This is a genomic window from Citrobacter sp. Res13-Sevr-PEB04-36, from assembly GCF_015672735.1.
Lineage (GTDB): Bacteria > Pseudomonadota > Gammaproteobacteria > Enterobacterales > Enterobacteriaceae > Citrobacter.
Genome location: NZ_JADABY010000045.1, coordinates 57,672 through 114,559, shown reverse-complemented (window position 1 = coordinate 114,559; position 56,888 = coordinate 57,672). Strand labels below are relative to the sequence as shown.

Sequence of the window (56,888 nt, the reverse complement as noted above, 5' to 3'; positions counted from 1 at the left end):
CCTTGCCAGTCGATATCTAAAAAGACATCTACGCCCGATGCCAGTACTTGCTCAATTGCCTCACGCGAGGTGCCGTAGTAATTGCCGAATACCTCTGCGTGTTCCAGAAACGCATCTCTGCCAATCATGGTTCTGAATTCATCATGGTTCACAAAGAAATAGTGTTCACCATGCACTTCCCCTGGACGCGGCGCGCGCGTGGTGTGCGAAACAGAAACCTGGGTGTCATACAACGGTTGGGTCTTTAATAAAGCCTGAATCAGGCTGGATTTACCCGCGCCACTGGGGGCTGAAACAATATAAAGCGTGCCTTGAGCCATGAGTATCTTATGTATGTGATTGTCGAAAGAGAGCCTACATACGGGCTTATTATACACGTAGCCGCTATACGACGTAGCCCTTGTCACACTTTTTGCGCAGGATTATTGCGTTTTGCGTATCTTTTTCCCGTTTTTTCGGCGAGTTGCTGCAACAAGTAAAAATGTCCGGAAAGCATCACGCACGATGGTTTTTTACCACTCTGATTCTTTGCCGCTTCACGCTATACCTGCCACGTAATGCAACGTACGGCGGAGGTAGTGATGGCAATAGGGAAATACATGGTGCTGGTTTTGCTGGTATGGCATTTACCCGTATGGGCGGTGTGCCCAGTCTGGTCGCCGGCCAGGGCACACGAGGAAATTTCACGACTACGACAGCAGATATCGCAGTGGGATGTCAGTTATTGGCAACAAGGCGTCAGTGCCGTAGATGACGGTGTTTATGACCAGCTCAATGCGCAATTAAGGCAATGGCAGCACTGTTTTGGTGAGGATGCTCAAGTAGAACTGTCTGCTCCACCGATTAATGGGACGATATCGCATCCTGTTCCCCACACCGGTGTCCGTAAACTTGCAGATAAGCCAGCTGTGCAGCAATGGTTACGTAACCGCAGTGATGTATGGGTACAACCGAAGGTTGACGGGGTTGCGGTGACGCTAATTTATCGGGATGGTAATCTTGTCAGGGCAATTAGTCGCGGAAATGGACTTAAAGGAGAAGACTGGACCCAGAAGGTTCGCCGGATCCCTTCCATACCGCAAACCACCAAAGGTCTGCTGGCGAACAGTACTTTGCAGGGCGAGATATTTTTACAGCAAGAGGGCCATATCCAGCAAAAGAATGGCGGAATGAATGCCCGCTCGAAGGTGGCAGGAATGCTGATGCGTCAGGATAATCCAGAGTCATTACACTCCCTGGCCGTTTTCATCTGGGCCTGGCCTGATGGCCCGGAGGCGATGCCGGAAAGACTCAGGCTGCTCGCTGATGCGGGGTTCGGTTTTACGCAACACTATACTCAGCCTGTGAATAATGCAGATGAGGTCGAACGAGCCCGTACACATTGGTGGACTTCCGAATTGCCTTTCGTGACAGATGGCGTGGTGGTACGCGTGGGAAAAGAGCCGCCAGCGCGAAACTGGTTACCCGGACAGGGGGATTGGTTGGTGGCCTGGAAATATCTTCCTGTCGCTCGTGTGTCACAGGTCACGGGTATTCAGTTTTCTGTTGGTAAAAGTGGGAAAATTGCCGTGGTCGCTTTACTGGCTCCCGTCATGCTGGATGATAAACGGGTGCAGCGCGTTAATGTCGGTTCTGTACGGCGCTGGAACGAATGGGACATCGCCCCAGGTGATCATCTCCTGATAAGCCTGGCCGGACAGGGCATTCCCCGCATCGATGAGGTTGTCTGGCGCGGCACTCAACGTACTAAACCTACGCCCCCAGAGGGGCACTTCAATTCATTGACCTGTTTTTATGCCACGCCTGAGTGCCAGCAACAGTTTGTTGCCCGACTGGTCTGGCTGAGCGCAAAAGAGGTGCTGGATCTTGAGGGCATCGGCGAGGCGGGATGGCGGGAACTCCATCAGGTGTATCGCTTTGAACATATCTTTTCCTGGCTGGCATTAACCCCGGAACAGTTACAGTCCGTGCTTGGCATAAGCAAGGGAGAAAAGCTGTGGCATCAGTTCAATCTGTCACGCCAGCGTCCTTTTACTCGCTGGTTAAGCGCCATGGGCATACCGTTAACACAGGTAACGCTAAACGCCAGTCGCGAGAGTTCCTGGCGGCAATTACAGGCGTGTGATGAGAGCCATTGGCGCCAACTTCCCTCCACGGGGGAGCGTCGTGCCAGACTGGTGATTCAATGGCGGGATAATCAGCAAGTCAACGCGCTGAGCAACTGGTTAGCCGCTCAGCGCGTTACCGGATTTATGCCTTAATGGCCTTCATGGTGATAATAAAACACCGGCAGCCCTAGCTTCAGGCGCAGCGCCAATAATCGCGCGGTAAAACCGAATAGCAGGGTGGAGATAACGACCACATCGTGGTTGGAAACATAATGTTGAAGCACGATGTACAGCACGGCAGCGGCAAATGACACCCCGGCATACAGTTCTTTCTGGAACACCAGCGGAATACGTTTGCAGAACATGTCGCGCAATACGCCACCAAAGACACCGGTGGTGACTGCTGCTACAACGGCAATGATTGGTCCATGTCCCATATCAAGTGCCACCTGTGCGCCGATAATTGAGAACACCACCAGGCCTAGTGCATCCAGTACGAGGAAAATCTTGCGCAGGTAGGGCATGACGGGAGCAATAATCGTGGTCAGCACCGCCGCAGTCGCCACGATAATGACGTACTCGGGGTGTTTCACCCAGCCGAGAGGGTAATGGCCGAGAAGAATGTCACGGACGGACCCGCCGCCAATGGCTGTCGCGGTGGCAATAATAATAACGCCAAATGTATCCATGCGACGACGGCCAGCCGCCAGTGCACCCGTCATGGCTTCAGCAGTGATGCCAATTAAGTATAAAACGTGTAACAGCATGTATTCCCCCTGATTTCTGGGGGCTAAGGTTAGCGATTTGTGCGCGTTGTCACGATTGAGATTTTCTAAGGTGAAACGATTTTAATAAATTTGGCTTATGCAAATTAGGTAAAAATACCAGATGATATGCACTTTCTATGACCATCGCTGATCATAAATGATGAGAAAATATAATCCGAAATTGCGGTAAAAGAGGCAGGCGGCTGAAAAATACACGTAGCACCGTCGATTATCGACGCGCTACGTGAGGGGGATGACTTATTCGATGTTCTGAATCTGCTCGCGCATTTGCTCGATCAATACCTTCAGCTCAATGGCTGAGTTAGTCACTTCGGCATTGATGGATTTAGAGGCGAGGGTGTTCGACTCACGGTTGAATTCCTGCATCATAAAGTCCAGACGACGGCCGACCGCCTCTTTTTTCTTCAGGATGTTGTAGGTTTCTTTAACGTGGGCTTCCAGACGATCTAATTCTTCTGCGACATCGATGCGCTGTGCCATCAGCACCAGCTCTTGTTCAAGACGGTTATTTTCCAGCTGAACCTGTGCATCTTCCAGTTTGGCAACCAGACGTTCACGCTGCCACTGCAGGATTTCCGGCATATGCGCGCGGACTTTCGCCACTTCGGTGCTGACACCTTCCAGACGTTGTTCGATCAACGCTTTTAGCGCCTGGCCTTCGGTTTCACGTGCGACAATAAAGTCATCCAGCGTGCCATCGAGTGCGGCAAGGATCTCTGCGGCAATAGCGTCCAGGTCTTGCTCCTGGGCGGCCATGACACCCGGCCAGCGCAGGATATCAACCGGATTAATTTCGCCTTCGTCGCTCTGCATCTTGACCCAGTTTGCAGCGGTGACAAGCTGTTTAGCGAGCTTTTCATTCAGAAGCAGTTCACCTTGCGCGCTGGCATCAGGTTCAAAACGCAGCGTACATTCGATTTTACCGCGAGTCAGACGCGTGCGGATGCGTTCGCGTACAACAGGCTCAAGACTACGGAACTGTTCCGGCAGACGAAAATAGGTTTCCAGATAACGCTGGTTTACCGAGCGCATTTCCCAGGTAGCGCTACCCCATTCACCCTTGATTTCACGCCGGGCGTAGGCGGTCATGCTGCGGATCATAGACGTTCCTGTTTTTAAAGATGAGATGGGAGGATTATAGCCATCCATGTCTTGTCAGGATAGGAATAACCGTCGGAACTCCGTATAATGCGCAGCCACATTCGTTTCAAGCCGGAGATTTTATCATGCGTCCAGCAGGTCGTAGTGCCAACCAGGTGCGTCCCGTCACCCTGACCCGTAATTATACAAAACACGCTGAAGGCTCCGTGCTGGTCGAATTTGGTGATACCAAAGTGCTGTGTACCGCCTCTATTGATGAAGGTGTACCTCGCTTTCTGAAAGGCCAGGGCCAGGGCTGGATCACCGCAGAATATGGCATGCTGCCGCGCGCCACCCATACCCGTAACGCTCGCGAAGCGGCGAAAGGTAAGCAGGGTGGCCGTACCATGGAAATTCAACGTCTGATCGCGCGCGCGCTGCGTGCCGCCGTTGATCTGAAGACGCTCGGCGAATTCACCATCACCCTAGACTGTGATGTGATTCAGGCGGACGGCGGTACCCGTACTGCATCAATTACCGGCGCTTGTGTTGCGCTGGCTGATGCGCTGAACAAACTGGTCGCCAGCGGTAAGCTGAAAACCAACCCAATGAAAGGGATGGTTGCTGCGGTGTCCGTGGGTATTGTAAATGGCGAAGCGCTTTGCGATCTGGAGTATGTTGAAGACTCTGCGGCAGAAACTGACATGAACGTGGTGATGACCGAAGACGGTCGCATGATTGAAGTTCAGGGCACCGCGGAAGGCGAGCCGTTCAGCCATGAAGAACTTCTCACCCTACTGGCGCTGGCCCGAGGGGGCATTGAATCCATCATAACGACGCAGAAGGCGGCGTTAGAAAATTGATTTTAAAGGCGACTGATGAGTCGCCTTTTTTTTGTCTGTTATAAAGTGAGATGAGGAGCGAATCCATGAAACCGTATCAGCGCCAGTTTATTGAGTTTGCGCTTAGCAAGCAGGTACTAAAGTTCGGCGAGTTTACGCTGAAATCCGGGCGTAAGAGCCCCTATTTCTTCAACGCTGGACTGTTTAATACCGGGCGTGACCTGGCACTGTTAGGCCGTTTTTATGCCGAAGCGCTGGTGGATTCCGGTATTGAATTCGATTTACTGTTTGGCCCGGCGTACAAAGGTATTCCTATTGCCACGACGACCGCCGTTGCGCTGGCAGAACACCACGATAAGGACTTGCCGTACTGCTTTAACCGTAAAGAGGCGAAGACCCACGGCGAAGGCGGTAACCTGGTTGGTAGCGCATTGCAGGGCCGTGTGATGCTGGTTGATGATGTGATCACCGCCGGTACGGCGATTCGTGAGTCGATGGAGATAATCCAGGCGAATGGCGCGACGCTAGCTGGGGTACTGATTTCTCTCGATCGTCAGGAACGGGGTCGTGGTGAGATTTCCGCTATCCAGGAAGTGGAGCGTGATTATGGTTGCAAGGTCATTTCAATCATTACCCTGAAAGACCTGATTGCGTATCTGGAAGAGAAGCCGGAGATGGCGGTGTATCTGGCCGCTGTGCGGGCGTATCGCGAAGCGTACGGCGTATAATAAGAGCTGTCGGATGGTGCTGCACTTATCCGGCCTACGCACTTTCTGTAGACCCGGTGAGCGTAGCAGCGCCACCGGGTAATCAGCGATTACTGCAATTGTGCGACTATCAGCGGCCAGCGAACGTCAAAATCATCCGTTGGGCGGTATTTAAATTCACTACGGACAAAACGAGACAGCATACCTTCGCAGAAAGCCAGTAACTGGCTGGCCAGCAGCGTTTCATCCATGGCGTAACCTTCGCCTTCACGCATTCTTTTTTCTCGCAGAACCTGGCGCAATTGAGCCTCGATGCGCTCAAATAGCTGGTTAATGCGGCCCTGCAGACGGTCTTGCTCAAACATCAGTGCGTGACCAGTAAGAATGCGTGTCAGGCCGGGGTTACGTTCACCGAACCCTAAAATCAGCAACACGATCAGACGCAGGCGTGCGCCGGTGTCTTTTTCATCTTTCAAAATCAGATTGATACGGGTAATCAGACTATCTTCGATAAACTCAATCAGGCTATCGAACATGCGGGTCTTGCTGGGAAAATGGCGATACAATGCCGCTTCGGAAACGCCAACAGAGGCTGCCAGTTTTGCTGTCGTAATGCGTTGGCTTCCATCGCTGGATTCCAGCATCAGCGCCAGAGACTGAAGTATTTCTTCGCGACGATTCCTTTTCGCAGTTTGCTTTTCTACCATGTTACAAAATACCCCTGAAAATAAGCACTTGCCAGGCAGGCATCCACACAGCGACCGCAAACAACTGTTTGCGGTATGTTATTGCGTTATTACGCTGTGGGATACTTCTCTACGGGTTACTTGCGCCCGGAATGGCCGAAGCCGCCTTCGCCACGATCGGTGGCTTCAAATTCTTCCACCAGATTAAATTCAGCCTGCACAACCGGTACAAAGACCATCTGTGCAATACGCTCACCCGGTTCGATAGTGAAGCTGTCCTGGCCACGGTTCCAGACAGATACCATCAGTTGGCCTTGATAGTCGGAGTCAATTAAACCGACCAGGTTACCGAGTACGATACCGTGCTTATGGCCCAACCCGGAGCGTGGAAGCATCACTGCCGCCAATGACGGATCGGCAATATGAATGGCTAACCCGGTTGGCACCAGCGTCGTCGCGCCCGGAGCCAGTTCTACGGCGTCATCAAGGCAGGCGCGCAGGTCAAGTCCGGCAGAGCCAGAAGTGGCGTACGTCGGAAGCGGAAATTGTTGCCCTACGCGTGGGTCCAGAATCTTAACGTCGATTTTTTTCATCATAACGGGTCACGATCTCGTCGAGTAATAATTGGCCCAGGAGTTCTTTACGCTCAAGCGGTAAGACTTTATCTCCATCCTGCCAGAAAAGGTGTAATGCGTTGCTGTCGCTGTTAAATCCCTGAGTAGACAGCGAAACATCGTTTGCACAAATTACATCAAGGTTTTTGCGGATACGTTTTTGCCGGGCGTATTCTTCCACATTATTTGTTTCGGCGGCAAATCCAACGACAAAGGGACGATTAGCATTCAGTGCGGCAACACCAGCAATAATATCCGGGTTTTTGACCATTTTTACTGTTAATTCATCACCCTGCGTTGCCTGTTTTTTGATTTTTTCATGGGCTACGGTTTCAGCGCGATAATCAGCGACGGCGGCACAGCCGATAAAAATATGCTGCTTCTGCACTGCTGATTGCACGGCGGCTTCCATTTCCAACGCTGTCATCACATCAACACGCTGTACAAAAGGCGGCGTGGATAATGACACGGGACCTGACACCAGCGTGACGTTAGCGCCGCGTTTTGCGGCGGCAGCGGCGATGGCGAAGCCCATCTTCCCGGAACTGTGGTTAGAAATGTAGCGCACCGGATCAAGCGGCTCGCGAGTTGGGCCAGCCGTAATCATGATGTTGAGATGTTGCAGGGAGTTGACAGGCGAAAAATGCTCCGCCGCCATATCCACAATGGTTAACGGATCCAGCATCCGGCCAGGGCCAACATCGCCACAGGCCTGGCTGCCGCTGTCGGGGCCCCAGATGAGCAAGCCACGTGATGCGAGAACGCCAATATTGTGCTGTGTTGCGGCGGCGCGGTACATCTGCTGGTTCATGGCCGGTAAGACGGCAACAGGCGCAGGCGTTGCCAGGCAGATCGTGGATACCAGATCGTTGGCCATGCCTGCGGCAATGCGTGCAATCAGATCTGCCGTGGCAGGTGCCAGGATAACCAAATCGGCCCATTTCCCCAGTTCAATATGGCCCATCGCGGCTTCTGCTGCGGGGTCAAGCAGGCTGTCGGAAACGGGATAGCCCGAAACCGCCTGTAGGCTCAGGGGCGTAATAAACGCTTTTGCCGCCTCGGTCATTGCCACGCGGACATCTGCGCCACGCTCCCGTAAACGGCGTACCAGCTCGGGCGTTTTGTATGCAGCAATGCCGCCACTGACGCCAAGTACGATTTTTTTACCGGCCAGGCTCATCATGATCTTTCCTGTTGGGTTTCACCAGAAGTCGGACATTTTATCACAATCCGCAATGAGACGTGCTTTTGCCGGGAATCACTTTGCGAGGCGTCACGAAGAAGTGAAAACAGTACGTCGCTTCGCTGCTGGCGTTATGCAACCATCTGGAATTAAAGGAGGGGAAACATGGAAGATACAGAATATTCAATGCCCCGGGAAAAAATGATGGCGTTAGGGGTTGAATCGCTTACAGATGTTGAGCTACTGGCACTTTTTTTACGTACCGGATCGCGGGGAATGGGTGTTCTGACGCTGGCGAAAGAGATACTGCAACATTTTGGTTCTCTTTATGGCCTGTTATCGGCTGATTACATGGATTTTAGCCAGGTTCAAGGCATTGGTGTAGCGAAGTATACCCAGCTAAAAGGCATTGCCGAACTGGCAAAACGTTACTACAACGTACGAGTGATGGAAGAACGTTCGCTACTGAGTCCGGAAATGACGCGTGAGTTTCTGCAAAGCCAACTCTCGCAAGAGGAAAGGGAGATCTTTTTGGTGATCTTTCTTGATGCTCAGCACCGAGTGATTAAACACAGTACTCTTTTTTCCGGCACGCTCAGTCATGTAGAGGTGCACCCGCGAGAAATTGTCCGTGAGGCGATAAAAATGAATGCGTCGGCGGTGATCCTTGCGCATAATCACCCTTCGGGGTGTGCAGAGCCGAGCAAAGCAGATAAACTTATCACCGAGCGTGTTGTGAAATGCTGTCAGTTCATGGATGTCCGGGTGCTTGATCATCTAGTAATTGGGCGCGGAGAGTACGTTTCTTTTGCGGAACGTGGTTGGATTTAACGCACTTTACGCGATCCATCGGGATCTTTGTCTGTTCGGGACTTGAGCACATCGCTGACTCAGCGTATACTACGCCACCTTTGAGAATCTCGGGTTTGGCATTTGGGCCTGGCAATCGAGAGTTCGCAAATATACGAAATCATTCATTCGGTATCCAACGTTGATGCAGTATGAAAGATTGAGTGTATTGAACTGCGATAACCGGGCTGAGAAGCCTGACGAGGCGCCAATACCCCATACGAAGCTCGAGCTAATTTGATTTTTGGAGAATAGACATGTCCCGAGTCTGCCAAGTTACTGGCAAGCGTCCGGTGACCGGTAACAACCGTTCCCACGCACTGAACGCGACTAAACGCCGTTTCCTGCCTAACCTGCACTCTCACCGTTTTTGGGTTGAGAGCGAGAAGCGTTTTGTCACCCTGCGTGTATCTGCTAAAGGTATGCGTGTTATTGATAAGAAAGGCATCGAAACAGTTCTGTCTGAACTGCGTGCCCGTGGCGAAAAGTACTAAGTACTAAGAGGAAATAAATCATGGCTAAAGGTATTCGTGAGAAAATCAAGCTGGTTTCTTCTGCTGGTACTGGTCACTTCTACACCACCACGAAGAACAAGCGTACTAAGCCGGAAAAACTGGAACTGAAAAAATTCGATCCAGTTGTCCGTCAGCACGTTTTATACAAAGAAGCGAAAATCAAATAATTTTCGCTTTGATGTAAAGAAAAACCCTGCCTCGGCGGGGTTTTTTGTTTTCTGGCCGTCCCCATATTAATGAGACCTGATACACCGCCGGAGATGCTATGCCTGAATTACCTGAAGTCGAAACCAGTCGCCGTGGTATTGAGCCGCATCTGGTAGGGGCAACGATTCTGCACGCCATAGTGCGTAATGGCCGTCTGCGCTGGCCGGTATCAGAAGAAATCTATCGTCTTAGTGATAAGCCTGTGCTTAGCGTACAGCGTCGCGCGAAATATCTACTGTTAGAGCTAACGGATGGCTGGATTATCATTCATCTGGGCATGTCTGGCAGTTTACGTATCCTTCCTGAAGAGCGCCCGGCAGAAAAGCATGATCATGTGGATTTGGTGATGAGCAATGGCAAAGTCTTGCGCTATACCGATCCCCGGCGGTTTGGGGCCTGGCTATGGACCAAAGAACTGGCGGGACACAATGTTCTCGCGCATCTTGGCCCGGAGCCGCTGAGTGACGATTTTAATGCCAGCTATCTCCAGCAGAAATGCGCGAAGAAGAAAACAGCGATTAAACCCTGGCTGATGGACAACAAGCTGGTGGTGGGCGTGGGCAACATCTATGCCAGCGAGTCGCTGTTCGCGGCTGGTATCCATCCTGACCGTCTGGCATCGTCGCTGTCGGCATCTGAGTGTGAACTGTTGGTGCGCGTCATCAAGGCTGTTTTACTGCGTTCTATCGAGCAGGGTGGGACGACGCTGAAGGATTTTCTGCAAAGTGACGGCAAGCCGGGCTATTTTGCCCAAGAGTTGCAAGTCTATGGGCGAGAAGGCGAACCTTGCCGTGCATGCGGTGCGCCAATCGTTGCGACTAAGCACGCCCAGCGCACGACGTTCTACTGCCGTCGCTGTCAGAAGTAGGGTAGATAACGCGTTTACTTCAGTTTGGCCATTAACGCCAGGTGAACGTTCACCGGTAAAAAGTGGGTCACGTCTCCCTGATGACGGGCGACTTCTTTAACCAGCGATGATGAGATAAATGACCACTCTTTGGAAGGCATCAAAAAGACGCTTTCCAGCTGCGGCATCAGGTGGCGATTCATGTGTGCCAGCTGCATTTCATACTCGAAATCTGCCACCGCACGCAGGCCTCGAATGAGAATGTTCGCCTGCTTATCGCGGGCAAAGTTTGCCATCAAATCGCTAAATCCCAGCACTTCGACATTGCCGAGATGCGCTGTTGCCTGTTGTGCGAGCTCAACGCGCTCTTCAAGCGTAAACATCGGTTTTTTGCTGGGGCTTGCGGCAATCGCCAGGATAACGTGATCAAACATTTGCGTAGCGCGTGTCACGATATCAAGATGGCCGTTAGTAATGGGATCGAAGGTTCCTGGATAAATCGCCCGTTTTTGCATGACAACCCTCAATGCGTTTTGTGTGGCAGGTAAGGTTCCAGCAGCTGCAGCAGACGCTGGAGCGCGCCCTGGTTTTGATACAGGACTTCAACCGCATGACGACCATAGAAATTACGATAATCTGCATCGGTCAGCAACGACGAGATCTCTTTCACTAACGTGGTGGCGTCGGTGACGGTGATCAATCCACTTGCCTGCTCAAGACGGGCACAAATATCTTTAAAATTAAAGGTATGTGGCCCCATCAGCACCGGAATAGCGTGCGCTGCAGCTTCTAATGGGTTATGACCCCCACGTTCAACCAGAGAACCGCCGACGAAAGCCAGGTCAGCAATGCCGTACAGCAGCATTAACTCACCCATCGTATCACCGATAACCACCTGAGTACCTGATGACGGGACTTCTCCCGAGGACCGAGTGGTATAGCTTAGCCCAGCCTGGCGTACGAGATTAATGGCATCCGGAAAACGTTCCGGATGTCTGGGGACCAGAATCAGTAACAGATTCGGGAACTGATTTAATAATGCCTGGTGTGCGGCGATGATAATGCTTTCTTCACCGTCGTGCGTGCTGGTTGCAATCCATACCGGGCGATGTGGCGCCCACTGGCGACGTAGCGTGATCGCTTTCGCGGCCAGTTGAGGGGTAACGGAAATATCAAATTTTAGACTGCCGGTGACGGTTACTTGATTACTCTTTGCTCCAAGCGTAATAAAGCGTGCGCCATCTTCTTCGTTTTGTGCAGCAATCAGTGTAATGCGACGTAGCAATCTGCCAACAAATTTACCCAGTTTCGCGTAGCCTGCGGCCGAGCGGGCCGAAAGACGGGCGTTGGCAATAACCAGAGGAATATGACGTTTGTGAAGTGCTGCAATCAGATTCGGCCACAGCTCAGTTTCCATGATTAACACCAGTTTGGGGTCAATTTTATTCAGGAAACGGTTGAGAGCATCTGGTAAATCGTAAGGTAAATAGACATGCTGAACGTCAGCGCCAAACGCAGACTGGACGCGTTCTGAGCCAGTTGGCGTCATGGTCGTAACGGTGATTGGCAAGTCAGGGTAACGGTGTCGTAGGGCGCGCACTAATGGGATTGCCGCCAGCGTTTCGCCCACGGAAACAGAGTGAAGCATGATGCCGCCTGGTTTCAGCGGACGACGGTAAAAACCGTAGCGTTCACCCCAGCGTTTACGGTAGGCCGGAGCCTTACGCCCGCGCACCCAAAGCCGTATCCAGATCAAGGGCTGAATAAGGTAGAAAAGGGCGGTGTAAAGCAATTCGAGCATAATAGTGGCTAACCTAGGGATGTGCTGGGGATTCTATGTATTTAGCTGTGGCTTTACCATCATTTTTATCCAGGTTGTGCCAAAACGCGTGTGTTGGCAAGGCACTGTTTTCGCAAGTGGCCTTTTCAAAAAAACACTTATTTCCAATTTTATGGCTTAACTTCTCGTGCGATATGACTATTTCGTTGACGTTGGGTTGATTTTATATATTTGTTTTTTATATATAATTTAATTTTTCTGTTCAAAAAACATTCGGTTCGGATTGAGTGATAATCAATGATATACTACTGCGCAATTTCTGGTAGTTGGCAGCCATCAACGCTTTGAAGCATGTGGAGTAATCTTTGGGTCGTGCAATCAAAGATTACAGCCTTCTTGTGTATAGGGCTTGGTATGCCTGGCGACGCGATGCGGATATTAATGCATGATCATTGCTTTTTGTTTGTATAAGTATTTTCCTTATGGTGGATTACAGCGTGATTTTCTGCGGATTGCGCAGACGGTCGCTGCACGTGGGCATCATGTTCAGGTTTTTACCCAGCAATGGCAGGGGGAGCGTCCTGAAGACCTGGAAATTATACTCGTTCCAGTCACATCCAGAACCAACCATGGGAAAAATGAGCAATACCATCAATGGGTGCAACAGTATTTGAGCCAGCACCCTGTTGATCGTGTTGTTGGTTTCAATAAAATGCCCGGGCTGGATGTGTATTATGCAGCCGATGTCTGCTATGCCGAAAAAGTTGCCCGTGAAAAAGGTTTTTTTTACAAGCTGATGCGCCGGTATCGGCATTATGCCTCGTATGAAAAGGCTGTATTTCAGCAAGGTTCTCACACCACGCTACTGATGTTGACCAACAAACAAATTGGCGATTTTAAACGTCATTATCATACCGAGAATCCACGTTTTCGCATTTTACCACCGGGTATTTACCCTGACCGAAAGTATAGCCAGCAGCCTGAAAACAGTAGACAGATTGTCAGGGAAAAAAATGATATTGGTCTCGAGCAGTTCTTCCTTCTGCAGGTAGGTTCAGATTTCAAACGTAAGGGAGTGCCGAGAACGTTGCAGGCACTGGCGTCATTACCTGAACCCCTACGCCAACGTACGCGGCTGATGGTGGTTGGTCAGGATAAAGCCGATCGTTACCGTGCTCAGGCTCGCCAACTTGGTATTGAGAAACAAGTACAGTTTTTCTCCGGTCGAGATGACATTGCTGAATTGATGTCCGCAGCGGACTTATTGCTACACCCTGCCGTTCAGGAAGCTGCTGGTATTGTATTGCTAGAGGCCGTGGTTGCAGGATTGCCGGTGTTAACCACAGAGGTATGCGGATATGCTGACTATATCAATGCTGCCCAATGTGGTGTAGTTATTCCAGAACCGTTTGTGCAGAACCATTTGAATACAGCGCTTTTCGATGCGTTGCAAAACAATGAACAACGAAGTTGCTGGGCCTGCAATGCTCGGCATTTTGCTGATACAGAAGATCTCTACAGCCTGGCTGACAGGGCTGCAGATATCATTTTAGGTTTTAAGAATGATTGAATTAAAAGAACCCTTTGCCACGCAGTGGCAGGGAAAAGACCCGTTCACAGAAGTCACTAAATTGGATGGTGAGGTCTTTCGTGCGTTAGAAACGCGGCGTACCCTGCGTTTTGAGATGATGGGTAAAGGGTATTTTCTTAAATATCATCATGGAACCACGCTCAAAGAAGTGGTGAAAAACCTGATTTCGTTACGTATACCTGTGCTGGGCGCCGATCGAGAGTGGTTTGCTATTCACCGTTTAAAAGAGCTGAATGTGGATACCATGACCGGTGTGGCATTTGGACAGAAAGGGCTTAATCCATTAGAGCGCACATCATTTATTATCACTGAAGATCTTTCTCCTGCTATTAGCCTTGAAGATTATTGTGCCAATTGGGCTATGGAATGTCCTGATTTTGTATTAAAACGGACCATTATCAACCGCGTGGCAGAAATGGTGGGTAAAATGCATCGTGGTGGAGTGAACCATCGAGATTGCTATATCTGTCATTTCCTGCTCCAACAACCGATGCCTGCAAATATTGCAGATATCAAACTCTCGGTGATTGATCTGCATCGTGCGCAAATTCGTCAGCAGGTACCACGCCGTTGGCGGGATAAGGATTTGATTGGACTCTATTTCTCATCACTTGAGATCGGGCTGACATCGAGAGATATCTACCGTTTTTTACGTGTCTATTTCGCCATGCCATTACGCGAAATCTTCCGTCAGGAAGTTAAGTTGTTTGAGCAAGCGGTTACGAAAGCGCAAAAAATAAAGCAAAGAACAATAAGAAAAGCGCTGTAGGATACATATGAATTTTGAGGCTATTTTATTATGAATATTGATTTCCAGAAAGTGATCATTCAAAAACATGTGATTGACAGTTCTACGCACGAGAAAAGTAAACAATTAAATATTGCGTACGGTGTTGATCGTAACTTTTTATTCGGTTCTGGTATATCAATGACTTCAGTGTTAGTGAATAATCCTGATATTGATATCCACTTCTATATAGCAACGGACTATGTAGATGATGACTATCTGGAAAGTGTACAACGGCTGACGCAAATGTACAGTACGACGGTGACGGTTCTGGTTTTCGATAATACCGCATTTCGCAAACTACCGAGCACCAAAGCCTGGACTTATGCAATGTACTACCGTTATTTTGCATTTGAGTATTTAAGCAGTGAACTCAGTTCAGTATTGTACCTTGATGCCGATGTGGTTTGCAAAGGTTCTTTGCGAGAACTTACGGATGTTAATTTCTGTGGAGAATATGCCGCTGTCATTAATGATATTGATGAAGTGCGTATTAAATCCGGAGAGAGACTCGGTATACCAGAACTGAGTAATGGATATTTCAATTCAGGTGTGGTGTTTGCAAATCTGGATGTCTGGCGAGAGAAGCAACTTCTGTTGACGGCATTCTCTATTCTGAGGGAACGCCAGAAGGATCTGCTTTATTTTGATCAAGATGTATTAAATATACTATTTGTCGGAAATGTAATATTCCTAAGACGTGATTTTAACTGTATTTACGGTGTAGATCAGGAATTAAAAAATAAGAATGATAAGATTTACCAGAATTACATTAATGATAGTACGGTATTAATTCATTATGTCGGTGTAACAAAACCATGGCATACATGGGCTAAATATCCGGTTTCTAAATTTTTTATTGATGCTTATGAGAAGTCGCCATGGGCAGAAAAATCTCTACTGAATGCAAATACAGCAAAACTATATAAGCGTAAATCTCGACATGAAAAAATACAACGAAAATATATTCGTTCAATTCTTAGTCATGTTATGTACATCAAAAGTAAATTACATAATGCACGGTCACACTAGTTAGTTGTGCAAATAATCATCGGAAAGCATATTAAAAAGGTGTAGTACATGAATTTTGATTGTCATCAGTCTATCAAAGATACTATTGAGATCTTTGGTGCTCCAGCAAATCAAAACCTACAGCTCAATATCGCATGGGGGGTTGATAAGAACTTTATGTTTGGGGCTGCGGTCTCTATGTCGTCCGTTTTACTGCATAATCAAGATATCAATATTCATTTTCATCTTTTTACTGACTATATTGATTCGGATTATCAGCAAAGGCTAGAACAACTGGCAAAGCAGTTTTCAACGAATATAACTGTTTATGTTATGAATGCTGAAGGATTAAAGGTCCTACCATGCGGAAATGCCTGGTCTTATGCGACCTACTTTAGATTTATTGCATTTGAATATCTTAGTGAAAAGATTAACAGTCTTCTTTATATTGATGCCGATGTGGTATGTAAAGGTTCGCTGGTTGAGTTAACAAAGATTCAGTTTGATCATTATGTTGCTGCGGTTATCCAGGATGTCGATGATAGTCGTTCATATGCAGCGAGTCGACTTAACATTCCTGAATTTAATGGTCAATACTTTAATGCCGGTGTTATTTTTGCTAATTTAATAGAGTGGAAAGAACAACAATTTTTTGCTAAGGCATTTTCTATTTTGCTAGATAAAACAAAGAAATTTTCATTTCTTGACCAAGATGTTTTGAATATTATGTTTTTAGGAAAAACAATTTTTCTATCTAGAATCTACGATGCAATATATGGTATTAAACAAGAATTAAAGAGTAAGGATATCTCTAGATATAAAGAATATATTATGGATGATACTATTCTTATTCATTATGTTGGCGTAACAAAACCATGGAACTCTTGGGCAAACTATCCTTCGGCACAGTACTTTGTTGAAGCGTGGAAGGCTTCACCATGGGCGGATGTTCCGTTGTTGCCAGCCAGAACGCCAAAGCAATATAAAAAGAAATCACGGCATGAACGGCTGCAAGGAAAATATTGTGCTTCAGTAATTAGCTATATCGGCTATTTACGTGAAAAGTTAAAAACTAAGTAAAAAAAACTCCCGAAAGGGAGTCTTTTTTAGTGAAATTTCGCTTGAAGATATTTCAGATACCATTTTATTGAAGCGCAGTAATTTCCTTTTTTGGCTTCCTGGCGCGCGTAAACACGATAATCGGTAGGTCTCATACGAGGAGCATAGGAACGCATTTCTGTGTTTCGCCATGGTGTGAAGTGATGGTAAAAAAGATAGAGTTGTTGCGACAACCCTGTATGTTCCTTATACCAAGGTTTCCTTCCACCGGTGAAATGGATAATACGCGGCAGGGTGTTTTTTTGGTAGAAGAAGACATTTTTCTGCTGGTCGGTAAACCAGTTAAACAAAAAATTCCATCTATTATCGATAAATTTTACGTTACCGTCCATTGCGATATTCAGAGCATCTTGATCAAAGTAAGGTAAGGATTTCCCTTCTTCAAATAATACAGTATTTGATTTATGTTCAATGTCGAATTTGAGCCAGTTTGCAATGTTAATGTACAGAAAACCGGCATTGAAATAATGACCAGTACTGAGACCTAAACGTTTAGCGTTTTTGGTGTCATGAATATCGAGTGAGTCATGACTGACGGCACAAATAACATCACTAATATCAATTTTATTAATTTCATTGATTTTATCGAAACACAATGTGTCAGCATCTAAATAGATAAAATGCTCAATTTTATCTTTAAGTAAGCGTGGTACAGCTAGGCGCATATAGGTTGAGCGATTAAGGTGTTTGATAGCAAAATCGCTGTTATATTTTTCAATTTCTTCCTTATCGATATTTATAACCTGAATTTTATCACTGGTTGAACATAGTTTATTAATCTCATCATCAGTGACATCATAAACAAAGACGTAAAATGACAGAGCCTGCTCTGGATTGTTCATTATGACAGATATAATAGATACTGCTACATATTCCAGATAATTGGAATCTGTACAGTAAGCAATATTAATAGTGTTGTTTTTATTATCCATTTATGCTGTCTCATTATCTTTGTCAGTGCCATTATCATGAAGTACCGTATCGATAGCGTCAATTACAGCTTGTTCTGGTATCCATGTTAAATATTTTTTTGATCTGTCTAACTCATCCCTGGAAGGCATTGGATGAAAATCTCCCGCCCAGATCAATACGGCTTTATCTGACCATGGCTGCCATTGTTGATATTTGGTGGCGCCAAACAGACAGACCTGCGGGGTTCCTAATGCAGCAGCCATATGCATCGGTGCTGAATCGACACCAATATAGAGGACTGCATGATCGATTAACGCTGCCAGTTGCAGGAAAGTGGTTTTACCCGCCAGTGTTAGGTCAGGAGCTGATTTACACAGTGCGGCAATTTTCTGCACCTGTTGCTGCTCATTGAGTGCCGGTCCGCAGGTAAGGTACACATGCAGGCCAAGACGATGTAAGTGGTCTATGACATGTGCAAATTTTTCCATATCCCAACATTTGAACTCCTGTCTGGCAGTTGGTTGAATCACAACATATTTTTGTGAGGATAATGATGGGAGCTGTGAAACTAAACGTTGATAATCATCCTGGCGATAATAAAGTCGTATTTCTTTTTTGAGTTCAGTTTCGCTAAAGCCAATACCTTTTAAAATGGATAGGTTTTGTTCAACGATGTGTGTCCCTGTCATTGGTGTGACGCGTGAAAACAGGTTGTTCCACAGTTTTTTTTCACGTTCAAATGCAATGGAGGGACGATGTAGGGAGGCGATAAGCGCACCAATCGGCCATTGCTCGGTCAAGTTTACGATAAGGTCATAACGATTTTTTTTCAGCAGTTGATGCACTGTCAGGTAATTTTTTATAGTTGTCAGTAACCCTTTATTTTTCTCGATGAGATAAAAATCATTGATATCTTTATTCGCAGCTAAGATTGCCTTAGTATCTTTATAAAGAAGCAGGTCTATTTTAGCATGTGGGTATCGGGCCCGAATGCTGGTAATAACAGGTGTGATTAACAGTACATCGCCATAAAATTTTAGCTTGCAGATGAGAATTCTGTCCACTTTATCAAACATGTTAAAAATCCTTTCGAAAAAATAAATTCTTGCAGCCGCTTATTACTTTATAGCGTATCTCAGAAATAGAACGATCAATATGTGGGTATTTCATTTTATAAATGATCTTTTTCTTGATGATTCGTGTATCACAGCTTGCCAGTGCATTATGAATATCATTTAACATGTTTTCATTATAACGATAATAACCTTTTTTCTTACGTAAAATTTTACGTCCTTCCAGAAAACAATTGATGATCATTAATGTGGCAACAGTTCGTTTTGCACTATTTTCATTGACGTATTTATACATTTTACGCATGGCAAAGAAGATACTATCAGCATCGCTATCAATAATGTTCTCGGTAATACTTTTATCGTTTACTCGGTAATAGTAGAGTTTATTCTCAATTTTTAAAATCTTATGGCATTTAAAATATTGGAAAGGACAAAAAATCATGTCTTCATAGCGACGATGTTCTTCAAATCTGTCTTCCCCGATCACATCACGATGAAAAATTTTCGTCATTAAATGCCACTGACCGGCACGAAATGTTGGCAGAAGTGGAGTATAGTTATCGTCTGTTAAAATGATTTCGTGCTGGTCTAGGGTACTTTCCATATCAGAAGTATTCCGATATAGATTTTTTATGTTTCGGGTTAGATTGAATTCGATAATATCATATTCACCGCTCCTTAATTTAGGGAGAAGAATAGAAAAATAATCAGGACAGACAATGTCATCGCTATCCACAAAACCAATATACTTTCCTGTCGCGTGGGCAAGTCCAACATTACGGGTAATTGCAACGCCTTGATTTTTTTGGCGTATATATTTAATGTTTTTGTGGTTTTTTTCGCTATAAAATGCATTAATTTTCTCTTCAGTCGAATCAGTCGAACCATCATTAACAATTATTATCTCCACGTCATCAGTGATACTCTGATGTATAGACGCCAGCGTACCAGTGATGAATTCAGCATTGTTGTATGTAGGTATAATAATGCTCAGTAAATAACCTGAAGCGTTAATCATGACGTCATTCTCTCGTTAGATTCGAGGTTAGCATTGCTGCGATACACAATGCCAACATGCTGCTCAAGGCTTCACCCTTTGCATACAATAATAAATCACTCAAGCCATAGATAGTGATAGTGCCTGAGATGACGAACAACAGAGGACTACGTTGCCAATAAGCTCTTAAAAACATGGCAGTATAAAGCAAGATTAGCACAACAACGCCCTGGATGCCTTTAAGTGAAAAGGTATCAATAACTTCGTTATGCAAATGCACATTGATATATTTGAGAGCACCTTGCAGCGAGGTGTCTTGCAAAGCAAGTTGCTGGATTTTTGTACCTCGTTGTTCAAGTGATTGTCCCCAGATATGCTCTTCCCCTGCATCGATTCCGACTTGTTGCATTGCAAGGCGTGCACCAATTGATGTCTTACTATTATTCTGGCTAAAAGAATGTACATCGACCATAAAATTGTTATAGCGATTTTCAATGACTGATTTTAAGGGGAGCGCTGCAATTCCTACCAATATCACGAAGGCCAAAAGTGCTCTTAATAGCATAGTGTGATTATGACGATAGTGTATGTAAAACAGTCCGATGCTCAGTATCGGATAAACTAAAATTGCTGCCCGGGTCTGCGTCGTGATGATAACCGTTAGCGATATCAAAAAGTGTAATAGATAGAGCGAAACGGTATGCTTTAGGCGTAGGTTAATAATGGCCTGTGATGCTAATAATGCAATAAATGTCAGTGCATAAGCAGTACCCGTCTGGTGCTCAAAGCCGAGAGCAACACGATAATGCAAGGGATTAGGGGCACCTGCTAACTGATAGCCAGCAAAAAGATACAGGCCAATTGCCGTAACAATAACCCAGATACTGGTGAGACGAGTTTTAGTTGCACAGGGTGCCCGCGAAGTTAATGCGGTAAGAACTAGTGCGGCAAAAACCATGACTTTGCCTCCATTCTGATACGAACGGTAGGCGCCAGTAAAGGCAGAGCCGGGCTGCTTAAAGATGTCCACCCAAATAATTTGCACTAAGCCAAAAAGCAACAGCATAAAAGGCAATATCAGATTTTTTTTGTTGCTGAACACATACTTTATATTTTTGCCAATCAACGGCAGAGACAGGGCCGCACATGCAATAAATACCTTCAATGCCTCATCTGGGTTGACGAGCACCATAGCAAGGGTGACAAGGATCCCTGCGTAAAACAGCTGATATATAAAACTAAATGGATTATTTTTTGTATTATCGATAAAGCGAGAAAACATGTTTTGGCGAAGCATGGTTCATCTCTTAAAGTTAAAGCAAATTAATATCAAGCAATGATGCGTTGACAGTGCCGGCTTCCAGATCCTGCAATTTACCGGATTGACTCTGCTGTGTGTATTGATTCTTCCCATACCCACCAATCAGCCCAGGGTCCGTTGGACCATACAGGGTAATGTTCGGGCGATCCAATGCAGCTGTTAAATGGCTCAGCCCAGTATCTACTGACACGACAAATTTTGCCCCCGCCAACACGCTAGCAATCTCTTCCAGACTCATCCGTGGCAGGACATCGACGTAGGAAAAACCCTCTGCCAGCCTTTTGGCACGAGTTTCTTCATGAGGGGCACCCCATGGCAGCTTAATGCGTATTCCTGCGTTATTTAGCAGGCCAATCAGCTCCCGCCAGTTGGCTTCCGGCCAGTGTTTATCATCGCGGGTTGTCGCGTGTAAAAATACCGCATATTGACCAGCATTAGCATTAAGATCGTTCAGGAAATGCTGCGCGATAGCATAATCACCCTGCGACTGCGGTTTGGTATACCCCAGACTTTTCGCAAACAGTTCCCGCGTACGTTCAACAGCATGCTGCTGCCTGGCAATGTGATGCTTACGATTATAAAACAGGCTTGCCAGCGGCTCACGGGCCGTGCTCCAGTCCATACCGTGCTTGATGCCGCGCGCCAGGCGCGTCACTAGCGCGGCACTTTTTACCAGGCCTTGTGCATCAATTATCACGTCATACTGCTGTAAACGAACTGTATCACGAAAGGTTTTACGCTCGGCTTTAATCGGTGCGGAAAACCATGCTTTACGCCAGCGGCGAATCGCGACCGGGATCACCCGGTCAACGGTTGAATGCCAGGACGGGATCTGCGCGAATCCTTCTTCCACCACCCAGTCAAACTGAATTCCTGGAATCGCCTGCTGCGCATCGGTTAGCGCAGGCAACGTATGCAGTACATCGCCCATTGACGATGTTTTAACGATCAGAACCCGCATCCGTCAGGCTTCCTCTTGTAACAACAGGTCGTTCAGTTCTTCCAGAACGCGCTGGGGTGTGATGTCAATCAGGCTCTGATGATAACCCTGCGCTGCATCGCCTTTACGTACTTTGTGATAACCCGTAATCAGGCGGATCACGCGTGCTTTATGGGACAGAGGCGGAGTGAAATCCGGGCTGCTGGGGCCGTACAGGGCGACCAGCGGACGGTTCAGCGCGGCGGCTACGTGCATTAATCCTGAGTCATTGGTGACTACCGCTTTACAGGCGGCGAGAAGAATAACGGCCTGCTCGAGCTGCGTTTCACCCGCCAAGTTACGGCACCATGCCTGCTGTTCGGTGTTGAGCGTAGCCAGAATTTCATTACCGGCTTCATGATCTTTGGCTGAGCCAAACAGCACAATTTGATGACCTTCGTCGATCAGCTGTTTTGCCAGTTCCGCATAGTGATAATGCGGCCAGCGTTTGGCCGGACCAAATTCTGCCCCAGGACAAAAACCGATGATCGGGCGTTCAGCAGAGAGAGAGAACTGGCTACAGGTCAGTGATTTTTCACCTTCGCTGACTTGCAGCTGCGGCCATAACAGCGGCTGCGGTAAATCTTTCGCTGAAAGCATTACGCCTTTATCGTAGGCCAGCGCCACATAGCGCTCGACCATCAGCGGCCAGGCTTCTTTATCCAGCACGCGTGCATCATTGAGCAGCCCGTAGCGCATCTCACCGCGCCAGCCGGTACGATGGGGAATGCCCGCAAAGAACGGCACCAGCGCTGACTTAAATGAGTTCGGCAGCACGTAGGCACGATCGTAGCGTTTTTCACGCAGGCTGTGGCCGAGTTTACGTCGTTCACCGATTTCCAGCGCGCCGTGTCCTAGTGGCATGGCAATCGCATCGTTGACTTCAGGCATGCGCGACAGCAGCGGACGACACCATGCCGGTGCCATCACGTCGATTATCGCCTGGGGATAGCGCGCCTTGAGCGTGCGATAGAGACATTGCGACATCATCATGTCGCCAACCCAGGACGGGCCTATCACCAAAATTTTCATACTTACGCGTCGCGGTTCAGCCAGGCCATATATTCCGTTACGCCTTCGGCTACGGTCTTAAACGGTTTGTCGTAACCAGCTGCGCGCAGGTTAGTCAGATCCGCTTGAGTAAACGCCTGGTAGCGGCCTTTCAGTTTTTCCGGGAACGGAATGTACTCAATGCTGCCTTTTTTATGGTACGCCAGCGTAGCGTCCGCCACGGCCTGGAATGATTCCGCGCGACCGGTACCGAGGTTAAAGATACCGGATACACCGTTTTCCAGGAACCACAGGTTAACTGCGGCAACATCGCCGACATAGACGAAGTCACGTTTGAAGTTTTCGCTACCTTCAAACAGTTTTGGTGTTTCGCCATTGTTGAGCTGGGTATTGAGATGGAAAGCCACGCTTGCCATGCTGCCTTTGTGGCCTTCACGCGGTCCGTAGACGTTGAAATAGCGGAAGCCAACAATCTGCGAATCCGCTTCAGGCAGGATCTGACGAACGTATTCATCAAACAGGAATTTTGAGTAACCATAGACGTTCAGAGGCTTCTCATATTCACGGGATTCGATGAAGTCAGAAGTGCGACCGCCGTAAGTGGCTGCAGAAGAGGCGTACAGGAACGGAATCTCTCGCTCCAGGCAGTAGTGCAGCAGCTCTTTGGAGTATTGATAGTTATTGTCCATCATATACTTGCCATCCCACTCGGTGGTGGATGAGCATGCGCCTTCGTGGAAAATCGCCTCGATATCGCCGAGTTCTTCTCCGGCCATAATCTGGATTAGGAAGTCTTCCTTGTCCATGTAGTCAGCAATATTCAGATCCACCAGGTTGACAAACTTGGTGCCGTCTTTCAGGTTGTCCACCACCAGAATATCGGTGATGCCTTTATCATTCAGGGACTTAACGATGTTGCTGCCGATAAAGCCCGCGCCGCCGGTAACGATGATCATAAATGTAACCTTCGAATTATGGAGTCAGAGACAATCTCAGACACGAATACTTCTATCATATCACTACATGGCCCAGGCTTCAGCCATTCACCGATAAGCCGTGCGGGTACACGTGATTTATGCTTCATTTTGAAGAAGTGATGACGCGTCATCTCGTATCAATGTATAGCTTTGGGTAATATGTGCTGAAATTTGCCCAGTCTGGAGAATTGCAATGCGTGGGAATTTTTACAAGCAGTTAACGAATGACCTGGAAACCGCACGTGCGGAAGGGTTGTTTAAAGAAGAGCGCATTATTACGTCTGCGCAGCAGGCGGATATCACCGTGGCAGACGGAAGCCATGTGATTAACTTTTGTGCGAACAACTATCTGGGACTGGCTAACCACCCGGAACTGATCGCAGCAGCAAAAGCGGGTATGGATTCTCACGGGTTTGGTATGGCTTCGGTGCGCTTTATCTGCGGTACCCAGGACAGCCATAAGCAGCTGGAGCAAAAACTGGCGGCATTCCTCGGTATGGAAGATGCCATTCTTTACTCTTCCTGTTTTGACGCCAACGGCGGCCTGTTCGAAACGCTGCTGGGTGCAGAAGATGCGATTATCTCCGATGCCCTGAACCACGCCTCTATCATTGACGGTGTTCGTTTGTGTAAAGCGAAGCGTTTCCGTTACGCCAACAACGATATGCAGGAACTGGAAGCGCGTCTGAAAGAAGCGCGTGAAGCTGGGGTGCGTCACGTGCTGATCGCCACCGACGGCGTGTTCTCGATGGACGGCGTGATTGCCAACCTGAAAGGCGTCTGCGACCTGGCGGATAAGTACGATGCACTGGTGATGGTTGATGATTCCCATGCGGTGGGTTTTGTCGGCGAAAACGGCCGCGGTTCCCATGAATACTGTGACGTGATGGGGCGTGTCGACATCATTACCGGTACGCTGGGTAAAGCACTGGGCGGCGCGTCTGGTGGTTATACCGCAGCGCGTAAAGAAGTGGTGGAGTGGCTGCGTCAGCGTTCCCGTCCGTACCTGTTCTCCAACTCGCTGGCTCCGGCGATTGTGGCGGCGTCCATTAAGGTGCTGGAAATGGTTGAGTCCGGCCATGACCTGCGCGATCGCCTGTGGGCAAACGCCCGACAGTTCCGTGAGCAAATGTCCGCCGCTGGCTTTACCCTGGCCGGTGCCGATCACGCGATTATTCCGGTGATGCTGGGCGATGCGGTGATTGCGCAGGACTTTGCCCGTGAACTGCAAAAAGAAGGGATTTACGTTACCGGGTTCTTCTATCCGGTGGTTCCAAAAGGCCAGGCGCGTATCCGTACCCAGATGTCTGCGGCGCATACCCCTGAGCAGATTACGCGTGCTGTTGACGCGTTCACACGCATAGGTAAACAACTGGGCGTTATTGCCTGAGGATGTGAAATGAAAGCGTTATCCAAACTGAAAGCGGAAGAGGGCATTTGGATGACCGACGTTCCTGAACCGGAAGTCGGCCATAACGATTTGCTGATTAAAATCCGTAAAACAGCCATCTGCGGGACTGACGTTCACATTTATAACTGGGATGAATGGTCGCAAAAAACCATCCCGGTTCCGATGGTAGTGGGTCATGAGTATGTCGGCGAAGTGGTCGGCATTGGCCAGGAAGTGAAAGGTTTTAAAATCGGCGATCGCGTTTCGGGTGAAGGCCACATTACCTGTGGGCATTGCCGTAACTGCCGTGGTGGGCGTACCCACCTGTGTCGCAATACGACCGGTGTCGGCGTAAACCGTCCGGGTTGTTTTGCGGAATACCTGGTGATCCCGGCGTTCAACGCGTTCAAGATCCCGGACAATATCTCCGATGATTTAGCCTCAATCTTCGATCCATTCGGTAATGCGGTACATACGGCACTGTCGTTCGATCTGGTCGGAGAAGATGTGCTGGTTTCCGGTGCGGGTCCTATCGGGATTATGGCGGCAGCGGTCGCGAAACACGTTGGCGCACGCCATGTGGTGATTACCGATGTTAATGAGTATCGCCTTGAGCTGGCGCGTAAAATGGGTATCACTCGCGCGGTAAACGTAGCGAAAGAGAACCTGACCGACGTAATGGCTGAGCTGGGCATGACCGAAGGCTTTGATGTGGGTCTGGAGATGTCAGGCGCACCGCCAGCGTTCCGTGCCATGCTGGACACCATGAACCATGGCGGGCGTATTGCCATGTTGGGTATTCCACCTTCAGATATGTCCGTCGACTGGACGAAAGTAATCTTTAAGGGTCTGTTTATTAAAGGTATCTATGGTCGCGAGATGTTTGAAACCTGGTACAAGATGGCTGCACTGATCCAGTCTGGTCTGGATTTGTCGCCGATCATTACCCATCGGTTCTCCATTGATGAGTTCCAGCAAGGCTTTGACGCAATGCGTTCAGGCCAGTCAGGGAAAGTGATCCTGAGCTGGGATTAACCGTTTCTGATTAGTGGGTTCTGCATGTCGTCCCCGGATATTTATTATCATTAATTATCCGGGGATTTTTTTGCGCGATCCCACTTGTCCGGCGCATTTTAGGTCAAAGATATGATTCATTTTCTCTGATCTTCTGCCGCTTAATATGCTAAAAATTGCCGTTAATTATATTGTTTGGCAGGATTTTATATGACCTATACCCCTGGCCTATTGAGCGTCATTATGCCGCTTTACAATACGGGTGAACCGTTCATTGCATGTATGGATTCGCTGATCGCGCAAACCTGGAAAAATCTGGAGATCATCATCGTAAATGATGGCTCTACGGATAACTCGGCGGAGCTTGCTCAGGCATATGCGGATCGTTATCCACACGTCCATCTGCTGCACCAGCGCAATGGGGGCGTCTCGGCGGCGCGAAATACCGGTATGGCGGTAGCAAAGGGTGAGTACATCGCTTACGTCGATGGTGACGACATTGCCTATCCGGAAATGTACGAAACATTGATGAATATGGCGCTGCAGGACAATCTGGACGTTGCCCAGTGCAACGCCGACTGGTGCATTGCGGAAACGGGTCATACCTGGGCATCCATTCCCACCGATCGTATTCGTTCCACCGACGTCATGACCGGGCCGGACTGGCTGCGAAAAGCACTTGCCAGCCGTCGCTGGCGGCATGTGGTCTGGATGGGGGTTTACCGGCATCAAACCATCCGCGACGCCGGGCTAACCTTTCTTTCCGGACTGCACCACCAGGATATTATCTGGACGACGGAGTTTATGTTTAACGCTAAACGCGCGCGTTACACGGAAGTTCCGCTGTACAAATATTTCCTGCATGGCGCCTCCGTCAGTCGCCTGCCGCGTACCGGGGAAAAGAATCTGGCCTACCAACGCCACTACATCAAAATCACCCGCCTGCTGGATAAGATGAATCATGATTACGCCGGGCGCATTCCGATTTATCCTGAATTCAAACAGCAGGTGATTTACGAAGCGTTGCGCGTGTGCCATTGCATCCGCAAAGAGCCAGACGAAAAGATCCGCCAGCGCATGATTGCCGAGGTGTTTGTATCGGGTATGTTTAAGCGGATGGTGAGCAATATTTGCAGCGTTAAGCTGGGTTATCAGGTGCTGTTGTGGGCCATCCGGTTTAGCAAGTGGCGCGATAAATCACTGACGCCGCGCCGTCTGGCCCATGTCACGCTGGGTCTGAAAGACTGATTACGACCAGCCCTGCCACTGCAGGCGCATATACTGTACCAGCGTGCTTTGGGTAATGCTCTCACCGAGCACGCTAAAGAATCGGCTGGCATAGACCGGTTCTAGCGGTTGCTTCGGTTTGCACAGTGTCACCCCGCGGAAAGGATTACGCGGCGCATCAGGCGTGCCGTTTTTCGGCGGCGTCAGATTTGGCGTAGAGGTATCTACCTGTGGTTCATTGAGCAGGCTGCTCGGGCGAACCAGCGTAATGTCGGCGGGCAGGTTATAAACCATCTGCTGCAATACGCGTACCGTCGAAGGATGAGGGTGCCCAATCGCGATGGCGGAACCGTTGCGGCGCGCCAGTTCGACCGCGCGGTTAAACTGACGGCGAATGTCCGCTTCGTTTTGTGTGTCGTCGAGGAAGACTTTGCGTTTTATGACTTTCACGCCCGTTCCTCCTGCCGCACGCATGGACTGGCTGTTACCGATGGTCATACTGTCCAGGAAATAAAGATCGTACCGTTCCAGTGCCTGCATCACTTTCTGCATGCCAAACAGGCTGGAGGTCATCGCGCTGCCCATATGGTTGTTAAGCCCGACGGCATACGGCACTTTGCTTACCGCATCGCGAATAATCCGCTCAATCTCGTCGCTGCTCATCTCCGGGCGCAGGGTATCTTTCTCTAGCGGCTGTTTGCTGAGAGGCGCCATCGGCAGATGGATTAAGACTTCATGTCCGCTGTTATGCGCTTTGGTCGCCATCTCCCGTGCATGTGGCGCATTGGGCAGAACGGCAACGGAGATCGCAGCAGGCATCGCCAGCACCTGATTCTCGTTGTGCGGACGGTAACCGAAATCGTCGATCACGATGGCAAGCTTACCGGCAAAAACAGAGGGAGCGAATGCCAGCAGGCTGGCGAGTGAGAATATTATGCGGCGAAACTGAGGCAAAACTTATCTTCCCAACCACGGCTGTGGATTGACCGCCTGACCCTGGCGACGAATTTCGAAATAGAGTGCGGGTCTGCCCTGACCGCCGCTGCTACCCACCAGGGCAATCGGCTGTCCGGCACGCACCTGCGTACCTACGCTGACCAGCGCGCTTTGGTTATAGCCGTACAGGCTCATATCGCCTTTACCGTGCTCAACCACGACCACCAGACCATAACCCTGAAGCCAGTCGGCCAGAATAACGCGGCCGTCGGCAATGGCTTTCACTTCGGTGCCTTCAGATGCGCCAATGACCATCCCTTTCCAACGTAGCTCACCTTGCAGTTGTTCGCCATAGCGATGCAGCGTTGGGCCACGGACGGGCCAGAATGCCTGGCCGCGCGGCGAACCTAACCCCCCGGTACGGGACATCAGGGATTTTTCGTTTTCGGTCGGCTTGTAGGTCGACCCTTTTCGCGTGGCTTCCTGCTGTTTATCGCGTACGGCCTGCGCTTCGCGAGCTTCACGTTCAGCGCGCGCTTTGGCGGCGGCCTCGGCCCGCGCAAGGCTGTTGCGCAGACGGGATTCGTTGGCGCGCAGTTCGCTGAGTTGCTGCTGACCCTGCTGAATGGAGGACTCCAGCCCTGCGAGCGTTTTTTGGCGCTCGTTACGCGCTTGTTCCAGCTTGGCCTGTTGAGCGCGCTGCTCGTACAGCAGCGTTTGCTGCTCACTCTGTTTATCTTCCAGCTCGGCTTTCTGCGAATCGACCTCTTCGCGGGTTTGCTTCAACTGGGCGATGGTTTCCTGCCGTGCCTGGTTCAGGTAGCCAAAATAGGCCTGCAGGCGCTGCCCGCGCTGGCTCTCTTCACCGCTGAGGATTAACTGAATGCCGGTGTGCTTACCCTGACGAAACGCGGCGTCCAGCTGGGCGGCCAGGCTGCGTTCCTGCGCTGCTCGCTGCTTTTCCAGCTTCGCGAGGGCGGCATTCATTTCAGCGATTTGTGCATTCAGCTGTGCCAGGGAATTTTGCGTTTCGCGCAACTGTCGTGCCGCAACGGCGATGGCCTGTTCCTGGGCTTTAAGCTGAGCGAGGAGGGTGGAGCGTTGCTGTTGTTGCTGGCGTACCGCGCGTTCTTTTGCCGCGATATCGGCCTGAATAGATTTGAGCTGGTCGCGTTCGTCCGCGTGGGCGGAAAAGGCGCACAACAATACGCCAGCGCTAATCACGCTGGCGTATAACAAGGGCCTGACTGAAAACCTGCGCGGTTTTGCGGCCCATGTGATGGTATTAATCGCCTTTCCCCTCATGGGGAGGGATTATTCCACGATGAACAGCGGCTTACCAGTCATCTCTTGCGGGATTTCCATGCCCATCAGCGTCAGCATGGTCGGGGCGATATCGGAAAGTTTACCGCCATCGACAGCTTTGACGTTTTTACCACCGACATAAATCAGCGGAACCGGCAGGTTGGTATGTGCGGTATGTGCTTGACCGGTAGACGGATCGCGCATTTGCTCAGCGTTACCGTGGTCTGCTGTGATCAGCAATTGGCCGCCAACGGACTCAACCGCTTTGGCCACTTGCTCAACGCAGTGATCCAGCGCTTCAACCGCTTTAACTGCTGCGTCCATCACTCCAGTATGACCGACCATGTCGCCGTTCGGGTAGTTACAGATGATGGTGTCGTATTTCCCGCTCTCAATCGCGGCAACCAGCTTCTCGGTCAGCTCAGCAGAGCTCATTTCTGGCTGCAGATCATAGGTGGCCACTTTCGGCGAGTTGATCAGGATGCGGTCTTCACCCTTGAACGGCTCTTCTACGCCACCGTTGAAGAAGAAGGTCACGTGCGCATATTTTTCAGTTTCGGAAATACGCAGCTGGGTTTTGTCGTGCTTCGCCATCCACTCGCCGAGGGTATTCGCCAGAGACGTTGGTGGGTAAGCTACCGCTGTTTTGATGTCGGCCGCGTATTCGGTCAACTGTACAAAGTTGAGGTTAACCACTTTCTTACGCGCGAAGCCATCGAAGTCAGCGTTCACAAACGCGCGGGTGATTTCACGCGCACGGTCAGCACGGAAGTTCATGAAAATCAGCGTATCGCCGTCTTCCATTGCGGCATCGGCCTGGCCTTCTGCGCGGATCACGGTCGCTTTTACGAATTCGTCGTTTTCATCACGAGCATAAGCGGCCTGCAGACCTGCTACTGCGGTGTCAGCCTGGAATTCACCCTGGGCCAGCGTCATCAGGTCATACGCCTGTTCAACGCGATCCCAACGGTTGTCGCGGTCCATGGCGTAGTAACGACCAATAATGGACGCAACGCGACCTTTGCCCAGTGCGGCAAATTTTTCTTCGAATTTTTGCAGCGATTTTTCAGCGCTGCGCGGTGGGGTGTCACGGCCATCGAGGAAAGCGTGCAGATAGATTTTTTCTGCGCCGCGTTCTGCCGCCAGCTCAACCATCGCCAGGATGTGATCTTCGTGGCTGTGTACGCCGCCCGCAGACAGCAGACCCATGATGTGTACTGCTTTGCCGCTATTTTTCGCCTGGTCGACCGCATCGGTCAGTACCGGGTTAGTGAAGAAAGTCCGTTCTTTAATTTCAACATCCAGACGGGTCAGGTCCTGATACACGATACGGCCCGCGCCCAGGTTGACGTGACCCACTTCGGAGTTGCCCATCTGGCGGTCAGGCAGGCCGACTTCCAGACCAGATGCGTCAATCAGAGTATGTGGACGTTTGGCCCACAGAGCATCCATAACCGGGGTTTTAGCATTAAAAATGGCGTTATCCTGGCTGTCTTCGCGATAGCCATAGCCATCCAGAATCACCAGTACCATAGGTTTTTTAGAAACCGACATTGCGACAACCTCACACTTAATAGATAAAAAATAATTGCGTAATTTTACTACAGCTGAATCGATAAAGTAGCCCCCGAAGATCAAATAATGGGGTATAGCACGGCAGGGAGGACTCGGATTTACGTTTTTTTTTCCGTAGCGCCCCGCAAAAATGCAATCCAATGCACGCTCTGGCTGTATTTGCGCCAACGCGCAGGTATACTCCTTTCCTGGTTTTTTTAATCACTGAGTCGGGAGTTGTTACCCCCCATGCAAGAAATTATGCAATTTGTTAGTCGCCACCCTGTCTTGAGTATCGCCTGGATTGCGTTACTGGCGGCTGTATTATTTACGACCTTTAAAAGCCTGACCTCGAAAGTGAAGGTGATTACCCGCGGCGAAGCCACTCGTCTTCTCAATAAAGAAGATGCGGTTATTGTGGATTTACGTCAGCGTGATGACTTCCGCAAAGGCCATATCGCGGGTTCAACTAACCTGCTGCCGAGCGAAATCAAAGCCAACAACTTCGGCGAGCTTGAAAAACACAAAGCCAAACCGGTTATTGTGGTTGACGGTTCTGGCATGCAGTGTCAGGAATCTGCAACAGCGCTGATCAAAGCGGGTTTTGAGCAGGTGTCCGTGCTGAAAGACGGCGTAGCTGGCTGGAGTGGTGAAAACCTGCCGCTGGTTCGCGGTAAGTAAATCGCGCCGCAAGAGAATATCGGAGATAAGTCATGGCCAACATCGAGATCTACACCAAAGCAACCTGCCCATTTTGCCATCGCGCAAAAGCGCTGTTGAACAGCAAGGGCGTGAGTTTCCAGGAACTTCCGATTGACGGCGACGCCGTGAAGCGCGAAGAGATGATCAAACGCAGTGGCCGGACGACGGTTCCGCAGATTTTTATTGATGCACAGCACATTGGTGGTTGTGACGACTTGTATGCGTTGGATGCGCGTGGTGGACTGGATCCCCTGCTGCGTTAAGGCGTACGGATAGTATTTAAAGGACAACACTAAAGGGTTTTCTAAACATGTCAGAACAAAATAACACTGAAATGGCTTTCCAGATCCAACGTATTTATACCAAGGATGTGTCTTTCGAAGCGCCAAATGCACCGCATGTTTTCCAGAAAGATTGGCAGCCAGAGGTTAAACTTGATCTTGATACTGCATCTACCCAACTGGCAGATGACGTGTATGAAGTTGTGCTGCGTGTCACCGTAACGGCTTCTCTGGGTGAAGAAACGGCGTTCCTGTGCGAAGTTCAGCAGGGCGGGATTTTCTCCATCAGCGGAATTGAAGGGACTCAGATGGCGCATTGCCTGGGTGCATACTGCCCGAACATCCTGTTCCCGTATGCCCGTGAATGCATCACCAGCCTGGTATCACGTGGTACGTTCCCGCAACTGAACCTTGCGCCGGTTAACTTTGATGCGCTGTTCATGAACTATTTACAGCAGCAGACTGGCGAAGGTACTGAAGAACATCAGGATGCCTGATGAATCAAAGTAATGCTTCAATGACTGTGATTGGTGCCGGCTCGTACGGCACCGCTCTTGCCATTACCCTGGCAAGAAACGGCCACCCGGTTGTCCTGTGGGGCCACGATCCCAAACATATCGCAACGCTCGAACACGATCGCTGCAACGTTGCGTTCCTTCCTGATGTGCCTTTTCCCGATACGCTGCGCCTGGAAAGTGATTTAGCCACTGCGCTGGCCGCCAGCCGTAATATTCTGGTGGTGGTGCCGAGCCACGTCTTTGGCGAAGTGCTGCGTCAGATCAAACCGTTGATGCGCTCTGATGCGCGGCTGGTTTGGGCGACAAAAGGTCTGGAAGCGGAAACGGGACGCCTGTTACAGGATGTCGCGCGTGAAGCGCTGGGGGATGCCATTCCGCTGGCGGTCATCTCTGGTCCTACGTTTGCCAAAGAACTGGCTGCAGGCATGCCTACGGCGATTTCGCTGGCGTCAACGGACGAGACGTTTGCTGACGATCTCCAGCAACTGCTGCACTGCGGCAAAAGCTTCCGCGTCTACAGTAACCCGGATTTCATTGGCGTACAGCTTGGCGGCGCGGTGAAAAACGTGATTGCTATTGGTGCGGGGATGTCTGACGGCATCGGCTTCGGCGCCAACGCCCGTACGGCATTGATTACCCGTGGGCTGACCGAAATGTCACGCCTTGGCGCGGCGCTGGGTGCCGATCCGGCGACCTTTATGGGCATGGCAGGTCTGGGCGATCTGGTGCTGACGTGTACCGACAACCAGTCACGTAACCGCCGTTTTGGCATGATGCTCGGTCAAGGCATGGATGTTCAGGGCGCGCAGGACAAGATTGGTCAGGTGGTTGAAGGCTACCGCAATACGAAAGAAGTTCGTGAGTTGGCGCACCGTTTTGGTGTCGAAATGCCAATAACCGAGGAAATTTATCAAGTATTGTATTGCGGAAAAAACGCGCGCGAGGCAGCATTGACGTTACTAGGTCGTGCACGCAAGGACGAGCGGAGCAGCCACTAGCCGTAAGGAACCGTTCCAATATAACGACCCGACCCGCGTAGAACGGGTTGGTCGTTTTGCTACCTTCTGGAGTACGCAATGCCGTGTGAAGAACTGGATATCGTCTGGAAAAATATTAAAGCAGAAGCCCGGGCACTGGCGGATTGTGAGCCAATGCTGGCCAGTTTTTACCACGCAACACTGCTCAAGCATGAGAATCTCGGCAGCGCATTAAGCTATATGCTGGCGAACAAGCTTGCTTCACCGATCATGCCCGCGATTGCTATTCGTGAAGTGGTGGAGGAAGCTTACGCTGCCGATCCTGAAATGATTGCCTCGGCGGCCTGCGATATCCAGGCGGTGCGCACGCGTGACCCGGCTGTCGATAAATACTCAACTCCGCTTTTATACCTGAAGGGCTTCCATGCGCTTCAGGCTTACCGTATCGGCCACTGGCTGTGGCATCAGGGGCGTCAGGCGCTGGCGATCTTCCTGCAAAATCAGGTGTCCGTGACTTTCCAGGTTGATATTCATCCGGCGGCAAAAATTGGTCGTGGGATCATGCTCGATCACGCCACCGGAATTGTGGTGGGTGAAACCGCCGTGATCGAAAACGACGTCTCTATTTTGCAATCCGTCACGCTCGGCGGGACCGGTAAAGCCGGCGGCGATCGCCACCCAAAAATTCGTGAAGGCGTGATGATTGGCGCGGGCGCAAAAATTCTCGGCAATATCGAAGTTGGACGCGGGGCGAAGATTGGCGCAGGTTCTGTTGTGTTGCAGCCCGTACCGCCGCACACCACCGCCGCAGGCGTTCCGGCACGGATTGTCGGTAAACCTGACAGCGATAAGCCGTCCATGGATATGGATCAGCATTTCAACGGGATTCATCATACGTTCGAATATGGCGATGGCATCTGATTTCGAGCTATCTTACTTGCCATATTGAACCTGGGCTGTGCTCGTCATCCTCACATACTGCGTGTACGCGCAGGTCGGCAAGCGCAGTCCGTGTTCAATCTGTCTGCGCCGATAACGCTCGAAACGAATAACATCAAATTAACGTAGGTCGGATAAGGCGCTAGCCGCATCCGACGTAAATCAACTGCGTAATACCGCGCCAGGATACCCCAACTGGCGCCAGGCCTCATACACCACCACCGACACCGCATTTGACAGGTTCATGCTGCGGCTGTCCGGCATCATCGGAATACGAATTTTTTGTTCGGCAGGAAGAGCGTCGAGAATGCTGGCGGGCAGGCCGCGTGTTTCCGGGCCAAACATCAGGTAATCACCATCCTGATAGCTTACCGCGCTATGGGCCGGCGTCCCTTTCGTGGTCAGAGCAAACAGACGCTGCGGATTTTCTGCAGCCACAAAGGCGGCGTAATCAGGGTGGCGCAGTACAGCGGTAAATTCGTGATAATCCAGCCCCGCGCGACGCAGGCGCTTGTCGTCCCAGGTAAAGCCCATGGGCTCAATAATATGCAGACGAAAGCCGGTATTGGCGCAAAGGCGGATAATATTGCCGGTGTTTGGTGGGATTTCTGGTTCGAATAAAACGATGTTAAGCATACTGCCCCCTTAATAACGGGGGGCAGAATAGCAGAAAGGACGGGTACTATGCGACGGTCAGACGCTGTGGTTTATAGCGTTGCAGCTTATAAATCGTTGCGGCAGCTGCCAGCAGCGCGGGAACGCTGAGGAACATCAATATGCTGTCAGCCTGCCATTGCAGAGAAAGTAACTGGGCGCTGGTCATGGTCCCGGCAACGCCACCAAAGCGGCCCACGCCCTGCATCCAGGCGATGCCTGTTGCGCGACAGTGGGTCGGGTAAAATGTTGCCGCCAGCGTCTGTAGCCCGGACTGTGCACCGTTCATGGTGATCCCCATCAGGAAGATCAGGGCGCCAAACAGTATGATGTGGTTATGTTCAAACCCGAGCGCCAGCGCAAACAGCATTGTCAGGATAAAACCGATGGAGACGACTTTGTGTGCTTCCCAGCGATCCATCAGCCAGCCGGCCAGCAGGATCCCCGCGGTACCGCCGAAGGTGAACAGTGATGTCAGCCAGGCAGATTCTGCCAGCGGGTAACCCATTCCCAGCATCAGCGTCGGCATCCAGCTCAGCAGCACATAATAGATAACCAGCCCCATAAAGTAGGTCATCCACAGCATCAGCGTGCCCGGCAGCCACGGCATACTGAACAACTGCGCCACGCTCCCTTTTTTGGCGTCAGTCCGTTCTTCATCCAGATAAAACTGGGTGACCTGGTCTACATCACCTGGCATAAAGCGACGGGCAATTCGTTTGACTTGCGCGATCTCTTTCCCACGATGGACCAGATACTTGACCGACTCCGGCAGAAATAACACCAGGAGGATGGTCAGCGCCAGCGGGGCAATTGCCCCGGCGAGCAGGACGCTGTGCCAGCCGTAGTTAGGAATCAGCCAGGAGGAGATAACCCCGCCACCTGCCGCACCGAGCGGGAAACCGCAGTACATGGTGTTAATCGCCATTGAGCGGCAGCGTTTTGGCGCAAATTCTGACACCAACGTGATGGCGTTCGGCATAGGCGGTGCCCAGACTGGCGAGACCAAAGAACAGGCAGGAAAAAACCAGTACACGTTTACGTCCCATACGATCGGAAATTGGCCCGGCCAGCAGGGCGCCAAATGAGAGCCCCAGCAGTGCGGCGCTTAATACTGGCCCGAGATCTTGTTTCTTGATCCCCCAGTCGGCTGAAGAGGGTAGGGGCAATATAGCCCATCGCCGCCGTGTCGAAGCCATCAATGGCCAGCACCAGAAAGCCCAGGACGATGATGACCCAATGAAAACGTGAAAAAGGACTGTCATCTATCGCCTGCTGGATATTCACTTTACCGGAATAAACCATGTCACCCTCGCCCGTTATGATGGTTGTTGTTGTGTGGATTATTATTGTGTGGGTTGTTGTTGTATTAGCTTGTATATACATTTGGCAGGTGAATAAAAAGTTGTCAAATATATTGAGTGTAAATGTTAACTGGTCGTTATTTTTGCATAAAAAATGGTCGGGCTGAGAACAGGCCGACCATACAGGGTGTAGGGTATTACGAGGATACAGTTATGCTGTACTACCCTGGACAAGAGGTGCCAGGGCGGCGGGCAGTTGCTTTCCCAATTCTTGTACCAGCGAATCACGGCTGATTTCACGGATGGATTTTGCACCGGTCAGTGTCATCGCCACTTTCATTTCTTTCTCAATAAGGTTCAACAGGTTAGCGACACCTGCCTGACCGTGGGTCGCCAGTGCATACAGGTAAGCACGGCCCAGCAGTACGGTATCTGCACCCAGTGCAATCATGCGCACCACGTCCAGGCCGTTACGGATGCCGCTGTCTGCCAGAATCGCAATATCGCCTTTGACGGCGTCGGCAATGGCGGGCAGCGCACGCGCAGAAGACAGCACGCCGTCCAGCTGGCGACCGCCGTGGTTCGAGACCACGATGCCGTCAGCACCAAAGCGCACGGCGTCGCGGGCATCTTGCGGATCCAGGATCCCTTTGATCACCATCGGACCGTCCCAGAATTCGCGGATCCACTCGAGGTCCTTCCAGGAGATGGAGGGATCGAAGTTGTTTGCCAGCCAGCCGATGTAATCCTCAAGGCCGGTGGGTTTCCCCAGGTAGGTCGAGATATTGCCTAAATCATGCGGGCGACCGTTCAGGCCAACGTCCCACGCCCACTGAGGATGGGTTACCGCCTGCCAGTAACGGCGCAGCGCGGCATTCGGACCGCTCATCCCGGAATGTGCGTCACGGTAGCGCGCGCCGGGCGTGGGCATATCGACGGTAAAGACCAGCGTGGAGCAGCCCGCTGCTTTAGCTCGCTCCAGCGCGTTACGCATAAAACCGCGATCGCGCAGGACATATAGCTGGAACCACATCGGACGCTTGATAGTCGGGGCAACTTCTTCAATCGGGCAGACGGAAACTGTTGAAAGCGTAAACGGAATGCCTTTGGCGTCAGCGGCAGCGGCGGCCTGAACTTCGCCCCGGCGGGCATACATGCCGCACAAGCCAACCGGCGCTAATGCCACCGGCATCGACAGTTTTTCGTTGAACAGAGTGGTTTCCAGACTCAGGTCGGCCATGTTCTTCAGCACGCGCTGGCGTAGCGCCACCTCCGATAAATCTTCGACGTTACGGCGCAGGGTATGCTCTGCATAGGCACCACCGTCGATGTAGTGAAACAGGAAGGGGGGCAGAATGCGCTGGGCTGCGGCGCGATAATCGCTGGCTGCTGAAATAATCATGAGTTGTTCTCCCTGCTAATTTCATTATGGTCACCGGGCAGACGGGTAATACGCGCCTGGCGGGCCTGATCTTCATCAAAGCGTTTAATGGTGGTGTGGACAAAGCTGAGGTGCGCCATCATCGCCTTCCGTGCGCCATCGGCGTCCCCGGCGACAATCGCGTCCAGCACGGCAAGGTGCTGTGCGGTGAGCTGTGAAAACACTGGCGGCACAAGGTACATTCGCTGGCGGCTCTGTTTTACCGAGGACTGCAATACGTCGAAGAAACCGCGCATGGTCTGGAGCAGCACCACGTTGTGCGAGGCTTCCGCGATGGCGAGGTGAAAACGAACGTCTGCTTGTGAGGCGAGATCCGGGTCCTCACTCTGCGTGGCCTCAAAACAGAGCCTGATTTTCTCTTTGTCGGCGGTCGTGGCGCGCATTGCGGCGTGCCACGCGGTGCTGGCCTCGATGGCGTGGCGGGCTTCGAGAATATCGAAACTGTAATCCGGGTCGTCCGCCATCAGGTTTTTCAGCGGCTGAACGATATTTTGTTCGGACCAGGCTTCATGCTGCCAGCGGACAAATGTCCCGCCGCCGCGACGGCTGAGCAGCACGCCTTCACTGACCAGCTTTGCCAGCGCCTCGCGCAGCGAATTGCGTGATACGCCGAGCTGTACCGCCAACTGGCGCTCAGCGGGCAACTTCATGCCCGCCTCCAGTTGTTGTTCTTCAATCAGCGCCCGCACGCGAGTAGCGACCTCGTCGGACAGGCGTCTGGGCATCACAATCATGGGATCATCCAGGTTAAGACATAGGCCTGAAGCGTGGTAATCACACCTACCATGCAGGTGAATATCAGGCTGTGTTTCACGGTAAAGCGGAACAGGTCAGACTCTTTACCCACCAGTCCCACGGCCGCACAGGCGATGGCGATAGATTGCGGGGAGATCATCTTGCCGGTTACGCCACCGGTGGTATTTGCCGCCACCAGCAGTACATCAGAAACACCGATTTGCTGCGCTGCCGTTGCCTGTAGGGCCGCGAACAGTGCGTTTGAAGAGGTATCTGACCCGGTCAGGAACACGCCCAACCAGCCGAGGAACGGCGAGAAGAAGGTAAAGGCGCTGCCGGTGTGTGCCAGCGCTAATGCCAGCGTCGAAGACAGGCCTGAATAGTTAGAGATAAATGCGAATGCCAGTACCATCCCGATGGAATAGATGGGCAACGCCAGCTCTTTCAGCGTGCTGCCGAAGGTTTGCAGGGCGGCAGAGGGCTTCATTTTTAGCCAGACGATAGACAGCAGGGCGGCAAACAGAATGGCGGTGCCGGTCGCTGAGAACCAGTCAAACTTGTATACCGCCGCGTAGGCCGTGGCTTCGTGTACCACCGGCGGCATGCGGGCCACCAGTTTGTCGAGGAACGGTACCGGAACATTCACCACCCAGTGGTACATTGCGCCACCAGGGGCAAACAGCGCTTTAAACGGCGGGATGCTCCACAGCGTGACCGTTGCTGTCAGGAACAGGAACGGCGACCAGGCGCGAACCACCTGACCTGCGGTGTAATGGGTGCGGGCCAGCGTTTGATCAACCTGTGAAGCGCCCATGTCGCCAAAGCGGAAGATGCGTACTGGCTGCCAGCGTTTCAGGAACAGCGTCAGACATACCAGTGACACCAGAGAAGAGATGATGTCCGGCAGTTCTGGCCCGATAAAGTTAGAGCTGAGGTACTGCGCGATGGCAAAGGAGCCGCCTGCGACCATCACCGCCGGCCAGGTCTCTTTCACGCCACGCCAGCCGTCCATAATCGCCATGATCCAGAACAGCACGATAATCGTCAGGAACGGCAGCTGGCGACCTACCATCTGGCCGATTTCAAAACTGTCCAACCCGGTAACCTGACCGGCGACCAGGATCGGAATACCCATTGCGCCAAACGCCACCGGCGCGGTGTTTACAATCAGGCACAAACCTGCGGCGTACAGCGGGTTGAAGCCTAGGCCGACCAGCAGCGCGGCGGTAATTGCCACCGGGGCGCCAAATCCTGCAGCCCCCTCGAGGAATGCGCCAAAGCAGAAGCCGACAATCAGCATCTGCAGACGCTGGTCCGGGGTAATCGACAGGATTGAGGAACGGATAATGTCGAACTGCCCGGTCTTGACCGAAATCTTATAGACGAATACGGCGGCGATGATTATCCAGGCAATCGGCCACAGACCATAGAAGAAGCCGTACACCACGGATGCCAGCGCGTGATCGACCGGCATTTTGTAGAACAGCAAGGCGACCAACAGGGCTATCCCCACCGTCCATGTCGCAGCGACATAACCTTTCAGCTTGAGCTTAATCAGCGCGAAGAAAAAGAACAGAATAGGGAGTGAGGCAATCAGGCTTGAAAGCCAGATATTACCGGCCGGGTCGTAGTTTTGTTGCCAGAGATTCATTGCAGGTCTCCTGGGGGCCGCTGACATAATGCAATGAGTCTGTGCTCATCTCGCCGTCACACTATGTGTAAAAGTGGCCCTGCCAATATTGTTGTGTAGGGGTAATGACAATGAATGGTTAATTAAATGTTATTTATTGGCAACAGTATTGTGGGCTGTTTTTAACAAAATGTGAGGAGGTATTCGGATCTGGCTAAAATTGGTAGGGCCAATTGGGGGCAGGAGACCGGGCAAACGAATGCTGCCCGGTGGAATATCAAAACTCAGTCTTTGAAAAGCCAGTCATCTCTTTCAGGCTCATTTCACGACCCAGTTCGGTCATCGGGTGTACGATCACCAGGCCGCGCACGCTTTTCTTCAGCTTGCCCATGTCGGCCTGCTCTTTTTTGGTGATGGCGCGACGGAACGGGAGCTTGCTGAGCTTTTGTGCTTCTTTGCTCAACTTCTGACCGTGAACTTCACGCAGGCGTACGATCTCGGCTTCCAGCGTTTCTTTCTCTTTTTCCAGCTCGGCATATTTGTCGGCGGCTTCAACCAGTGACAGGTCTGCCTGCTGGTGGCGGATGGCGTCCAGGCGATCGCTCAGACGTTTAATTTCGTTTTTTTCGACTTCTTTCATAGGATAGCTTCTGATAAAAATAGGATGAATATCCTATAGTATGCGCGCAGAGGGGGATTATTCTCAACTAATCGAAGATAAATAATCAAATGCTGCAAGTATTATTTCGCTAACGATAATGTTAGATGTTTGATTGAAAAGGGATTTTAAGTAATAAGATCGGTGATGGCGCTTTTAGTCGGTGGCTTCATAGTGAAGCACGTTTTCCTCAATATAATTGTCCATCCGATCCTAAACTTAAATCATCAACCGCACAGGCTAGGCGCGGATAATACATGGAGGATGAGTCATCATGGCGAAAATAGGCGAGAACGTTTCAATCCTTATTGATAAGACAGTCGATTTTATGGCGTCAAGCCAGGCTTTTCGCGAATACCTGAATAAAACGCCGCCGCGCAATACGGTGCCTTCTGAGGTCCCACCGGAAAACGTGCCGCTGTATCTGCAGCGCCTGGAGTACTATCGGCAGCTGTATCGGCCGCAGCAGGAAGAGAAGTAACTCGGGATGGCGTTATTTCTGAAAGGCCTTTTTTAAGCTGATTTTAGAAATCAGCTCGGTTAGAGAGAGCACCATAGTTGAGCGCACCATTTGCTGGTAGCGCTGGATTTGCATGGCGTACAAACCCGAGTCTGAGGTATCAAACTGGGGCGGGGGCGGAAGTGCCGTCACACAGTGCAGTTCACCAAATGGTCCGAGAATTTCGTCGTCGGTGAACGCATACTCGTTACCGTCATGATTTAGCTCTTCACGCAGCGCCATTAGCAACTCGGCATCTTCATACTCAGGGCGACTAAGTACGCCCAAGCCGTAGATCAGCTTCAGACGGACCGACAGATCGCCCAGCGGTCCGTCGCCGTCTAGCAACGGTTCCACTGCATATTTCACCGCGTAGTCGTCTTTGCGAAATACCTGAAGCACCAGGATATTCACCGCCTCAGTGAGTAAATCTACGGCGGTGATGAGGAAGCTGCGTACGGTTTTGCCAGCATTCAGACGCTCAAGCACACGATTTTCAAAGGCCTGCGTTTGTTCCATTATTGCCTGCATATCTGACAATCTGATATTCGGGCGCAGGCTGACCTGCGCCGCACTGTGGATCATTTGGTTGCGTTATATGCGTTAACCGCCTCCGCCACCACGTCGCTATTGGCATCTAGTCCGGAAACCTGCGCCAGCGCGGCCTGTGGGCCTTTTTCGTCAATCAGCGCAGCCAGTTCCTGCGCCTGCGGATCTTCTTCACTACGGTAATGCATCGCTGCAGCAATACCCTGCACCAGATTAACGTGTGGCAGGCCGTACTCCAGCGTGCCGAGCAGCGGCTTGATTAAACGGTCGCCCGCGCTCAGTTTGCGCAGCGGCTGACGGCCAACGCGTTCAACGTCATCTTTCAGGTACGGGTTTTCAAAACGACCGAGGATTTTCTGAATGTATGCCGCATGTTTTGCCGCATCAAAGCCATAGCGTTTGATCAGTACCGCACCGCTCTCTTCCATCGCACCTTTTACCACTGCGCGGATTTTCTCGTCGAGAATCGCGTCACGGATGGTCTGATGACCGGTCAATTTTCCGAGGTACGCGGTTATAGCATGCCCGGTGTTCAGCGTGAAGAGCTTACGTTCGACAAATGCCATCAAGTTATCAGTTAATTCCATCCCCGGGATGTTCGGCAGTTCGCCTTTGAACTGGGTTTTGTCAACAATCCACTCGCTGAAGGTTTCTACGGTAACTTCCAGTGGGTCATTGGTAGCAGAGGCGGAAGGCGGAACAATACGGTCTACGGCGGAATCGACAAAACCAACGTGTTCTTCAACCCAGGCTTTATCCGCATCGTCCAGCGCGTTCAGCACGTGGCCTTTCAACTGGGTGGTGCCGCGCACCATGTTTTCGCAGGCAATGATATTCAGCGGGGCGCTAATACCCTGCGCTTTACGCTTGACCAGTCCTTTGGCGATGGCAGGCGCAATGCGCTCCAGCACGACCGGTCCAACGGCGGTGGTCACGAGATCAACCTGGGCAATCAGTTCAACGACATCATCGCCGATGCTGCTGACGGCGTTAACACCGGAAACGGTATCAACCTGCTCATTTTCACCGACAACATGAACCTGATAGCTATGACGGGCATTCAGGGCGTCGAGAACTACCTGATTTACATCCGCAAACGTCAGTTGTATCCCCGCGTCTGCCAGCAGTTTGCCGATAAAGCCACGACCGATATTACCTGCGCCAAAATGTAATGCTTTCATAGTATTAACCTTCATTAATGTTTTTACCCAAGAGGGCTGGGGTGAGGCTTTTCCCTCAACCTAACCCTCTCCTTTGCGGAGAGGATTTTGTAGGCCCGGTAAGCGTGAGCGCCACCGGGCAATAACGCTTACTTACGACCCGCCAGCAGTTCCAGCACTTCATCCACGCTGGTGGTCTGCGCCAGACGTTCGATCACGGATTCATCATCCAGCGCGTTTGTCAGGCTGGTGATCACCTGGATGTGCTCATTGTTACGCGCAGCGATACCAATCACCAGGCGTGCAATGTCGTCCTCTTCTTCACCGAAGCGCACACCTTCCGGGTACTGACAGAACACGATGCCAGTTTTCAGCACGCGATCTTTAGCTTCGATGGTGCCGTGTGGTACCGCAATGGACTCACCCAGGTAGGTAGAGGTCAGTTTTTCGCGATCCAGCATTGCCTGAACGTATTCCGGCTCAACGTAGCCACCTTTCACCAGTTGCTTACCGGCAAACAGAATGGCTTCTTCTTTATTGGTGGCTTTACGGCCAAGGAAGATATTTTCCGCACCCAGTTTGAACAGGTTGTTATCACCCTCATCAAAGCTGTCTTTCAGGTGATCTCGTACTTTCTCTTCATTAACGTTGTGACGCTGTGCGGCAACCAGACGCTCGGTCAGGCTGGTGTACAGACCGCTGTCGAGGAAGTTGGTCAGCGAAATGTGCTGCGCCTGCGGAACCTGGCGCATAGCGCGTTCGGTCAGGTCACGGTGGGTAATGACCAGATCCACATCCGGCGGCAGATTGTTAATCGCGCTGTTGGTGACGGAGATCTGAGACAGACCGGCATCCTGCACTTTCTTGCGCAGTACGCCTGCACCCATTGCGCTGGAGCCCATACCGGCATCACAGGCAACGATGATTTTACGCACATGGCTCAGGTCGTTGGTGACATCGCCCGCAGACAGCGGAGATGAACCTTTGGATTCTGCTTTCATGTCGTGCATGCGACGGGTCGCTGCATCAATGTCATCTTCTTCTTTCACTTTGCTGGTTTTCAGCAGAATGGCTGAGACCACAAAGGAGACCGCCATGGCCGCACAGATTGCCGCGATGTTAGCGAAGTACGCGCCTTTCGGCGTCATTGCCAGTACGGCCAGGATAGATCCCGGAGAGGCCGGAGAAACCAGACCGCCGCCGAGGATAGTCAGCGTAAATACGCCGGTCATACCGCCGAGGATAACGGCCAGGATCAGACGTGGGTTCATCAGCACGTACGGGAAGTAAATTTCGTGGATACCGCCCAGGAAGTGGATGATAGCCGCGCCGCCCGCAGACTGTTTAGCGCTACCGCGACCGAAGAACATGTACGCCAGCAGGACGCCCATACCCGGACCCGGGTTTGCTTCAATCAGGAAGAAGATGGATTTGCCCATCTCATGGGACTGCTGAATGCCCAGCGGTGAGAAAATACCGTGGTTGATGGCGTTGTTGAGGAACAGGATTTTCGCCGGTTCAACAAAGATAGACGCCAGCGGCAGCATGTCATGGACAACCATGAAGTTAACGCCTGCTGCCAGAACTTTGGACAGAACTTCAACCGCCGGACCGATGCCGAGGAACGCCAGAATCGCGAGGATCATCCCGATGATGCCAGCGGAGAAGTTGTTCACCAGCATTTCAAAACCGGATTTGATCTTACCGTCTACCCAGTTATCAAAGTGTTTAATTGCCCAGCCACCCAATGGACCTGCAATCATCGCGCCGAGGAACATCGGCATATCCGCACCGACGATCACACCCATTGTGGTGATGGCACCGACTACGCCGCCGCGATCGCCACCCACTAATTTACCGCCGGTATAACCAATCAGCAGCGGCAGAAGATAGGTGATCATAGGGCCAACGAGCTTAGCCAGCGTTTCGCTCGGCAACCACCCTGTCGGAATGAATAATGCGGTGATAATACCCCACGCGATAAACGCGCCGATATTCGGCATCACCATGTTGCTGAGGAATCGACCAAAGCTTTGCACTTTGATCTTAATATCGGATGACATAAAAACACCCCTTCTTATGTTTGCTATCGCGCAGGCTGAAAGCCCGAGGTTTGTTAATGTAGCGGCAGGAGGTAGCCGGACCCTGTAGATACTGCGAAATCTGGCACTGAATCGTTCAACTGTCCAGTCGACGCCTTTTTATGTGATATTCGTCACGTAAATATAGGGTGTATGGCGGTAGTTAATGTGATATTCATCACAAAACACCAGTGCAAAAAAACACCTCACGGTTAGAGTTCACCCAAAAAGGCAGAAAAATGTGAATTGGTTCACGTTTTATGTTGGCGTGTTTGTTGAGTCTTTGTGATCTGAATCACAAGAAATTTTCATCTGTTTTTTTCCCAGTGTGATCTGAAGCAGATTCTCCCCCGCCCATTTTTTGCGGAAAATAAAGCAACTTTTACTCAGAAAATATATTTTTTTTGTGGTATGGCAAAAATTGCCAACTCCAGTTATGTTCAAGACATCAGCCAGGGTACATACGGCTGCCAGCACAAAAAAACTCTAATTAGTGTGAATTCGAGGCAGGTATGTTTCTAAATTATTTCGCGTTGGGCGTGCTCATTTTCGTCTTCCTGGTTCTGTTCTACGGAATCATCGCCATCCATGATATTCCCTACAACATGGCTAAAAAGCGTAACCATCCCCATGCCGATGCGATTCATACGGCGGGCTGGATTAGCTTGTTTACGCTCCATGCCATTTGGCCGTTCCTGTGGATTTGGGCCACGCTCTACCAACCCGAACGCGGCTGGGGAATGCAAAACCATATTCAGCCAATGACGGGCAACCCTGATATTGACGCTCTTGCGAAGCGCGTAGCCGATCTGGAACAAAAACTGGCTGCGGTGCAACCCGCCGCTGATAAGAACACGCAGGAGCGCTGATCATGGATCTGTTGATTGTTTTGACCTACGTGGCATTTGCCTGGGCCATCTTTAAGATATTCCGTATCCCGGTAAACCAATGGACGCTTGCTACCGCAGCTTTAGGTGGCGTGTTTATTGTTGCGGGCCTCATTTTATTAATGAACTATAACCACCCGTATACCTACACTGCGCAAAAAGCGGTGATCTCCATTCCAATTACGCCGCAGGTTACGGGGATTGTGAGTGAGGTTACCGATAAAAATAATCAGCTGATTAAAAAAGGCGAGGTGTTGTTCAAACTCGATCCAGGCCGCTACCAGGCGCGCGTCGACAGGCTGCAGGCCGACCTGGTTACCGCAACGCACAATATCGATAATTTAAAAGCGCAACTTTCGGAAGCGGTCGCCAACACCACGCGAGTGTCTGCCGAGCGCGATCGTCTGTATAAAGATTATCAACGCTACCTGAAAGGCAGCCAGGCGAAGGTTAACCCGTTTTCTGAAAGCGATATCGACAACGCCCGCCAAAACTACCTGGCACAAGATGCGCTGGTGAAAGGCTCCGTTGCGGAACAAACCCAGATCCAAAGTCAGTTAGACAGCATGGTTAACGGCGAGCAGTCGCAGGTTGCTTCTCTGCGTGCTCAGCTTGCTGAAGCCAAATACAATCTGGATCAGACCGTCGTGCGTGCGCCAAGTAATGGCTATATCACGCAGGTGCTGATCCGTCCGGGGACCTATGCCGCTGCGCTGCCTCTGCGACCGGTGATGGTCTTTATTCCGGAACAGAAACGCCAGATTGTGGCCCAGTTCCGCCAGAACTCATTGCTGCGTCTTGAACCGGGCGATGAAGCGGAAGTGGTGTTTAATGCGCTACCAGGCCAGGTTTTCTCCGGTAAATTGACCAGCATTCTGCCGGTTGTGCCGGGAGGCTCTTATCAGGCTCAGGGCGCATTGCAGTCCTTAACGGTGGTGCCGGGTACCGATGGCGTGCTGGCAACGATTGAACTGGAGCCGAATGCCGAAGTTGACGCCTTACCGGACGGCATTTATGCCCAGGTGGCGGTTTACTCCGACCATTTCGCCCACGTGTCGGTGATGCGTAAAGTACTGCTGCGTATGACCAGCTGGATGCATTACCTTTATTTAGATCATTGAGTTGATATGGGATTACACGGATAGACGTTCTCCACATTCTGGGAGATACGGTTATCGGGGAAACGTTCCGGCAGCATCGGGTATTTATCCCACGAGGCTATCCGGTTGCCCGCCGGGGCGGTGAATGTCCACTGCATCAGATCATGGTGAGATGATGTTATGCGTGTACCGAGTCATCGCCCGGCTGCGCCGTACTGATAATCCTGTTGTGCATGCTTCCCGCGGCTGTTCCAGGTGTAATCACGGAAGGTTTAGGTGATGGCTCTTTAACAGACCGCCCGGCTTGTATGCCGTGGTCAGTTCGTACTCACCAAAGCTGCGCAGCGTTTCGCGGTGGAGGCGGTCGCGGGTGAAGTCGATAAGCGGTGAATCGCCGAGCTTCATCCCGGTCAGAGTAAGTCAGCCATTCAACCGGGGAAGGCGATCACGATTGATGCATAATTTCATTTTTTGAATTCAGAATGTGGCTATATTAGTTAAGTGAGTCATACCTATAACTTTTTAACTTTACCTCACCATGTTCAATCTCAAATATAAAAACCTCCTGAACGATCCTCTTGGAATATTCAGTATAATATATTAAAGATATTTTATTATTTTAAAGCAAGCTGTGAGTGCTTCGTTCAAATTTAAATGTCGATTTTTTAAATACATCCAAGATGTTTTTCTTTTGCTTCTACCATAATGTTAATGAACTTTTCTTTGGCAGTTATCTCCTGAAATTCGGTTGATGCCATTATATATATATCGGAGTATTTTCCACCTTGATATAATTCATGAAAAAAACTCACCTCTTTTTTGGCTGAATCTGTATCTATGGGGGAGCATCCACATAGTAAAAATAATAACAAGAATATATATTTCATTATACTTCCTCTGTTAGTTTAACCAGCATTCCTGCCATGTTTTACAAGCCAGGGCCATAGTTGAAGCATCGACGCCTACGCCTGCCCCCACAGATTCTATCGAAGATTCTGGATTATCTACATCAACAACGTAAGTATAAGCAAGATGACCTACTAATCCCCCACCAGTCGTCACACCTACAGAATTGCTGATTCCGGATGTAGGTAAAGATCTAGACTCTGAATATGTAATAGCCGCATTAAGCCCACCACCAACACCTGCATGCCCACATGCAGTCGCATTGACGCAAACATCGGATAATATTTCACCTTTCTTTTTAGCAAAAGCTATACCGACTCCACCATGACCACCTAGTGATATGAGATCCCTGCTACCAGTAATATCAATAGATGAAGTCCCATATGAGTCATCATGCCATACGTCGTATATTAATTGGTATAAGTTATATAGACCCAATGGGTCAACTTTCAGAATGGGATTGTTAGTATACCTATATAAATTCCATCCGCCCTTTAATCCAATCGGATCCTGAGTAATATACCTCCCCTGCAACGGGTCATAATACCGGTGGCGGTTATAATACAACCCCGTCTCCTTATCCCACTGCTGCCCCGGCAGCCGGATTAACTGTTGCAGATTATCCGGGTTATCCTCCCGCAGCATATTTCCCCATTCATCAAACTCTGCACTCCACGCGATGGTTCCGTCAGCATTCACCAGCGCCAGCGGCAGCCCCCGGTGGTCGCAGTGATACAGATGGATTTTTCTCACCGGCGTGTATTCCGGCTCCAGCTGATTTTTCATCTGCTCCGGCGTCAGGTCGCACTGTGCCAGCCACTGCTGACTCTGGGTACTCACCTGACCTGCGTTCAGCTCCTGCTCGAGGTTATCCAGCAGCGCCACCAGTTCCGGCACAAATACCATTCCCGCATCCTGCTGGAGTTTCTCCGCCAGCGTGCGACGGAGGGCTCTGGCCAGCTCTCCGGTTGCCGTTTCAATGCGGATTAACGGCGTAAAGCTTCCCGGCAGGTACACGGTCTGGATACGGGTTTTGTCCGTCTGGGTGGTGGTCAGCCTGTCGCCCTCCCAGCCGTACCATGTCACCTGTGGCGTGGAGTTCAGCCAGAGATATTTATCCCCGTTAAGGTCGCGTTCCTCCTGGCTTTTCCAGACCCGTTTACAGATTCGGCGGCCCAGCGGGTCGTACAGATAACGACTTTCCGCCAGCACGCTGCCCTGTTGCATCTGGCGGTGGTGCGTCAGCCGGTGCTGGTTATCATAGTTGTAGTGATGCGATACCAGATGTGTGTGGCGCTCGTCTTTCTCCGTCAGCCTGCCGTGTTCGTCATAATGATAAAAGCTCGCCACATCCTGGGAGATGCGGTTATCGGGGAAACGTTCCGGCAGCATCGGGTATTTATCCCGCGCGGCTGTCCGGTTGCCCGCCGGGTCGGTGAATGTCCACTGCACCAGGTCATGGTGAGATGATGTTATGTGTGTACTGAGCAACCGCCCGGCTGCGCCGTACTGATAATCCCGCTGCACATGCTGCCCGCTGATGCGGACAAGCTGCCCGCCACTGTTCCAGGTGTAATCACGGTTAAGCTGCGGAAGGTTCAGGTGATGGCTCTTTAACAGACCGCCCGGCTTGTATGCCGTGGTCAGTTCGTACTCACCAAAGCTGCGCAGCGTTTCGCGGTGGAGGCGGTCGCGGGTGAAGTCGATAAGCGGTGAATCGCCCAGTTTCATCCCGGCCAGATAACCGCTGCCGTAAGTCAGCCATTCCACCGGGGGGAGAGTATCCGGCGTCACGCGATTCGCCAGTCCCTTGTCGCTGTAATCGTGCAGTGTTTCGTGCTGCCAGAGCAGCGCGTTTGTTTCCGGATGATGTACCGTCTGGCGCTCGCTGATGAGTCTGCCCTGTTTATTGTGCTTATACTCTGTCGCGACCCGATGACCGTCGCTGACATGGCTTATTGCCGTCAGCCAGCCACGTTCGTCGTAACACCACTGCTCAGCAGGTTCACCGTTAACAGTGCGATGCGTCAGGCGGTCTGACGCATCGTAATGCCAGAGGATGGTTAGGCTTTCAGCCTCACTGCGGATAAGTTGACCGGTTGCTGCGTAGCCGTAACGCTGCGTCCTGCCGTCAAAGCCAGTTTCCTGCGTCAGCCGGTCCAGTGCATCGTAAGCGAATACCGTGTGGCTACCATTTTCGTTGGTCAGTTGAATCACGCGACCCGCAGCGTCGTATTCCATCCGGCGGGTCAGGCCATCCTGCAGGGTGCTGATAATATTTCCCCAGGCATCGAAGGCGGTGTCGCTGCGGCTACCGTCAGGAGAGATGACTGTCGTCAAGTCTCCTGACGTGCTGTACTTGTAGCGCGTTTCCCGGCCCTGGGTATCCAGCTGTCTGACCAGCCTGCCGCGGTTATCATAAGTCTGGTAACGACTGATACCTTCCTGCTGATGAACTGCCGTCAGTTGTCCGAAACGATCATATTCATACCGAGTTTCGTAGCCTGAGCAGTCGGTGAAGGTGAGCAACTGCCCGTAACGGCTCCACGTCATCTGTTTCCGGCTGCCGGTGGCGTCTTCAGTGGCTGCCGGCAATGCACTGTGTGGGTTGTCATAAAAATAGCGGGTGGTGCTGCCATTACGCCCGATGTCGGCGGTAAGCCTGCCCTGAGCGTCATATTCCTGCTGGCTCTGCAGGCCGTCCGGGTACACGGTATCCGTTAGCTGGCGCTGGCTGTTGTAGTAAAATTCCGTCTGTCTGCCATCCGGCATGATGATTTCTTTCAACTGACCGGAGCCAGGACTCAGTCGAAACTCTGTCTTACGACCTGCCGCATCGGTCTGCGCGATAAGCCTGCCGGCCGGATCGTACTCGCTGTGAAAGGTGCTGCCATCTGCGCGCTCCTGTTTCACCACCCGCTTCAGGCCGCCTTCGCCTGTAGTATGCAGCACCTCCTGGCGGTTGAGGCTGTCGGTGAGGATGATGCGGTTCTGTTCATACGAGTAGGTATAGCTTAAGCCCTGCGGATTTCGCTGTTCCGTTACTCGCCCGGACGCATCATAGTGGTAATGTATCTCCGGCCTGCCCGCATAACGGTGAGCCACCATCCGCCCTGGATGCGACGGGTCATACGTAAACCCGCGTACTGTTGTGCCGCTGCGGTCATATACCGTTTTCAGCTCACCACGCGGGGAATAGTCGTAACGCGCCAGCGGGGCGGTAGGCAGGTTGTCCGGGTATTCCGGGTCGTGCGTCAGCCACACTTCCGTCAGACGGAGGCCGTGGTCTGCGCCGTAGGCTGTGGAGGGCAGTACGTCCGGAAAGGGAAGGGGGGGTGCACCGTTAGTGACTGACTGTTTCCGGTGCTGGTCCGCCCGCTGTGCTTGAGTGGTCAGCACCAGTCTGAAGCGGCGTCCTGCGCCATCCGTCACGGCGGTGATTTCCCCGCTGAATTCACCGGATGCCGCACGCTGGAAGTCCTGTGCGCGCCCAAAACTGTCGGCAAGCCCGGTCAGTACCCGGTATGGCGGTAGTGGTGCGGGCAGTGCTTCTTCCGCGGCAGGAGTGCGTTCAGACCAGCCCAGAATCCACCATGGCCCCTGAACGCTGTTGGTTGCCAGGTAGACATGCGGGCTGAGGCGAATGTTTTCCGGAAGTTGCTGCCAGAGTCTGTGCAGCGGGTTACTGTCATGCAGCGCTGGCACGCCACCCCGCACCAGCCAGAGCGATTCGCTGCGGCTAAAAGCGGATTCACCGGGAAACAGCGGATTAAAATAAATACTTCTGCCACCGTTGTCGTTAAGTATCAGTTCGTCATCACGTATCTGTAAGCGAATATCAAAGGGCGCTTTCCAGCCTGGGCCAAAAATACCCACAGGCGCGGGCGTTTTCGTCCGGTAGCTACTGTAAGTTCTTGAAAGCACAAATGGCAGCGGGCCAGGCAGGGAAAAATCGGTTTCACCGGGCTGTACCTTAGCACCTAATAATGGGTTAACCGGGTTGCCGGAGGTCTTGCCTCCCGGGCAGACCGAACAGGCCACGCCGGTAGGGGCACCTATCATCACGCCCAGAGATCCCTGAACAATCGGCCCCCCGATTGTGGTCATGTCACCCATCCGGGCGGCAGGTTTTCCGCTCATAGTCAAATCCTTCTGAATTTCCGGGCTTAATTTTTATCGTGTTACACAGCATGCCACCGGGTGTTCACTGCCTCAGCGCTGCCAGATATCCGGCGGCAGATCGCGGATTGATTTTGGTGCTTTCGGCGGGTCTTCTGCTGCGCCGCAGTTCCAGTTAATCATCAGCGCGTCGCCGCTGAGCGTCTGCATACCCTGGAGGTTAATCGCCGTACCGTTCAGGAAGATTTTGCCATCCTGTGTCAGTACCAGCCGCGCCTGTCCACAGCGTAACTCCAGATGTTCTCCGGCGGAGTACACAGCCACTTTTCCGGTGCTCTCGGTTTTGCTTTTACCCACAGTGAAGGTGACACTCTCTCCAATGCTGACGTCGTAACCCTTACCAACCAGCAGCGATTTCTGAATCCCGACCTGTGAAGACTGCATCATTGCCACCGAGGTGTTCATTACTCCTCCCACGGTAGTCTGATACGCGACACCTACCGTCAGCGCTCGCGCCATACCCACCGTTTCAGCCTGATTCAGACCGACGGTAATACTCTGGTTTTGCCCCACGGTTTCTTTCTGATTCTGCACCACCGTCTGTACCTGATTCTGTTTTACGGTGATAACCTGGTTGCCGCCGATGGTTTCCGTATGGTTCACCTTCACATCGGTGGTGCGGTTGTTCAGTACCTCCGTATCCATGTTCTTCTGCGCATGGATATAGACCTGCTCATTGCCCGTGGCGTCATCGAATTTCAGTTCATTAAATCCGCTGCCCTGGTAGGTTTTCGAACGGATGATCATCTGCGTTTTCGTGCCTGGCAGGCTGCCCGGTGAACGGTTGTCCTGGTGGTAGGTGCGACCTATGATAATCGGCTGGTCCGGGTCGCCATTAAGGAAGTCGACTATCACCTCCTGGCCCACCCGGGGGATGGCGAGATTACCAAATCCGGCCCCAGCCCACGCCTGTGACACCCGGACCCAGCAGGAACTGTCCTCGTTTCCCGGACAATAGCGGTCCCAGTGGAAACGCACCCGGACCCGCCCATGCTCATCACAGAAGATTTCCTCGCTTTCCGGACCGGTAACAATGGCACTTTGTGGGCCGTCAACGGAAGGTTTGGGCAGTGGTGAGGATCGCCATGTCCGGTCAGCCGGGATGACGTCCAGGTCGTTACTAAGTGTGGTGCCGTCCCCCCGGTGGCCATGCTGCGCCTGTGGCTGCTCACCTTTCAGCACACTGCCGGTCACCTGCCACTCGCGGTTCAGTGTGCGAGATGGATGACCGGTGAGGGTGAACCGTTTTCCGGGCCACAGTTTCGGGGAGTTGCTCACGCAGGCTGCGGTTTCAGCATCATGCCGGAAGCCGTCTGCCAGGTAGCGGGCAAAGTCCTGACCATGCTGTACGTCCTTGAAGCGTCCCGGATAGTCGAAGATTTCATACTGGGTACGCTGACCGTTCAGGTTTGTGGCATGGTGGCTGAAGTAACCGGGCCATCCGGGCGCTTTAAAGGTGTAATCCTGGTTTTCCACTGATGAAGGGCGTACCTGCGCCCGGTAACGAAACTCGCTGATGCATTCCGTGGAGACTTCACGGGTATTCGGATTAAAGGGCATCTCACCCAGCTTGGAGACCCCGGCGACGTCATCACAGAGCACCAGTTTCTGGTCGGGACCGGTCGGGTGGAACCAGTCAAAGAAGAAAATGCCTTCTTCGGCCCACAGACGGGTCAGGAACCCGAGGTCAGTTTCACCGTACTGCACACAGAACTCCCTTGCCGGATGGGCTTCATAAAAGGAAGGCACCCAGTCGGTGACGCCGTTTTCAGTAAGCAGGGTGGCGGAAATGGCCTGGATATCCTGCTGCTGAAAGATGCGGAAGTTCTGGCGCAGCCCTGCCCGCCAGAGCGGGGGCGATATGGTCAACTGGTAATTCATCTGCCAGTTATTGTTCTCCCTCAGTTCCACGCCGGTAATGATGCCGTGAAGGTAGCGCTGTGCAACAGTCCCCTGCCAGATGGTCAGCGTGGCGTTTTTTTCGAGAAAACTGACAGCGGTGAGGTTAGCCAGATTGCTGGCAATATCGACACTGAGCAAAAAGGGGGTGGAGAGATTCTGATACAGGGTGAAGCGGACGACAGCGGTTGCCGTCGGCGTTAATCCGTCCACATCCAGCGTAAAGCGCAGTCCCTGCTGTGACATGATTTTCTCCGAGACGTATTCATATCCTTGCAGAGAACCATACGTCCCGAGTAACGCAGGGAAAAGCATGTTGTATAAAAACAGCTGAAATTAAGAAAACGTTTAGATCAGAAATAAATCGGCAAGAAGGGTAGCCATCATCTGCCTTTTGTCTCCGCCTGAGCCATACTGATATTTTTGTTGGCAAAAAGGACCCGGCATGAAACTCATTGGCAGCTATACCAGCCCTTTTGTGCGAAAAATCTCTATTCTGTTGCTGGAAAAGGGCATCACCTTCGAATTCGTTAATGAACTCCCCTACAACGCAGAAAACGGCGTAGCGCGATACAATCCGTTAGGAAAAGTGCCCGCACTGGTCACCGATGAGGGCGAGTACTGGTTCGATTCCCCAATCATCGCCGAATACATTGAGCTGCTGGATATTGCGCCAGCCATGTTGCCGCGTGACCCGTTGGCAGCGCTAAAGGTGCGTCAGATTGAAGCGCTGGCGGATGGTATTATGGATGCCGGACTTGTCTCCGTACGCGAACAAGCCCGGCCAGCCGCACAGCAATCAGAAATCGAACTGCTGCGCCAGCGCGAGAAAATTACCCGCAGCCTGGATGTGCTGGAAGGCTATCTGGCAGACGGTACCCTGAAAACGGACACGGTGAATCTGGCCACCGTCGCCATCGCCTGCGCCGTGGGTTATCTCAATTTCCGTCGCGTTGCACCCGGCTGGTGTGTTGACCGATCGCGACTGGTCAAACTGGTGGAAACGCTCTTTCAGCGTGAAAGTTTTGCCCGTACAGAACCGCCAAAGGCTTGATACACGTTATACTCGCCTGAGCAAAGTCACGATACAATCCCCCCATATTGCTATCCCTCTCCCCGGCGGAGAGGGCCACCAACAGCCAGGCCCTTTCATGACAACCTACATGCGTTCACTCTACAGCCAGCTTCCTGCGATCGATCGTTTATTGCGCGACAGCGCCTTTCTTGCCTTACGTGAGTCTCACGGCCATACCCGGGTGGTGGATCTGCTTCGCCAGATGCTCGACGAAGCTAGGGAAACGATTCGCGACGCGCAGGCACTCCCGGCGTGGAGTGACAACTGGGCGCAAGAAGCCAGCGCCCGGCTGGAACGCGAGTCGCACAGCGCACTGCGTCCGGTTCTCAACCTGACGGGTACGGTGCTGCATACCAACCTTGGCCGTGCGTTGCAGGCGCAAGAAGCGATTGAGGCGGTCATGCAGGTGATGCACGCGCCGGTGACGCTGGAATATGATCTCGACGGCGCTGGTCGCGGGCATCGCGATCGTGCGCTGGCGGACCTGTTGTGTCGCATTACGGGAGCCGAAGACGCCTGTATCGTCAATAACAATGCGGCAGCGGTGCTGCTGATGTTGGCTGCAACTGCTAATGGCAAAGAGGTGGTGGTTTCACGCGGTGAGCTAGTGGAAATTGGCGGCGCGTTTCGTATTCCGGACGTGATGCGCCAGGCCGGGTGCGTTCTCCATGAGGTCGGTACCACTAACCGAACGCACGCCAGCGATTACCGTCAGGCAGTGAATGAAAACACCGGTCTGTTGATGAAAGTGCATACCAGCAATTACAGCATTGAAGGCTTCACCAAAACGGTGGATGAAGCCGAGCTGGCGGCGATCGGTCATGAGCTGGATATTCCGGTGGTGACGGATCTGGGCAGCGGCTCGCTGGTGGATCTCAGCCTGTACGGTTTACCCAAGGAGCCGATGCCGCAGCAGTTGATTGCCGCGGGTGTTAGCCTGGTCAGCTTCTCGGGCGATAAGCTGCTGGGGGGGCCGCAGGCCGGAATTATCGTCGGTAAGAAAGAGATGATTGCCCGGCTGCAGCGTCATCCGCTGAAACGTGCGCTGCGGGCCGATAAAATGACCCTGGCGGCACTGGAAGCCACGCTGCGGCTCTATTTGCACCCGGAAGCACTGGCGGAAAAATTACCCACGCTGCGGCTGCTCACCCGTAAGGAAGAGGCGATCCGCGAACAGGCACAACGCTTACAGGCGCAGCTCGAACAACATTATGGCGGCGAGTTTGCACTGAACGTGATGCCCTGTCTGTCGCAGATTGGCAGTGGTTCGCTACCGGTTGATAGACTGCCCAGCGCGGCATTAA

At 51.4% G+C, this 56,888-nt stretch carries 53 protein-coding genes and 1 pseudogene (2 of these 54 cut by a window edge); 24 read left to right on the top strand and 30 right to left on the bottom strand.

Features of this window, described 5'->3' with window-relative positions; translation table 11 throughout:
• A protein-coding gene (gmk, locus tag IMQ48_RS14510) for a guanylate kinase (protein WP_005122601.1) crosses the window boundary here: on the bottom strand, window positions 1-320 show its 5' portion. Its footprint begins 304 nt before the window's first position; 320 of the gene's 624 nt are visible here — the first part of the coding sequence; it begins with the start codon at window positions 318-320; its stop codon lies off the left edge, out of view.
• 261 nt (window positions 321-581) lie between these two features.
• On the opposite strand from gmk, the gene ligB reads away from it, so the two are divergent.
• On the top strand, window positions 582-2,261 hold the full coding sequence (gene ligB / locus IMQ48_RS14505; protein WP_196209594.1) for an NAD-dependent DNA ligase LigB: 1,680 nt from the start codon (window positions 582-584) through the stop codon (window positions 2,259-2,261).
• Here the strand turns inward: ligB and IMQ48_RS14500 are convergent.
• Window positions 2,258-2,875, bottom strand: a complete 618-nt coding sequence (locus tag IMQ48_RS14500; RefSeq protein ID WP_096759068.1) for a trimeric intracellular cation channel family protein — start codon at window positions 2,873-2,875, stop codon at window positions 2,258-2,260. The genes ligB and IMQ48_RS14500 overlap by 4 nt on opposite strands.
• Before the next feature lie 258 nt (window positions 2,876-3,133).
• Window positions 3,134-3,997: a YicC/YloC family endoribonuclease gene (locus IMQ48_RS14495; protein ID WP_096759071.1), complete on the bottom strand. Its 864-nt coding sequence runs from the start codon at window positions 3,995-3,997 to the stop codon at window positions 3,134-3,136.
• A gap of 125 nt (window positions 3,998-4,122) precedes the next feature.
• On the opposite strand from IMQ48_RS14495, the gene rph reads away from it, so the two are divergent.
• Window positions 4,123-4,839 carry a ribonuclease PH gene (rph, locus tag IMQ48_RS14490; RefSeq protein WP_196209593.1) on the top strand — a complete coding sequence of 239 codons (717 nt, stop codon included), beginning with the start codon at window positions 4,123-4,125 and terminating at the stop codon, window positions 4,837-4,839.
• Window positions 4,840-4,904: 65 nt separating this feature from the next.
• Window positions 4,905-5,546 carry an orotate phosphoribosyltransferase gene (gene pyrE / locus IMQ48_RS14485; RefSeq protein WP_196209592.1) on the top strand — a complete coding sequence of 214 codons (642 nt, stop codon included), beginning with the start codon at window positions 4,905-4,907 and terminating at the stop codon, window positions 5,544-5,546.
• 89 nt (window positions 5,547-5,635) lie between these two features.
• On the opposite strand, the gene slmA is transcribed toward pyrE, so the two are convergent.
• The 3 genes from slmA to coaBC form a co-directional block, all read right to left on the bottom strand.
• Window positions 5,636-6,232, bottom strand: a complete 597-nt coding sequence (gene slmA / locus IMQ48_RS14480; RefSeq protein ID WP_196209591.1) for a nucleoid occlusion factor SlmA — start codon at window positions 6,230-6,232, stop codon at window positions 5,636-5,638.
• A 116-nt stretch (window positions 6,233-6,348) separates the two neighbouring features.
• Entirely contained in the window at window positions 6,349-6,807 is a 459-nt protein-coding gene (gene dut / locus IMQ48_RS14475; RefSeq protein ID WP_003827259.1) for a dUTP diphosphatase, read from the bottom strand.
• Window positions 6,785-8,005, bottom strand: a complete 1,221-nt coding sequence (gene coaBC / locus IMQ48_RS14470) for a bifunctional phosphopantothenoylcysteine decarboxylase/phosphopantothenate--cysteine ligase CoaBC (RefSeq protein WP_196209613.1) — start codon at window positions 8,003-8,005, stop codon at window positions 6,785-6,787. Before coaBC ends, dut begins: the two co-directional genes overlap by 23 nt.
• Window positions 8,006-8,173: 168 nt before the next feature.
• Here coaBC and radC point away from each other — a divergent pair, with 168 nt between their 5' ends.
• The 4 genes from radC to mutM all read left to right on the top strand — a co-directional run bounded on the left by radC (window position 8,174) and on the right by mutM (window position 10,447).
• Window positions 8,174-8,839: a DNA repair protein RadC gene (gene radC, locus IMQ48_RS14465; RefSeq protein ID WP_196209590.1), complete on the top strand. Its 666-nt coding sequence runs from the start codon at window positions 8,174-8,176 to the stop codon at window positions 8,837-8,839.
• Window positions 8,840-9,114: 275 nt separating this feature from the next.
• Window positions 9,115-9,351 carry a 50S ribosomal protein L28 gene (gene rpmB, locus IMQ48_RS14460; RefSeq protein WP_003024071.1) on the top strand — a complete coding sequence of 79 codons (237 nt, stop codon included), beginning with the start codon at window positions 9,115-9,117 and terminating at the stop codon, window positions 9,349-9,351.
• 20 nt (window positions 9,352-9,371) lie between these two features.
• Entirely contained in the window at window positions 9,372-9,539 is a 168-nt protein-coding gene (rpmG, locus tag IMQ48_RS14455) for a 50S ribosomal protein L33 (RefSeq protein ID WP_003024094.1), read from the top strand.
• A gap of 98 nt (window positions 9,540-9,637) precedes the next feature.
• Complete coding sequence (gene mutM, locus IMQ48_RS14450) at window positions 9,638-10,447, top strand: bifunctional DNA-formamidopyrimidine glycosylase/DNA-(apurinic or apyrimidinic site) lyase (protein ID WP_196209589.1); 810 nt, start codon at window positions 9,638-9,640, stop codon at window positions 10,445-10,447.
• Window positions 10,448-10,461: 14 nt separating this feature from the next.
• Here the strand turns inward: mutM and coaD are convergent, their stop codons facing one another.
• Window positions 10,462-10,941, bottom strand: a complete 480-nt coding sequence (gene coaD / locus IMQ48_RS14445; RefSeq protein WP_196209588.1) for a pantetheine-phosphate adenylyltransferase — start codon at window positions 10,939-10,941, stop codon at window positions 10,462-10,464.
• Window positions 10,942-10,949: 8 nt separating this feature from the next.
• The gene (waaA, locus tag IMQ48_RS14440) at window positions 10,950-12,227 is read right to left on the bottom strand and encodes a lipid IV(A) 3-deoxy-D-manno-octulosonic acid transferase (protein ID WP_196209587.1); all 1,278 of its coding nucleotides are present in this window, start codon (window positions 12,225-12,227) and stop codon (window positions 10,950-10,952) included.
• Window positions 12,228-12,651: 424 nt separating this feature from the next.
• On the opposite strand from waaA, the gene IMQ48_RS14435 reads away from it, so the two are divergent.
• The 4 genes from IMQ48_RS14435 to IMQ48_RS14420 are packed head-to-tail and all read left to right on the top strand — an operon-like array spanning window position 12,652 to window position 16,675.
• The gene (locus IMQ48_RS14435) at window positions 12,652-13,776 is read left to right on the top strand and encodes a glycosyltransferase family 4 protein (protein ID WP_196209586.1); all 1,125 of its coding nucleotides are present in this window, start codon (window positions 12,652-12,654) and stop codon (window positions 13,774-13,776) included.
• Window positions 13,769-14,566, top strand: coding sequence for a lipopolysaccharide core heptose(I) kinase RfaP (rfaP, locus tag IMQ48_RS14430; RefSeq protein WP_196209585.1), 798 nt, complete (start codon window positions 13,769-13,771; stop codon window positions 14,564-14,566). The genes IMQ48_RS14435 and rfaP overlap by 8 nt, the downstream gene beginning before the upstream one ends.
• A gap of 30 nt (window positions 14,567-14,596) precedes the next feature.
• Window positions 14,597-15,616 (top strand): glycosyltransferase, encoded by a 1,020-nt coding sequence (locus IMQ48_RS14425; protein ID WP_196209584.1) that lies wholly within the window; start codon window positions 14,597-14,599, stop codon window positions 15,614-15,616.
• Window positions 15,617-15,664: 48 nt separating this feature from the next.
• Complete coding sequence (locus IMQ48_RS14420) at window positions 15,665-16,675, top strand: glycosyltransferase (RefSeq protein WP_196209583.1); 1,011 nt, start codon at window positions 15,665-15,667, stop codon at window positions 16,673-16,675.
• A gap of 26 nt (window positions 16,676-16,701) precedes the next feature.
• Here the strand turns inward: IMQ48_RS14420 and IMQ48_RS14415 are convergent, their stop codons facing one another.
• From IMQ48_RS14415 to rfaD, 7 genes are read right to left on the bottom strand one after another with little or no spacing between them, the layout of a single operon-like run.
• Entirely contained in the window at window positions 16,702-17,646 is a 945-nt protein-coding gene (locus tag IMQ48_RS14415; RefSeq protein WP_196209582.1) for a glycosyltransferase family 8 protein, read from the bottom strand.
• Entirely contained in the window at window positions 17,647-18,702 is a 1,056-nt protein-coding gene (gene rfaQ, locus IMQ48_RS14410; protein ID WP_196209581.1) for a lipopolysaccharide core heptosyltransferase RfaQ, read from the bottom strand.
• Window position 18,703: 1 nt separating this feature from the next.
• On the bottom strand, window positions 18,704-19,717 hold the full coding sequence (locus tag IMQ48_RS14405; protein WP_196209580.1) for a glycosyltransferase family 2 protein: 1,014 nt from the start codon (window positions 19,715-19,717) through the stop codon (window positions 18,704-18,706).
• Window positions 19,718-19,721: 4 nt separating this feature from the next.
• The gene (locus IMQ48_RS14400; RefSeq protein WP_196209579.1) at window positions 19,722-20,993 is read right to left on the bottom strand and encodes an O-antigen ligase; all 1,272 of its coding nucleotides are present in this window, start codon (window positions 20,991-20,993) and stop codon (window positions 19,722-19,724) included.
• Between the two features lie 16 nt (window positions 20,994-21,009).
• Window positions 21,010-21,978, bottom strand: coding sequence for a lipopolysaccharide heptosyltransferase RfaC (rfaC, locus tag IMQ48_RS14395; RefSeq protein WP_196209578.1), 969 nt, complete (start codon window positions 21,976-21,978; stop codon window positions 21,010-21,012).
• 3 nt (window positions 21,979-21,981) lie between these two features.
• On the bottom strand, window positions 21,982-23,028 hold the full coding sequence (gene rfaF / locus IMQ48_RS14390; protein WP_196209577.1) for an ADP-heptose--LPS heptosyltransferase RfaF: 1,047 nt from the start codon (window positions 23,026-23,028) through the stop codon (window positions 21,982-21,984).
• A 2-nt stretch (window positions 23,029-23,030) separates the two neighbouring features.
• Complete coding sequence (rfaD, locus tag IMQ48_RS14385; protein ID WP_196209576.1) at window positions 23,031-23,963, bottom strand: ADP-glyceromanno-heptose 6-epimerase; 933 nt, start codon at window positions 23,961-23,963, stop codon at window positions 23,031-23,033.
• Between the two features lie 214 nt (window positions 23,964-24,177).
• Between rfaD and kbl the strand changes: the two genes are divergently transcribed.
• The 3 genes from kbl (at window position 24,178) to IMQ48_RS14370 (ending at window position 27,636) form a co-directional block, all read left to right on the top strand.
• Window positions 24,178-25,374 carry a glycine C-acetyltransferase gene (kbl, locus tag IMQ48_RS14380; protein WP_196209575.1) on the top strand — a complete coding sequence of 399 codons (1,197 nt, stop codon included), beginning with the start codon at window positions 24,178-24,180 and terminating at the stop codon, window positions 25,372-25,374.
• Window positions 25,375-25,383: 9 nt separating this feature from the next.
• Window positions 25,384-26,409: an L-threonine 3-dehydrogenase gene (gene tdh / locus IMQ48_RS14375; protein WP_153880297.1), complete on the top strand. Its 1,026-nt coding sequence runs from the start codon at window positions 25,384-25,386 to the stop codon at window positions 26,407-26,409.
• A gap of 189 nt (window positions 26,410-26,598) precedes the next feature.
• Window positions 26,599-27,636 (top strand): glycosyltransferase, encoded by a 1,038-nt coding sequence (locus IMQ48_RS14370; RefSeq protein WP_196209574.1) that lies wholly within the window; start codon window positions 26,599-26,601, stop codon window positions 27,634-27,636.
• Here the strand turns inward: IMQ48_RS14370 and IMQ48_RS14365 are convergent, their stop codons facing one another.
• The 3 genes from IMQ48_RS14365 to gpmM are packed head-to-tail and all read right to left on the bottom strand — an operon-like array spanning window position 27,637 to window position 31,410.
• Window positions 27,637-28,569 (bottom strand): divergent polysaccharide deacetylase family protein, encoded by a 933-nt coding sequence (locus IMQ48_RS14365; protein ID WP_196209573.1) that lies wholly within the window; start codon window positions 28,567-28,569, stop codon window positions 27,637-27,639.
• Window positions 28,570-28,572: 3 nt separating this feature from the next.
• Window positions 28,573-29,832: a murein hydrolase activator EnvC gene (envC, locus tag IMQ48_RS14360; RefSeq protein WP_370551863.1), complete on the bottom strand. Its 1,260-nt coding sequence runs from the start codon at window positions 29,830-29,832 to the stop codon at window positions 28,573-28,575.
• 33 nt (window positions 29,833-29,865) lie between these two features.
• Window positions 29,866-31,410: a 2,3-bisphosphoglycerate-independent phosphoglycerate mutase gene (gene gpmM / locus IMQ48_RS14355; RefSeq protein WP_196209571.1), complete on the bottom strand. Its 1,545-nt coding sequence runs from the start codon at window positions 31,408-31,410 to the stop codon at window positions 29,866-29,868.
• Window positions 31,411-31,659: 249 nt separating this feature from the next.
• Between gpmM and IMQ48_RS14350 the strand changes: the two genes are divergently transcribed.
• The 5 genes from IMQ48_RS14350 to cysE all read left to right on the top strand — a co-directional run bounded on the left by IMQ48_RS14350 (window position 31,660) and on the right by cysE (window position 34,809).
• Window positions 31,660-32,091, top strand: coding sequence for a rhodanese-like domain-containing protein (locus IMQ48_RS14350; protein WP_135323879.1), 432 nt, complete (start codon window positions 31,660-31,662; stop codon window positions 32,089-32,091).
• A gap of 32 nt (window positions 32,092-32,123) precedes the next feature.
• The gene (gene grxC, locus IMQ48_RS14345; RefSeq protein WP_003024152.1) at window positions 32,124-32,375 is read left to right on the top strand and encodes a glutaredoxin 3; all 252 of its coding nucleotides are present in this window, start codon (window positions 32,124-32,126) and stop codon (window positions 32,373-32,375) included.
• Between the two features lie 47 nt (window positions 32,376-32,422).
• Entirely contained in the window at window positions 32,423-32,890 is a 468-nt protein-coding gene (gene secB / locus IMQ48_RS14340) for a protein-export chaperone SecB (RefSeq protein ID WP_096759097.1), read from the top strand.
• Window positions 32,890-33,909 (top strand): NAD(P)H-dependent glycerol-3-phosphate dehydrogenase, encoded by a 1,020-nt coding sequence (gene gpsA, locus IMQ48_RS14335; RefSeq protein ID WP_196209570.1) that lies wholly within the window; start codon window positions 32,890-32,892, stop codon window positions 33,907-33,909. The genes secB and gpsA overlap by 1 nt, the downstream gene beginning before the upstream one ends.
• A gap of 78 nt (window positions 33,910-33,987) precedes the next feature.
• A complete protein-coding gene (gene cysE / locus IMQ48_RS14330; protein ID WP_045448784.1) occupies window positions 33,988-34,809 on the top strand; it encodes a serine O-acetyltransferase in 822 nt (273 codons plus the stop codon).
• 180 nt (window positions 34,810-34,989) lie between these two features.
• On the opposite strand, the gene trmL is transcribed toward cysE, so the two are convergent.
• The 6 genes and pseudogenes from trmL to IMQ48_RS14300 all read right to left on the bottom strand — a co-directional run bounded on the left by trmL (window position 34,990) and on the right by IMQ48_RS14300 (window position 41,231).
• On the bottom strand, window positions 34,990-35,463 hold the full coding sequence (trmL, locus tag IMQ48_RS14325; protein ID WP_003827329.1) for a tRNA (uridine(34)/cytosine(34)/5-carboxymethylaminomethyluridine(34)-2'-O)-methyltransferase TrmL: 474 nt from the start codon (window positions 35,461-35,463) through the stop codon (window positions 34,990-34,992).
• 46 nt (window positions 35,464-35,509) lie between these two features.
• A pseudogene (locus IMQ48_RS23215) lies at window positions 35,510-36,786 on the bottom strand (MFS transporter).
• A 210-nt stretch (window positions 36,787-36,996) separates the two neighbouring features.
• The gene (gene lldD, locus IMQ48_RS14315) at window positions 36,997-38,187 is read right to left on the bottom strand and encodes an FMN-dependent L-lactate dehydrogenase LldD (protein ID WP_196209569.1); all 1,191 of its coding nucleotides are present in this window, start codon (window positions 38,185-38,187) and stop codon (window positions 36,997-36,999) included.
• A complete protein-coding gene (gene lldR / locus IMQ48_RS14310) occupies window positions 38,184-38,960 on the bottom strand; it encodes a transcriptional regulator LldR (RefSeq protein WP_196209568.1) in 777 nt (258 codons plus the stop codon). The genes lldD and lldR overlap by 4 nt, the downstream gene beginning before the upstream one ends.
• Window positions 38,957-40,612, bottom strand: a complete 1,656-nt coding sequence (lldP, locus tag IMQ48_RS14305) for an L-lactate permease (protein WP_096759104.1) — start codon at window positions 40,610-40,612, stop codon at window positions 38,957-38,959. Before lldP ends, lldR begins: the two co-directional genes overlap by 4 nt.
• A 256-nt stretch (window positions 40,613-40,868) precedes the next feature.
• Entirely contained in the window at window positions 40,869-41,231 is a 363-nt protein-coding gene (locus IMQ48_RS14300; protein ID WP_196209567.1) for a YibL family ribosome-associated protein, read from the bottom strand.
• Window positions 41,232-41,523: 292 nt separating this feature from the next.
• Between IMQ48_RS14300 and IMQ48_RS14295 the strand changes: the two genes are divergently transcribed.
• On the top strand, window positions 41,524-41,730 hold the full coding sequence (locus IMQ48_RS14295; RefSeq protein WP_196209566.1) for a hypothetical protein: 207 nt from the start codon (window positions 41,524-41,526) through the stop codon (window positions 41,728-41,730).
• A gap of 12 nt (window positions 41,731-41,742) precedes the next feature.
• Here the strand turns inward: IMQ48_RS14295 and mtlR are convergent, their stop codons facing one another.
• From mtlR to mtlA, 3 genes are all read right to left on the bottom strand, one after another.
• A complete protein-coding gene (gene mtlR / locus IMQ48_RS14290; RefSeq protein ID WP_096759107.1) occupies window positions 41,743-42,333 on the bottom strand; it encodes a mannitol operon repressor MtlR in 591 nt (196 codons plus the stop codon).
• Entirely contained in the window at window positions 42,330-43,478 is a 1,149-nt protein-coding gene (gene mtlD, locus IMQ48_RS14285; RefSeq protein WP_196209565.1) for a mannitol-1-phosphate 5-dehydrogenase, read from the bottom strand. The genes mtlR and mtlD overlap by 4 nt, the downstream gene beginning before the upstream one ends.
• Before the next feature lie 128 nt (window positions 43,479-43,606).
• Window positions 43,607-45,520 carry a PTS mannitol transporter subunit IICBA gene (gene mtlA / locus IMQ48_RS14280; RefSeq protein WP_196209564.1) on the bottom strand — a complete coding sequence of 638 codons (1,914 nt, stop codon included), beginning with the start codon at window positions 45,518-45,520 and terminating at the stop codon, window positions 43,607-43,609.
• 530 nt (window positions 45,521-46,050) lie between these two features.
• Here mtlA and IMQ48_RS14275 point away from each other — a divergent pair.
• Both IMQ48_RS14275 and IMQ48_RS14270 read left to right on the top strand, forming a co-directional pair.
• Entirely contained in the window at window positions 46,051-46,407 is a 357-nt protein-coding gene (locus IMQ48_RS14275) for a DUF3302 domain-containing protein (RefSeq protein WP_117342538.1), read from the top strand.
• A 2-nt stretch (window positions 46,408-46,409) separates the two neighbouring features.
• Window positions 46,410-47,546, top strand: coding sequence for an HlyD family secretion protein (locus IMQ48_RS14270; RefSeq protein ID WP_115257186.1), 1,137 nt, complete (start codon window positions 46,410-46,412; stop codon window positions 47,544-47,546).
• Window positions 47,547-48,190: 644 nt separating this feature from the next.
• Here IMQ48_RS14270 and IMQ48_RS14265 read toward each other — a convergent pair.
• From IMQ48_RS14265 to IMQ48_RS14255, 3 genes are all read right to left on the bottom strand, one after another.
• Window positions 48,191-48,412, bottom strand: a complete 222-nt coding sequence (locus IMQ48_RS14265) for a hypothetical protein (RefSeq protein ID WP_230326418.1) — start codon at window positions 48,410-48,412, stop codon at window positions 48,191-48,193.
• A gap of 13 nt (window positions 48,413-48,425) precedes the next feature.
• Window positions 48,426-52,571 (bottom strand): RHS element core protein, encoded by a 4,146-nt coding sequence (locus tag IMQ48_RS14260; RefSeq protein ID WP_196209563.1) that lies wholly within the window; start codon window positions 52,569-52,571, stop codon window positions 48,426-48,428.
• A gap of 72 nt (window positions 52,572-52,643) precedes the next feature.
• Complete coding sequence (locus IMQ48_RS14255; RefSeq protein ID WP_196209562.1) at window positions 52,644-54,755, bottom strand: type VI secretion system Vgr family protein; 2,112 nt, start codon at window positions 54,753-54,755, stop codon at window positions 52,644-52,646.
• A 199-nt stretch (window positions 54,756-54,954) separates the two neighbouring features.
• On the opposite strand from IMQ48_RS14255, the gene IMQ48_RS14250 reads away from it, so the two are divergent.
• Together IMQ48_RS14250 and selA are read left to right on the top strand one after the other, a co-directional pair.
• Complete coding sequence (locus IMQ48_RS14250) at window positions 54,955-55,563, top strand: glutathione S-transferase (RefSeq protein ID WP_196209561.1); 609 nt, start codon at window positions 54,955-54,957, stop codon at window positions 55,561-55,563.
• A gap of 97 nt (window positions 55,564-55,660) precedes the next feature.
• A protein-coding gene (selA, locus tag IMQ48_RS14245; protein WP_196209560.1) for an L-seryl-tRNA(Sec) selenium transferase crosses the window boundary here: on the top strand, window positions 55,661-56,888 show its 5' portion. It continues 164 nt past the right edge of the window; 1,228 of the gene's 1,392 nt are visible here — the first part of the coding sequence; the start codon lies at window positions 55,661-55,663; its stop codon lies beyond the right edge, outside the window.

Coding starts and splice junctions, on each gene's coding strand:
- mutM (WP_196209589.1), top strand. CDS start 9,638: ATGCCTGAATTACCTGAAGTCGAAACCAGTCGCCGTGGTATTGAGCCG.
- waaA (WP_196209587.1), bottom strand. CDS start 12,227: ATGCTCGAATTGCTTTACACCGCCCTTTTCTACCTTATTCAGCCCTTG.
- slmA (WP_196209591.1), bottom strand. CDS start 6,232: ATGGTAGAAAAGCAAACTGCGAAAAGGAATCGTCGCGAAGAAATACTT.
- lldR (WP_196209568.1), bottom strand. CDS start 38,960: ATGATTGTGATGCCCAGACGCCTGTCCGACGAGGTCGCTACTCGCGTG.
- secB (WP_096759097.1), top strand. CDS start 32,423: ATGTCAGAACAAAATAACACTGAAATGGCTTTCCAGATCCAACGTATT.
- IMQ48_RS14495 (WP_096759071.1), bottom strand. CDS start 3,997: ATGATCCGCAGCATGACCGCCTACGCCCGGCGTGAAATCAAGGGTGAA.
- coaBC (WP_196209613.1), bottom strand. CDS start 8,005: ATGAGCCTGGCCGGTAAAAAAATCGTACTTGGCGTCAGTGGCGGCATT.
- rpmG (WP_003024094.1), top strand. CDS start 9,372: ATGGCTAAAGGTATTCGTGAGAAAATCAAGCTGGTTTCTTCTGCTGGT.
- IMQ48_RS14500 (WP_096759068.1), bottom strand. CDS start 2,875: ATGCTGTTACACGTTTTATACTTAATTGGCATCACTGCTGAAGCCATG.
- mtlA (WP_196209564.1), bottom strand. CDS start 45,520: ATGTCATCCGATATTAAGATCAAAGTGCAAAGCTTTGGTCGATTCCTC.
- IMQ48_RS14400 (WP_196209579.1), bottom strand. CDS start 20,993: ATGCTTCGCCAAAACATGTTTTCTCGCTTTATCGATAATACAAAAAAT.
- IMQ48_RS14260 (WP_196209563.1), bottom strand. CDS start 52,571: ATGAGCGGAAAACCTGCCGCCCGGATGGGTGACATGACCACAATCGGG.
- IMQ48_RS14415 (WP_196209582.1), bottom strand. CDS start 17,646: ATGGATAATAAAAACAACACTATTAATATTGCTTACTGTACAGATTCC.
- cysE (WP_045448784.1), top strand. CDS start 33,988: ATGCCGTGTGAAGAACTGGATATCGTCTGGAAAAATATTAAAGCAGAA.
- IMQ48_RS14265 (WP_230326418.1), bottom strand. CDS start 48,412: ATGAAATATATATTCTTGTTATTATTTTTACTATGTGGATGCTCCCCC.
- IMQ48_RS14350 (WP_135323879.1), top strand. CDS start 31,660: ATGCAAGAAATTATGCAATTTGTTAGTCGCCACCCTGTCTTGAGTATC.
- trmL (WP_003827329.1), bottom strand. CDS start 35,463: ATGCTTAACATCGTTTTATTCGAACCAGAAATCCCACCAAACACCGGC.
- rph (WP_196209593.1), top strand. CDS start 4,123: ATGCGTCCAGCAGGTCGTAGTGCCAACCAGGTGCGTCCCGTCACCCTG.
- IMQ48_RS14425 (WP_196209584.1), top strand. CDS start 14,597: ATGAATATTGATTTCCAGAAAGTGATCATTCAAAAACATGTGATTGAC.
- IMQ48_RS14275 (WP_117342538.1), top strand. CDS start 46,051: ATGTTTCTAAATTATTTCGCGTTGGGCGTGCTCATTTTCGTCTTCCTG.
- grxC (WP_003024152.1), top strand. CDS start 32,124: ATGGCCAACATCGAGATCTACACCAAAGCAACCTGCCCATTTTGCCAT.
- kbl (WP_196209575.1), top strand. CDS start 24,178: ATGCGTGGGAATTTTTACAAGCAGTTAACGAATGACCTGGAAACCGCA.
- rpmB (WP_003024071.1), top strand. CDS start 9,115: ATGTCCCGAGTCTGCCAAGTTACTGGCAAGCGTCCGGTGACCGGTAAC.
- rfaQ (WP_196209581.1), bottom strand. CDS start 18,702: ATGTTTGATAAAGTGGACAGAATTCTCATCTGCAAGCTAAAATTTTAT.
- IMQ48_RS14370 (WP_196209574.1), top strand. CDS start 26,599: ATGACCTATACCCCTGGCCTATTGAGCGTCATTATGCCGCTTTACAAT.
- lldD (WP_196209569.1), bottom strand. CDS start 38,187: ATGATTATTTCAGCAGCCAGCGATTATCGCGCCGCAGCCCAGCGCATT.
- IMQ48_RS14255 (WP_196209562.1), bottom strand. CDS start 54,755: ATGTCACAGCAGGGACTGCGCTTTACGCTGGATGTGGACGGATTAACG.
- gpmM (WP_196209571.1), bottom strand. CDS start 31,410: ATGTCGGTTTCTAAAAAACCTATGGTACTGGTGATTCTGGATGGCTAT.
- tdh (WP_153880297.1), top strand. CDS start 25,384: ATGAAAGCGTTATCCAAACTGAAAGCGGAAGAGGGCATTTGGATGACC.
- IMQ48_RS14435 (WP_196209586.1), top strand. CDS start 12,652: ATGATCATTGCTTTTTGTTTGTATAAGTATTTTCCTTATGGTGGATTA.
- mtlD (WP_196209565.1), bottom strand. CDS start 43,478: ATGAAAGCATTACATTTTGGCGCAGGTAATATCGGTCGTGGCTTTATC.
- lldP (WP_096759104.1), bottom strand. CDS start 40,612: ATGAATCTCTGGCAACAAAACTACGACCCGGCCGGTAATATCTGGCTT.
- ligB (WP_196209594.1), top strand. CDS start 582: ATGGCAATAGGGAAATACATGGTGCTGGTTTTGCTGGTATGGCATTTA.
- gpsA (WP_196209570.1), top strand. CDS start 32,890: ATGAATCAAAGTAATGCTTCAATGACTGTGATTGGTGCCGGCTCGTAC.
- IMQ48_RS14250 (WP_196209561.1), top strand. CDS start 54,955: ATGAAACTCATTGGCAGCTATACCAGCCCTTTTGTGCGAAAAATCTCT.
- IMQ48_RS14295 (WP_196209566.1), top strand. CDS start 41,524: ATGGCGAAAATAGGCGAGAACGTTTCAATCCTTATTGATAAGACAGTC.
- IMQ48_RS14270 (WP_115257186.1), top strand. CDS start 46,410: ATGGATCTGTTGATTGTTTTGACCTACGTGGCATTTGCCTGGGCCATC.
- rfaD (WP_196209576.1), bottom strand. CDS start 23,963: ATGATCATCGTTACCGGCGGCGCGGGCTTTATCGGCAGCAACATCGTT.
- dut (WP_003827259.1), bottom strand. CDS start 6,807: ATGATGAAAAAAATCGACGTTAAGATTCTGGACCCACGCGTAGGGCAA.
- radC (WP_196209590.1), top strand. CDS start 8,174: ATGGAAGATACAGAATATTCAATGCCCCGGGAAAAAATGATGGCGTTA.
- rfaF (WP_196209577.1), bottom strand. CDS start 23,028: ATGAAAATTTTGGTGATAGGCCCGTCCTGGGTTGGCGACATGATGATG.
- rfaP (WP_196209585.1), top strand. CDS start 13,769: ATGATTGAATTAAAAGAACCCTTTGCCACGCAGTGGCAGGGAAAAGAC.
- IMQ48_RS14405 (WP_196209580.1), bottom strand. CDS start 19,717: ATGATTAACGCTTCAGGTTATTTACTGAGCATTATTATACCTACATAC.
- IMQ48_RS14300 (WP_196209567.1), bottom strand. CDS start 41,231: ATGAAAGAAGTCGAAAAAAACGAAATTAAACGTCTGAGCGATCGCCTG.
- mtlR (WP_096759107.1), bottom strand. CDS start 42,333: ATGATCCACAGTGCGGCGCAGGTCAGCCTGCGCCCGAATATCAGATTG.
- coaD (WP_196209588.1), bottom strand. CDS start 10,941: ATGCAAAAACGGGCGATTTATCCAGGAACCTTCGATCCCATTACTAAC.
- IMQ48_RS14420 (WP_196209583.1), top strand. CDS start 15,665: ATGAATTTTGATTGTCATCAGTCTATCAAAGATACTATTGAGATCTTT.
- rfaC (WP_196209578.1), bottom strand. CDS start 21,978: ATGCGGGTTCTGATCGTTAAAACATCGTCAATGGGCGATGTACTGCAT.
- pyrE (WP_196209592.1), top strand. CDS start 4,905: ATGAAACCGTATCAGCGCCAGTTTATTGAGTTTGCGCTTAGCAAGCAG.